This window comes from Ignisphaera sp. (assembly GCA_038831005.1).
In the GTDB taxonomy this organism is placed as follows: Archaea; Thermoproteota; Thermoprotei_A; order Sulfolobales; family Ignisphaeraceae; genus Ignisphaera.
In genome coordinates, this window is sequence record JAWBKZ010000001.1 from 230,687 (window position 1) to 288,357 (window position 57,671).

Consider the following 57,671-nt stretch of genomic DNA (forward strand, 5'->3'; position numbering starts at 1 on the left):
CACATACTAGACATAGAACTTTATCACCTATTCTAATACTTCTTGGTTCAGCAACAAGTTCACCGCATTTCGAGCATCTCAAACTTCTGAATATAGGTGCTCTCTCTACTTCTTCAACTATCTCTACAGTTTGTACGAGAAATTCTTCTTCTGGTAGATCAGCCATTCTATAGCCTATCTCTTCCCATATCCTCCTCAACTCTTCTGTTTCTTCAGATGTAGCTTTTCTCTCAACAACAACTTTCTCAAACAGCTTTACTGCTTTCTCGGAAAAGTATTTAGCTCTAAGTTTTTCAGAATCTATATATACTCTAACACCTCTCCTGTTTCCCCTCTTGAATAGAGTTAATGCATTCTTGCCCAAGTCGAGGTATATCAAGGAATTGTTCCCAAAACTACATCCCGTAGCCACTTGTACACCATCAACAAGACAGTTATTTACTTCAACAATAGCTACAACTTTTTCTTCAACTGTATCAATAGCACTAGCCTTACTAATACCAAGTTTACTCATAGCTATTTCAGACATCCTGAGTCCCAGAATCAGGAAAGGACATATATGTCCATGTAGTTCTCTAGCCTTCTCTATAAGCTCTTTAGATACCATGATGAGCACCAGATAACTAGATAAAGTGCACCAGTATATAAACTCTTTCTAACGTTATTCAGTACAAAATGCTCCTCTATATGAACTCAATATCTATATAATCATATTTATATACAACATAACTTCATTGTTATATCAAGTATAGTCAATAACTAAACACTAACACATCTATTCAATATAATACTATTTAATACGATACGATGCCCATTCTATGGAGCACGAATAATACTGTAGGTCTTCCCAACCATACATTATAGAGGAACACGGATTAAGATGCAGATGTAAGTACATAGAAAGAGGTAGAGGCTCAATATATACTCTATTATAGTGGACTATTCGTGTGATCGATATTATGTAGCATCCTTTATACCTATCTTCTATAGATACTTCCTGCTCTTATCTCGATTTCAAGACTTCTAGCCAATTCTATAGCTCTTTCGGTTACAGAGGCACCTACAACCAACTTCTTCGGCTTTATTCCAACAACTTCTTCGTAGAGTTTAGCTACTCGCTCAAATTCGCTAATATCACCTCTATCTACATGAGCTTTATATTCAACTAATACATGTTCCTTATCTCTAATTAGAACATCCACTTCTATAAGTGATGAAACCCCATAAACAATACCCCTATTATCATAGTAAACCCATCTCTCAACACGATACCCTTTGAGAAGATCTCCAACCAGATAACTTATAGCAGACCTAAACGCTTCCTCAGTTACAACACCATATCTATTGCCAATTGCATATACTGATGCTCTGAGTCTTATCATCTCCTCTTGTAGTTCTTTTATTGCTTCGCCTTGTCTAGCTATTGCTTCTTGTAGTTCTCTTATTGCTTTGCCGTGTTCTGCTACTGTTTTTTGTAGTTCTTTTATTGCTTCGCCTTGTCTAGCTATTGCTTCTTGTAGTTCTCTTATTGCTTTGCCGTGTTCTGCTACTGTTTTTTGTAGTTCTCTAATAGCTTTAATGTGCTCAATAATGATCTCTTTTAGGCTTTTCAACTCATCTATAACTGTACTTAAACCAATCAATCCTGCTATAGCATATCTAAATTCCTCATCCTCTTTGAGGAGTCTTAATACTTCATGCTTTAGTTCACTCAATCTTATATCGCTAGCCACTTACTTTCGCCTATACCAATAATACGTAAGATACTTTATAAAGTGTGTAGATCTCTCTATCCAATTTTGTTGATAATTGCATTATAACCTGGTAACTAGACTCTATCAGATTCCATATCGAGAGTTCTAGCATTACTATTGATTAGCTGTCTACTAGCTATAACCTCTATGTAATTGTTACTGGAAATGCTACTCTAATGTCGTGAGATCTGAGTCTTTTATATACAGTAAACACTATAGTTAATGTTATTAGGAATAGAGAGCAAGTTCTCGGACAATTACAGAGAAGTGTGTAGCATACTTAAGGTGGTCATAAGGTCTAGGGCTTTTGTTAAAATGATAGATGTTGGTCGGAAAGATATGAATGAAAGATATCTGTCGCCTAACTACATTATCCTCAAAATTAGTATAGTAGCTTCATCAAGAGTTAACGTTATATCTACAACATTTATCCAGAGGTTAATGAGTACATACAAAATCAGTTTAACTGCAAATTGTTGAGAGATATATAGCAACAGAAACCATTATTAAATTTATCACAGTAGCAATACCTTACACCTGTACTTAAGAAAGATGCTGAGAATTATAACTGGATAGTGCTTCCAGTTATATTCTATAGCCTGTTTGGTTTTAGCTATTTCGGTTATAAAGTTATTCTTTAGTTCAGTACTAGTTATCTAGCCTTAGATGTATACTGATGTTTCTTAGATTCATCTATAGAACCTCTATATCAAGCTACATAGATTATTTCTAGAACTAGTACATCTAGTAATTGAAACTAGGGTTTTTATAGAACATTTGCTTTGATACATTTAACATAGAATAACAACCTACATCAAGAAATTATATGTTTCTAACCATCTTGATATTTGAATCAGTATCTGTAAAATCTATCAACATCAATGTCATTATAGATGTGTGTTGCTGCAGAAGATGTGTATGGTTATGGTATTTCTCGATAGATTTACCGAGAAACTTGAAGAACTCTTTATAGAGACAAGTTTCGGTACAATTAAGAAGAGATGATTCACCTCATGCATTAACAATATCTTGGTGTTAGAAGATGGTAAAGTATCGCTTGTTAAAGTGGCTACTCATGATTTGCTTAGTGTATGTTAGAAGATCTGTATCTTTGCTGTAAGCAACTTATGATATGTTGCTAGATGTGCTCAGTAATTAACTAAATGATTCTCTATCTCTAGATAGAAAGATTGTAGAACACTTCAAGAATAAGGTATTAGAGATATTTGATGCTACAAGGTTTTGTTGAATAGATCCAGACCTTCCTTCTCCTCTAATTTAGAGTCGCTAAATAATATTGAAACAATCTATCTATGTTCATGAAGAACAATGTATGAAGATAATAGTTGCAGAAATTTATCGGATAATAAGTTCTTAGTGTTTAAGATGAGGTTAGTGATAATACTATCATTAGTAGAACAGCAAATATTTTATGCCTCAGGATTTACACACTATATGTGTAGTCAATAATCTATCTATTGAAAATGTGGTGGAGACTGACTGTAGAAATAGTATAACAGAAGCTATTTAGAGAGCTCAATTCTAGAGATATTTCTAGAGACTGCTTGAAGAAAGTTAATCTAATAACCTGCTAGAAAATGAGCAAACTATATAGGTGTAGAACTCTGAAGTATTGGTATGGTGTTAGTGAGTATGTTGCTACACTAACTATAGCTATAATCACATTAGCTGCTGGTGTAGGTATCTTTGCCTATAGTTACTACATCATTGACAGTTATTATAGCAGACTTGTAGCAGTTGCTGAAGGTACTAGAGGTAGAGGTGGAGATATAGCTATTCTCGCATCTCTTATAGATAGCTCTGGAAAGATAGTTGTAATTGGTTCCACAGGCTCTAAACCTGTAATGCTCTACGCTATACATATAAACGATACCCTCTATACACAATGTACGGTACATATCGATGGATACAACAATACATACACACTAGATGGATCTAGCTATATACAGATACCGTACTACATAACATTCAAATCGATATGCATTACACCCTCAACAACTTCTCGAGCAATAATCAAGATTGTTTATGAAGGAGGTGAGAAAACAGTCTATGTTACCAAGATATAGGAGAGGTATATCAGCTATAATAGGTGCAGCAGTACTGCTGACGATAATGATAATGTTTACAGCATTCTATATAACCATTCTGCAGAAGTTCGTAGAAGTAGCTAACTACACTATAAACTCTATATCTTCTGCAGAAGAATCGAAAAAAGTTCTAGAGACACTCAATGCTTTATGGGACTACAATGGAACACATGTAACTATATTCATAGAGAATAGAGCTTCTAGAGCAGTATTGGTAACAGCAATAGCTATGGTATTCAGCGACAGTAGCTATACAACCATATCGAGAGTAAACAAAACACTAGCATCAGCAGTAGTGCAGATACTGTACATAGGTAACGAAAATGACACAGCACGTATATTAGATCTAGTTCTACCACTAGCTTTACCACCAGCTACAGAAACAATGATAACTATAAAGATGCAGAAAGAACCGATAACTGTGTCGATAGCTGTAGAAGCTTCACCAATAAAGACAGTAATAGTGTCAAGAAGAGTCAATGAAGAACAGAAAATCCATATAATTGAGTTACCGCTACAAACCTATGGAGAATGGATAGGGACAACAACATGGTTAGGTAATGTATCAATACCTGTGGAGAGAAAAGGGATAACAAACAATACATATCCAATCGTATCTAATGCAACACAACAACCACGAGTATTGATAAACCTTGTGAGCAGAGGAGCTGTAACGTATACAGATTTCGAGACATATCCTCTAACAGGATGGGATAGCAGAGGTGGTATCTGGAGCTCCGTAGAGAATGTAGTAGGAGCAAAAGGAGGAGTGCTACAGGGAAACGATAACAACCAAGGTATTGGTGCTGCCTCACAATACTATTACACAACTAGTTTATCTGGATATACACGTCTATGGATTGTAGCAAAAACTAGATGGGTAAGTGGAACAGGATGGTATGGAGTAGCGATGATAAACAATGCGAGAAATAGACTCTATACTATAGAGATAAATACAGCAGGAAGAATCGAGATACGAAGTTTTAATGTAGAATCAAGAAATGGATGGTATACCCTGGCTAGTGCTACTATTCCAGGGTACTCTACAACATCATGGTACATTATAGTTGTAAATTATACAGTTACTACAACAGCTGTAAACATAATGGCAAGACTCTACAATTCACAAGGAACACTCATTACTGCGGTATCAGCATCAACTAGTAGGAGAAGATTTACACTAGCATATATAGGTGTAGATGTAGATAACGTGATAGCATATTTCGATGATTTTCTGATTACGACTAGAGATCCTAGGTACATAGTGTTCCAGAACGTTATGGTTAATTATCGTATAGAGATTTGGGATGATTTAAACAATCTAGTGAGAAGTGTTGTAGCAACATCAAGTACAGTTAATGTAGATGTTGTTACAGATGTTGTTGTTGGTAGAGGTAGTAATGGGAAGATATATGTGTATGACTCTAGAGGCAACCAGATTGCAAGTTATATTGCTTTCGATGCTATTATTGGTGGTGATATATATCAACTCCAATATATCTACGGCAATTATACAGCTGAATTTAGCGATGAAATAATTGTGAATAATCTTGTTAAACCATTGAATGCTAGACTATACTTCTGCATCCATACAAACACTACTGTGAATATATCTATAGTGTTTAACAATCGTGAACTTATACATAGTAGTAGTGGAGTATACTTCTGTGATAACTATGTGCTACCCATAGATTTTGTGGGTAGGAGTAATAATGTGGTAGTGTATGCTTCATCTAGAGATCCATTTAATCTCACTATAGAGTATCTGGATCTCTATATCTATGGCTTTTATACAGATATATTGTTTGAGGCACTCGTTATAGCTATTGGTGGTAGTAGTAGGGTTGCATTCTGTAGAATTGACGATATATTGATTAAGAAGAGTATCAATGTATGCTATCTATTTGATATTATTGGCAGTACGTTTAATGGAGAGACAGCGATAACCTATGATAGTGATAGTCATGTCTTATACATAGTCAATAGATCTGGTATATATCTATGGAACTTCATATCTACTGATAAAGTGACAGAGAGCTGTAAAGCTACTGGCATAGGTGTAAGAATAGAGTTAGTTGAAGATGGCTTCATTGTTCTACCAGGCAGTGGAAACAACACAATATGTGTATATAATCCAACTGATGAGTATTTACAACCTCTTCCCAACGATTTTGAACTCTATATGTATACATCTTCAGCTGTATACAGAAATTCAGTATACTTTACATGTATAGATAAGAATGGTGCTGTATGGCTACTTAGATATGATGTAGATACCTGGAGATTAGATAAGCTAAAGCCTATAGCGATTAACACAATAATCGGTTTAGCTATAGATAGTTCTAGCAATAGGGTTTATATACCTATAGGAGGTTTTTGGAGAGACGCTCTCAATAATCATCAATCCTATATGTCTATCTATATATATAGTGTGGCTAGCAACAGAATTGTGCATACAGCTATACCGATTGATACTACTACGTATGTCTCAGCATCATGTTGTGATAGAGCTGAAATCTATGGAAACTATATGTTGATAGTTGAAAGAGGTAGTCTACTAGCTATAGATATCTCTAGAATTGATTATAGGAAAAATGTAGCTATATCTTGAATCTCAAAACACTAAGAGTAGAATAGTAAACATCTCTATAATCTATCTTCATTGTCTATCCTAGTTCAATAAAATGATCTACTTATCGCATCATTGGTAATGGTTAAATTACTTAAGAAATACAAAAGATTTTTATATTGTCTATACCTAGATTTGTTTGGTGTATCTATTGATATGTACTGATACTGAATACAGCTACATGGGTGCAGTCATTAGAGTTGTTGTTGAGTCTCCTTCTAAAGAGATATGTAATGAAGTTGAAGAAGCTAGCAGTAAAGGTTATGAAGGTGTGGTGGATTTATTCAAAAGACATGGAGGATGTAAAATAGTTTCAGAACTACCTCTGAAGATTCTCTCAAGCGATGAGAATATCATTGTTGTTTTAGAGCCTATTAACTTTATTGCTAAAGCTTTCTGGGGAGAAGCGGTAAAGAAAATCAAATCGATGTGTTGATCAATATTAGGTAAGGTTTTTAATTCATTATAGATACACTCTATACTGTGTGGATATATTATGTCGATAATAGTGAGCCGCTTCAGCATTATCTTCAGCAGTATTCTGTTGATACTTTTAGGAGTGGATATTATAGCTATTTACTATGGGTTTATTTCTCTACCACTACTTATAGCGCTAAACTTTATTGCTCTAGGTCTTCTGATCATATTTAGAGGAAGTAGAGAACAGGTAGCTGAGGAAAGGAAATTCTATTTCTTATGGGGATTCATTATGTTTGTTATCTCTATATCTATATCTTTAGGTAGCTTAATGGGGTTGGTGATTGGTGTAGCTACATTCTTTATAGGTTTAGGTATAGCTATTCTCTATATAGTTTCGGGCTCTTCTCTACAGATTCTACAACCATAAATACATATATATAGACCTAGAGATAATGTCTATAGATCTTCACCTAGGTGTTTATCATGGTTAGAAGAGAAGCGATATTAGAGAAGCTCTTAAATGTTCTACCGGGATTTCGCGGATATAGAAAGAAGGAACATTTGAGAGAAGATGATAGACTTGTTAGAGAGTATCTAGTCAGGATACTAAGTGAAGCTATCAGAGATTTAGAAGAAGCTATAGCCAATCTAGTGGAATATGATTTCAAAGCAGCAGAAATATACGATACTGTTCTAAGGGATCTCAGAACTATTGCAGACAAAATTAGGTGGGCTGAACATGGATATGCACCTCATTTCAATATAGTTAAGATTCAGGAAGAAGATCTAAGCAAGATTAGAGAAATAGATGGGGCACTTGTAGATGATGTCGAGAATATAAGGAATTATATAGCTCAGCTGAAGAAGGATACAATCTATAGGAATCCTGTTAGAGATAGAGCTCCAGAGCTCATGAAGCTTCTAGATGATTTAAGGGTTCAGCTTATCGAGAGAGAAAAATTGGTTAGAGGATGGATGTAAAGTTGTGTGATTAAGATTTATAACATAGATAATGTTATTTTCTTAGGGTGTAAAGTTGGTTATAAATAAGATCGGAAAAGGATTGGGTAAGGTCGCTAGTAAAGCTAGTGGTTTTCAGCCCAAATTTATTGAATGGAAGGATGCTACATCAAATGATATAGTTTGGAGATATCCAGAAGAAGTAATTCCTTGGGGTTCTACTGTTGTTGTTAAAGAGTGGGAGAGAGTCATATTCTATAGGGATGGAAAGGTCTACGGAATGCTTGGACCAGGTAGACACGTTCTCGATACACAAAACGTTCCGTTCCTACAAGGCCTTGTTGAAGGCTTCTATGGAGAAAGTATATTCAGGGCAATCGTTATATATGTCAATATCAACAGGATGCAGGGTAAATTCGGTGGAAAAAGCCAGACAGTAGAGCTCATACCCGTGAGCTTTCACGGTGTATACTACTATAGAGTAGCTGATCCCGTTCTATTTGTAAACAAAGTTGTTGGACCTGATGAAAGGTACACTCGAGAAGAATTAGATGAATACATTAGGAGCTATTTCCTCACAAAACTAATGTCATTCATAAGTCAATCAAGCATAAGAGACTTGTACATGAAGGCTGAAGAGGCTGGTAAAAGAGCTCTAATGATCCTCAGAAAAGCATTTGATGAACTTGGCCTTATGCTAGAGGATATGCAATTCGAAGGAATAGATGTACCTCCAGAATATAGAGAGAGGATGTTCTGGATACTACAGGGAACCTCAGCAGCTTATCTTGTTCAACAAGAAACTGCTAGAAAGTTTGCTGAAGCAATAGAGAAGACACAAGCAGGTGGAGCAGCTATAGGTGCAGGTGTAGTTGCTATCCCATGGGCTCTACAGCCACCGCCACCACAAGCACAACAACCTTCTGTAGCTGCTGTAGGTGGTGTTGCTACAGCTCCTCAACAACAGGCATACGTAGCTAGATGTCCACACTGTGGACAAGGACCTCTACCTTCGGGTGCAAGGTTCTGTCCTTTCTGTGGTAAACAAATTAAATGGTGTCCTAATGGCCATGTAGCTTCTGCAGAAGCAAACTTCTGTGTCATATGTGGTAGTAAACTTGGTTAGGTGATTTAGTTGTCTACTAGTGAAGTAGAATTTAGATGCAGAAATTGTGGAGGACCTTTAGAAGTTTCTCCAGAAACAATAGCTATAGTTTGTAGCTATTGTGGGTTCTTGAACTGGATTAGAGAAGATCTTAAAGAAGAAGTTCTAGTGGTTAAGCCTTTAAAAGATAAGGATGTGTTGGATAGGTTAAGGGGCTTCGCATCTAGAGAGAGACTTGGAGAAATATTTTCGCCAAGCAATCTATCGAGAACTACTGTTGTTCTAGTACCTATCTATTTCGTTGATGTATCTGCTGGAGCTGAGTATAGCGGAACAGTTGCTGTAGATATAAGAAAGTGTAGGAGTGTAGGTAATCAAACAAGATGTTGGGTAGAGACCCGTAGAGTTCATGTTAGAGGTGTATATGGTCCTGCAAAAGATGTTGTACCAGTTCCAGGTAGAAGAGGAAGTAATGTTCTCTCCGTAAAAGCTCTGGCATATAGATACATGATGAATAGAGTTGATGCAGTACCTCTAGCTAATGCTGAACTAGATAAAAGTATATGGAGGAATGTCCTATCTATTGAAGTTGATAGAAAAATTGCTCTAGATATAGCTATAGATAGTCATCTAGATGTTTTGAGGAAGACTATAGAAGACGTTATGAGGAAAGAAGCTGAAAGAAAAGTATCAGGAGGAAGTATAATTAGATCGAGAATAATATGGAAGAAAATAACTCCTAGAAATGTGAAGGCAGCATCATCACCACCTATACTTCTACCTATGCACATCTTGATGTACAGATATAGAGGTGAGGTTTATAGAGCTGTTGTATGTGGATGGAATGGAGATGTAATAGTCTTAGAAAGACCTATGAAGAAAATTGATAGAATTATATGGAGCATTGCTGCATCATTAAGTTCAGGACTATGTGGAGGATTAGCTATACCTATGATTATAGCTGGTGATGAGATAGGTTTGGGTATAGGTTTAATACTTATTATAGCTGGAGGATATGCATCGTGGTACTGTATGAAGAAAGTTGTTTCACCAGTTAAATCTAGCTTAATTGGTGTAAATCTTAAGGAGTTGAAGAAGTATTCAGAATCTTCTAGTGCTAATGAAGTTCACAAGATTATAAAGTTTGTAGATTCAATGCTATCTACACCTAGATTCTAGACAGATAGATTAAGGTGTTGGTAAATGGTAGATGTTAAAAGAATTGTATGTTCATTCTGTAAAGCTGAGTATACAGTACCTACAACAATTGTATATGCCACATGTCCATATTGTGGAACTACATTTAGATTAGATAAACCTGATGCTACAGTAGAGCACTACATGTTTTCAGCATTATTAGATAAAAATAGTGCCTACAGATACTTAAAAGAGTTTGCATTGATGCAGATCGGTATAGCAGAAGATTTTGAAGTTAATGCCTCTTTTGAATCATCGTATCAGTACTTGATACCGCTATATCTATATGAAATCAATGTAAAGACTCTATGCAGTAAAGGAAAAGAGAGTATCGATAAAGATAAAGTAGAGATCGATATTCATGGAGGAGAAGAGACGGCCTACATAGTTACTCCAGCTACCAAGAACATACCTATCGCTATACCTTCAAACTATAGTTTTCCAGCCAGGGGACGTAGATACTTTAAACCAACAGTTCTAAAGGAAGGTACATATGTTCAGCCAACACTAGACCCTAACCAGATGTTTGAATACGTTAAACAACCATATCTACATAAAGCTATTGAAGAAGCTAGAATATCCTGTGGCGAAAGTTATGAGGTTAACGATAACTCTAGGTATGTGGGTATAGCTCATTACCCCTTCTGGTTAATAAACTATAGGTATAGAGACAGAAGATATAAATCAATAGTAGATGCAGCGGATGGAACTGTTCTGTATCTGGAGTACCCTATGAGTTACGGAAAGAGACTGCAGGGCTTGATCGGGGGACTAGGTGTATCTGGGATAGCTATAGCCATAGCCTCAGTAATCTCGTTAATAGCTTTAAGTGCACCTATACCGGGTCTCATTGGAGGATTAATGACATCTTTACCAGGCTTAGGTGTAGCTCTACAGAAGTTCCTGAGATCAGTAGGAATATATAGGTATAAAGTGAGAGAAGAGCTAGTGTTTGCACCAGTAAGATGAATATTGTTTCTTAAACCTAAGATTGCTACAGATTTATTTTCCATATAACCTAGCAATATAGCTGGCTATGACTAAACAACTAGTTTTACTAATAACAAATACTATACCTCTTATCTTCTTGGTAGTTAAGTACATAGGTACGAAAATGTGGCTTGCTCATAAGAATGTTAGAATAGGTATAGATGATTTTCACATCTATTATTGAAGAAACGCTTCAATCAGCTTTAGCATCTTTAGAGAGAATATATGAGATTCTTATCGAAAAAAAGATTGAAGATGATGATGGTATAGAGATTAATAGATTTAGGAGAGAAACTTATTGCTAGTAGAACGGGAATCATAATAGCCCATAGACTTGCAACGGCATGAGAGTACAACAGGGTTATAGTTATAGAGGAAGGTGCAATTGAAGAGAGTGGAAGATTTGATGGACTTCTAAAGAGAAGAGAGATATTATATAGACTCGGTAAATCTATATAGAGAATTGACATAAGAAGAGTATATTTAATTACATTAGATAAAGTACCTCAGTTATTATTGAATAGCGTGTCCATAAAGTGTAACTCTCATGATAAATTCATAAACAGAATCGCTGTAGCCAGGTTTATATGAAACTGTTACAAAAATTAATTAATTTTTGGTCCAAAAGTCTTTTATATCTCTAATTAAACGGTTTCACTGGAGACTAAAGATATGATGGCTAGCTACTTTAGGTCTATATATACCGTTAAATTAGTGTATTTGGTGTATAGTGTATGTTTAGCTGTTTTAACAGGTATTCTTGCACAAGCAGTTTTTTATATAGGTCCCGTTCCATATACTATGCAGAATATTGGAATAATTCTATCAGGTTTATTGTTACCGCCTAGATATGCCTTGTTTTCACAACTGCTCTATCTATTACTTATAGCTTTAGGATTGCCTCTAGGAGCAGGATTTAGAGGAGGTCTACATGTAATTTTAGGATATACTGGTGGATATCTAGCAGGGTTCCCTATATCAGCGACATTGATGAGTATTCTATGCAGAAGATATTTAGCGAAAAAGGGGTTAGATCTAGGTGGAATCGGTTTAAGGGAATACATCGTTATATTGTTGTTTTCTGCTATAGCTATAGTTCCTACATATGTTCTCGGATTTCTAGTATTTACACACTATGCTTTACGGAACGAAAGGCTATTGATGTGGGCTACAGGTGTTGCACAAGGAGTTGGCATCTCTAGTAATGTTCTAGCTATCCTCTTAGTAGCTAGTATAGCTGTATTTGTTCCACAGGACATATTCATAGATCATGTGATAGCTATAAGTGTGGCTAAGATGATGATTCAATTTCTAAAGAGTAGAGGTATAGAGATTGAGTAAAGTTGTGTCTATAGAGAATCTCTCTGTAGAGATCAGAGGGAGAGAAATACTTAGGGGGATTTCTCTAGAGATTAATGAAGGTGAATTAGTATGTGTTGCTGGTTCTGTAGGTTCAGGTAAATCCACATTTCTAAAAGTGTTGACAGGAATTATACCAGAGCTTTATAGAGGATTCAGAGTTTGTGGTAATATATCTATTTTTGGTTTAAAACCTGTAGAGGTACTGCATAAAGGTTTAGTAGCTTATGTTCCTCAAGATGTATATAGTTTCTTTATAGGTTCTACCCCTAGAGAAGAGTTAGCTATACTAGGAATAGATAGTTCTTGCTGTAATGATATAGATCTCGATAATGATATAGATCATCTATCTGATGGTCAGCTCTATAGATTTCTCTTATATTCAGCTCTATTTAGTGGTGCCAAGTTTATAGCAATCGATGAACCTTCATCACATATAGATTGGTGGAGTATAGGAGAAGTATTCAGAGGTATAGAGAGATTTGTAAATGATGAAAAGGCTATAGTAGTTGTTGCTGATCATAAGCTCGATACTCTGAAGAAATTCTGTAGCAAGATCATAGATCTAGATGGGTCGAGAGGATCTTACTGTAGTTTTCCTTCGATAATCACTCTTCAGAGATCTAAGGTTATTGTAGAGATAGAGAATGTATGGGTATCGTATAGTGGAAAATCTATACTTAGAGACGTATCTCTATCTATTAATCTAGGTGAAGCTATAGCTATCGTTGGGAGAAATGGTTCTGGGAAAACAACTCTTCTAAAAGTGTTGTCAAAGATAATCAAACCGGGTAGAGGTAGAGTAAGCATCGAGAGAGATACAAGAATATTTCTAGTTCCTCAGAACCCTATCTACTGGTTTCCTAATGGATCTGTAAAAAATGTTCTAGAGTCTTTAGCTAAGAGATACAGATCTAGAGAATCTATCAATAACGTTCTAGAGATGTTTAATCTAATCGATAAACAGGATAGAGACGTATATTCCCTTAGTATTGGTGAAACAAGAATGCTTTCACTTGCATTAGCCTATGTATCTAAAGCTAACTTGATTATCATAGATGAACCTACCTTGGGAATGGACTGTAGATCCATGAAAACATTTGTGAACATCATCAATACTCTTCTAGAGAATGGCTCCTCAATCGTTATAGCAACTCATGACCTCGATTTTGCAAGACTATTTGATTCTGTGTATCTACTAGAAGAAGGAAGGCTCATAGATATTGAGTCACATGATAAAGACGGTTGATATAGTTTGTTCAATTTGTTTAAAAATCCAGGTATAGTTCTTCTAACTACAATATCTATATCTATAGCGGTTATGTTTGTAGATGATCTCTATATAGCTTTAATGATTTTCTTGATCGTGTTATCAACATCTCTGATACTTGATATGAGGATAGCTATAGCTTTAGCTAGATACATCATACCTATGATCACAATCTATACAGCTATAGCATGGATTATCCAATTTATTGTTACTGGTGAAATAGATTTGGTGATAGGTTTCATAAATCTTTTGAGGTTTAGCACTATAGCTGCTATATCTCTAACTATGTTGAATTCAATAGATATACCAAATCTAATAATATTTTTCAACAGATTATCGCCTAGATTAGGTATAGCTCTAGCTCTATCGATAAAAATGATGAAGAGTTTCTCAAAGACATGGATAGATATACATACTGTCTACAAAACTAATCTCAATATCGATAGCTATATAGATAAAATTAAGCTCTACATTATCTCCGTAAGAGTATTCGTATTTATCGTTATGTATGTAGCTCTTCAGAGCATTGAAGCTCTATTGACTAGATGCAGAATTTTTAAAGCTACTAGATCTACATAATGTAGAGTATTCCTCTTAGGTGTATATATGGATATAGAAGCAGAATTGCTCAAGATCTTAGTGATGAACAAGGACTATGTTTCTGGAACTAAGCTAGCACAAGCTTTAGGTGTATCAAGAGCCACAATCAATAGAACTATAAAGAAGTTGATATTAAGAGGCTTCATAATCGATATACATCCAAAACTAGGCTATAGACTTGTAGATCTAGATAATCTATCTCAAATCAATAGATATGTAGATTACCTAGATACACAAATGAAGTTCTACACGCACTATGTAGAGATATGCGATTCTACACAAGATATAGCATCTACATTTGCAAAAGAAGGTGCACCAGAAGGAACAGTTGTTGTAGCCGAAGAACTGAGACGTGGTAGAGGTAGAATGGGTAGACAGTGGGTAGCGTCTAGAGGAGGTCTATGGTTCTCCATAGTTCTTAGACCTAAAACAATTAAACATATGCATCTACTTAGTCTAGCTATAGCCACAGCTATTGCAGAATCCATAAGCAATGTTCTAGGGATAGAGGCTAGAGTTAAATGGCCTAACGATGTTCTTGTTAACGAAAAAAAGGTGGCTGGAATACTAATCGAGGGTAGTGTTGAAGCCGATATTATTCACTTCATAATTGTGGGTATAGGAGTAAATGTGAATAACAATCTTCCACAAGAACTACTCGATATAGCAATATCGCTAAAAGATGTTATGGGAACCGAGGTTCCAAGAATACCTCTGTTCCTCAACATACTCAAGAGTATAGACGATATCTACAATCTGTTTAACCAGAACCGTAGTTCAGAGGCTGTAAAGAGATGGAGACAATATTCATCAACATTAAATAAGTATGTAAGGGTTATTACAATAGATGGGGAATTTGAAGGAGTAGCAGAAGATATAGAAGATGATGGTGCTTTGAGGATCAGAACAACAAAAGGTAATAGAGTTAAAGTTTATGCAGGTGATGTAATTCATCTACGTGAACAGAAACAGTTATAGAAGAAAATGAAGGATTTTTATCTAGAGCGTTACATAGATTTCCTGGGTGATATTTATTACGGTATTTAGGATCAAGATATGTACAAATACCACAGGTTGTATAGAGGCTGAACTCTTTGATAGCTATAGTCCTAAAACATTTAAGAAAATAGTTGCAGCTTTACCCATAGAGTCTACAGCCTATAGATGGGGCAACGAAGTATATTTCTCAACACCTGTTGAAGTCGAAGAGGAGAACGCTAGAGAAGTTGTAGAGAAAGGAACAATTGCCTACTGGCCTCCAGGAAGAGCTTTATGCATTTTTTGGGGACCTACACCAGCAAGTAGAACAAGAGATGAGATAAGACCTGCAAGTCCTGTAAATATTGTTGGTAGAGTGTTAAATGATCCTTCGGCATTCTCGAAGGTCAGAAGTGGTAGTAAGATAAGGATTGAAAAATCAGAATAGGATAGATAGTTTAAAAGACTATTAACTCCATAAAGATGAGGTTCTCGACTTCAATCAATCTGTAGCCAAAAACGTACAACTCTATATATATTGCATATTATATACTGGTTCTTCTTTTAGTCGCTGTTATCATTTAGATTAAAATATCTATTTGTCTCGGATATGCTGAAAGGGTTGAGGTTTATGGATGTATGTAGTCTAATACGTAAGAATCTCTACTGTTGCTATAGATTAGAGTTGTTGGTATCCGATCTTCTATCACTATATGCTGAAAAACTAGATGATTCAGATCCTCAAATGCGTAAAGCTAAGATCATACTTAAAGCTGTAGCTATTGAGAGTACCAAACATGCAGTATTCATAGAACTCTTAACCAGATTCTTTAGAATTCATGAAGAGAGTATTGAATGTAGAGAAGTTGTTGGTGAGCCTTGGATAGTTATAGAGAAACTTATCAATGATATTGTAAATGGTATGCATATAGATTTGAAAGAATTTGTAGAAAAGCAGAGATGGATTGAAGAATCTGTTGGTGAAGAAAGTTACCATAAATTACTCATACCTCTTCTAAGTGAAGCTATAAAAGAGAATTGTTTAGATGAATATAGTGCTAGTGTTATTGAGTCTATACTCAATAAAATTGTTGTAGATGAAGAATGGCACGAAAAAGTAATTGCTACTATAACTAGTAAAACTATATAAACTTGGTCTAGATCTACAGTAGCTATATCTATAATATATACTATAATGAATATAATGATTAATGATTCATGGCTGAATCAATATGATGAACTATATTGTTACTGGTGCATCTTCTGGCATAGGATTTGAGTTATCTAGATTACTTTGCCACGAATATGGTAATGAGATTAGGGTCATTGGTGTGGGTAGGAGTAAGGAAAGATTAGAGAAACTAGAGAAAGAATTTACTAGATGTTTCAAGTACATAGTAGCAGATCTCTCTTCTTTACAAGGTATAGATAATGTTGTTAAAGAAGTTAGAAATCGTCTAGATAGAGTAGATGTGTTAATCAATAACGCTGGTTTCGGTCTCTATAAACAGATCATAGATCATAGTGATGAAGAGTTAATAACTATGACTTTAACAAATTTTATTGCACCACTAATTCTCACCAAGAAATTATTGAACTTAATGCGTAAAGGATCTATAGTAGTCATGGTCATTACTGCAGGTATCCATGTGCTTATGAAAAATCTTCCCATATATGGAGCTACAAAGATAGCTCTACATTATGCAACTGAAGCACTTAGATATGAATTAGAAAGATATGGAATACATCTTTTAGCTGTATATCCGGGTGCTGTAAAGTCGGAATTCCATAGTAGAGCAGGTAGAGACATCAAGAGAGGTATAGAGGTAGTCAATGTAGCGAAAGCTGTAGTTAAGGCCATCAAGAAAAAGAAGAAAAGATTATATATACCTAATTATCTTTCTATAGCAAGACTCTTTGGACCCTATCTTCCAGCACTATACTAGTCTAGCAATCAAGTTATTGACAGAAGTAAGATCTACATGATCTAATGAGTTTTCAACTCTCAATACCAGATGTATTTTGAGTTTTGATAATATACACAAATGATTGAATAGATATGAGTAACTCTATAGCCTTATCATGGTCCTAAGTTACCATAGGAATTACCTTAAGTGTTTAAGTTTATAAAAGATATATTTCAGTATATTGTTTATGAATAATAATGGAAGGAATTTTGAATAAACAGTAGAATAGGCGTTTATAAAAATAGATCTAGATATGATGGAGTTATTGGTCCTAGAAACTACAGCTAAGCCAACATCAAAAACACTATGCAAAACAAATCAATTCTTATCATAATGATGAAGAAAATAACATATGCTTCGTTCTATACCACACCTTATAGCTACAATCAATGATTATGATAAAGCTTTAATGTAGTATATATCTCTAGTTAAGCAAGGAGTTGTAGTGGATATAGATACCGTTATCGATATTGAGAGATAGAAATTTTCATGAAAAGAACTATAGGAAGGGTTTTAATTTTAAAAGATATGAAGCAAAATAGAGCATAGATTGTGATTTCAATAGAAATAGATATTCATTAGACAAAATGGTTATATGGTTAGCTCTACACCATTTACAGATATTTATTCCCATTTATAGACCGATATAGGACCTTGAGGTTCCTTTAACCATTCCTGCCATCCACCATCATATATCTTCACGTTAGTATAGCTGAGGATCTGAGTCAATACATACCATAGAACAGATGAATATCCACCAACACCACAATATACTATTATTTCTCTGTTTTTATCTGTACCTATAACACCTTGAACCATTCTATCAATAACATCTATAGGTCTGTACATTCCTTCTGGAGTCCATATCCATGGTGTAGGAAGATTCTTTGCTGTTGGTATATGTCCAGGTATTGGTCCCCAAGGCTCTGTAGTTATACCGAAATACACATCAGGATCTCTTGCATCAACTATAACTGATTTTCCGATTCTTTCAAGAACGTAGTGTTTTGGTACAAAGATATGTTCTCTAACTTCGCCTACATACTGTCTAGAGATGGGTTGTGTAGTTTCTGTTGATATTCTTCTTCCTTCTTTAATCCACTTATTGTATCCTCCATCAAGAATAGCTACGTTATCTATACCTGCATATATAAGTTCTACAGCAACTCTTGCAACATCAGCTCTATTAAATGTTGTATCAACTTTATTCACGATAACGACAACAGATTCTTCTCTACTTATTCCAGCATCACCTATTGTCTGGAAAAGCTCTTCTGGAGATGGAATCTCTAGAAGAAGATCATCTCTAATTATCGTCCAGGCAGATTTTAATGGATCAAAAGGTAGGTTTATAGACCCAGGTATATGTCCTTCTCTATACTCATTTCTAGACCTTATATCTATTATCACTAGATTGGGAGAATCAAGATGATCCTCAAGCCAATCTGTCGTAACTATAGGAGGTAGCTTTAGCATGTGTCCTCAAAACACTGTAGCTATTGTTCTGTATATATGTATTAATGCGTTAGCATATATGAGTCGATTCTGATACGATATTGTGTTAACTAGCATTGATTGTTCTCATTATATTATTTTGAATATCATATTTAAGAACGTAGAGATATTTGAATCAGCTATAGATGTTTTCATATAATGTACATCTGTGGAGCGGACTACATATAATTAACTCGTTATTAGTAAGCCAGTTTAGAAAGAAAACATACACAGTAGCAACGAATGAAGAATCTGAAAGAAGGTGTGCGAAACTAAGATAATAAAGATGAACTCTATTAAGGGTTAGCGATATATTATGATCTCTTCGAGAGGAATCTTAAGTGCTGTACCTTTTAAACTCCATTCACCAGATATTACAATGATGTTCAAATAATCTTCTAAAGGTATCTCGATGTGTTTCTTTTCTTTAGCGTTTAACTCTATAGAGAAACTATACAACGATTTATTATCTCTAGTTCCAACATATAGAGATAGCACTAGATCGTATTCACATGTATTCGAGATCTCTACATATAGTTTGTTTTTATCATTAGGTTTTAATCTTGAATCCAATTCTATACATTTTGGTATTTCAATACATGTGCTCAAAAACATCACAATCACTAAACATTGTTTAGATTATATAGATTAATATCTCTTTATTATACTTTTAAGTTGATGAAATTATAATGGAATTTTAGAAAGTAGTGTACGGTTTATCTATTTAGATAATGTAGTATTATACTATAGAATACTACAGAGGTCCTTATTTCAGCGATATGTAGTTAATGTTAATACGTATACACAGCTACGTTCTTTTCTTTCGCATATAACTCAATTTCTCTACCTATTAGTGCTCCAGCTATTACACCTACCACATCTTTATTTGGATAAAGACTCTTTTTTACAAGATCTATCTTGGCTAGTAGTGCACCTATATCTTCGTGTCTAGGTTTAACCTTTATCTCGACTACATAAACAAGTGTGTCTGTTTCTATTACTAGATCTATTTCTGTTTCATCTATTCTAGCATTCCTAATCTTTTTAAGGATTCTCTTGTTTCTATGAACAAGATCTTTCTCCAGATCTTCATAAACATATCTAGCGTAAGTAGATTCTGTTAAAGCTCCAACAACAAGCTCCAAGTTAGATACCCTTCTACTAAGCTCATCTATCTTCATACTATGTTCCATAAGAACTTGAACAATATCATCTATTCTTTTGCTGTGTTCTTCTATTTTCTTGGTTAGTTCTTCTATTCTTTTGCTGTGTTCTTCTATTTTCTTGGTTAGTTCTTCTATTCTTTTGCTGTGTTCTTCCATTCTAGACTCTATAGCATCCAGTCTCTTCATTATCTCCAAAACTCCTAGAGCACCAGCAACAGCATACCTAAATTCTGTATCTTCTTCTAATGCCTTTAGAAACTTTAGCTTTTCTTCTTTAGTTAAAAACTCTAACATTGTATCCACAAAATTGGGATAGGGTATAGAAGCTAATAAACATTATTATTGTTTGTATCTTAACAGTTTATGGTATAGAATTAGCGTAGAGTATACATTAAGTTTATGTTTTATTTGAAGATAGTTGTTGGGTGTAGTTTGTTTGTTCTGTAATACTTATTACTGGTGTGTAGTAGAGGTTTGGTGTATCTCTTTGATTAGGTATTCTTGTGCTAATGTATATATCTCTCTAGCTATTAATCTGTACTTCTTGTTTCTACTTGATCTATTTATACTCTCTAGACAGAACTCAATATGTTTTACTAATTTTTCTCTTTCTGTTTTTGGTGTATATGGAAGTTTAGTGAGCCATACTAATGCCTCTATAATTGATGCTGAAGCTCTTGTAAATCCTCTTGGTGTTCTCCTGAGCATCTTTACTGTTGAAGGTTTCACATACATGACTATACTATCTTTTCTATTTTCCATACCCTCTATAGAGAATTCTATTAATGCATCACATACCTTTTTCTGTCTATTTAGAAATAGATCTATGGCTCTCTCTTTATCAAATATTGATAGATAGAATAGCTCAGCATCTTGTGTAATGCAAATACATCCTCTCTTAGATTTATTGCTAATCAATATTTGATACGTTCTACTACCTCTATACACCTTGGTCACTATGTTTCTGTCTCTAAGTCTGTATCCTAATGGAACTATGTTAACTATATCTCCATCATCTTTGTAGAGAATAGTTATGGCCTCTAGATACGTAGATGATGAGAATCCGATTCTCTTGAGTACTGTAGTAATGTACTTCATACACATTCACCAAACTTTAACGAATTTCTCTATCAATAAGTGGATATAGTTTATATAGACTTGAAGGTTATATATGTGTAAGAAGGTTTACATGAATGTCCTGGCTTATAGATAAGAATGTATGGCTTGAGATATATAGTTCTATAAAGAGAGAACTAGCTCTATCTTTCGATTTAGATCAACTAGCTACAGATCTATTAAGCAATATCCTTAGCACAATGTCTAACGCAATAGATATTAAACAACTTAAGAAAGGCATCAATAGTGATTGTGCTCTAGTCTTTGGACCTGCACCAAGTATTGAAAACGATTTCCAGAAAGCTAACGAATTAAGTCTATTCAACAAACTACCAGTAATAGCTGTTAATGGAGCTACAACATTCTTTTACGAAAAAGGATTTATACCCACAATTATTGTTACAGATCTTGATGGGGATCCAAATCATATAGCTTCTCTAAACGATAAGGGAGCTATAGTTGTGGTTCACGCACATGGAGATAATATTGATGAGATAAAGAAGTGGGTCCCTAAATTTAGTGGACATCTGATAGGATCTACACAAGTAGAGCCTAGACCTCATGTATATAACTTTGGCGGTTTTACTGATGGTGATAGAGCTCTATTCATAGTATATGCATTAGGTATCAGAAAAGCTATTGTCGGCGGTATGAACTTCCTAAACAGCATAGGTAAGTACTCTACTATGTACAAGAAGAAAAATGAAGGTATTAAGAGACTAAAGATGAGCATAGCTATGAGATTGATAAAAATGCTTACTCTATGGGGTATGGAGATAAAAGCTCTATCAGATACAGGTATACCTAATATCGAGGTGATATAGTTGGAAGATACAGCTAAGAAGTATTTTTCTCCAAAAGTATCAAATAGAGATAGAGCTGTATTCGAAGCTGGAATAGCAATCGGTATGGCTATACACCAGTTTACTGGTATTCCAATAAGATTTCGTGAAGAAGTGAAACTTCTTGAAAAAGTTATTGAGTATGCCATAATGTCTCAACCATTTAAGAAAGAAGCTCATGTTAAGCTCAATATTGATGTTGAAGAGAATCAGAAGAACCCATATAGTTACCATACACTAAAGAGTAGAAACATGGATATAACAGTTACGGTTGAATATGGAGACACTATCGTGAAAGCAAAACTCAAATATGTGCCTGAACTCGACTACAGTTTAGCGTATATAGAAGACATTATCGAGAAATCTCGAGACAGCGAAGTACATTAAGTTGAGATACAACATATAGATCACTTAATCAAACTCTGCATAAATATGAGAACCTCATCATTGGTATGCATCTATATTTTGGTGATATTAGTGAACATTGCCTGGAGTATAACTGGTGGTGGTGCAAATCTAAGAACTGTGGTATCTACATTAAAATCTATTAAAGAACGATACAGTATCAATATAACGTTATTTTTAACCAAATGGGGATTAGAGGTATCCAGAATCTTCGGTGTTCTCGATATCTTGAAGAATATAGCTTCTGGTGGTTATTATCGAGAGTTTCTGGTCGAGGATCAGGGAATGTACTATATAGGTAGACTTAACATGAAGAGATACTCCTTAGTGGTCATAGCGCCTGCAACAGCCAATACAATAGCTAAAATAGTTGTAGGTATAGCAGACAATATAGCTTCTGCATTATATTCACAAGCAATTAAGAGTAGTATTCCAGTAGTAGTCCTACCTACAGATGTTCCTGGTGAGGATGGGTATATGGAGACAGAAACTCCATGCTATATAGACAAATCTATATGTAGACTCAAATTATGTAGAGAATGTATAGTTTCAAAAATATGTCCCGCTAATGCGGTTAAAGTTGTGGAAAACGATATCGTGAGAATAGATCTATCAAAATGTATCGGATGCGAAAGATGTATGTATATATGTTCTCGTGGTGCTGTAAGTTGTTGGAGGAAGATAAAACTTGTGCCAAGAGAAGTAGATATACAAAACATAGAGAAACTAAAGAGTTTTCCATATACATATGTAGTTAGAAATGTAAAAGAACTTGAGGTTATTCTAGAAAGGCTTCTATTTCTGGATCAGTCTACATAGATTGATGCATATCTCTATGTAGATGATGTAACTAGAAATGGTTTCCATAACTTTTACGATAGTTGATTTCGGATTAATAGAACATAAGTAACGTTTTAATTCTTTACCGTTAAAATCTATTCTAAATGTTAGTTATTTATAACAAGTAGTTATATTCTATTTGTTAAAGCTATCTACAGTCACAGTATCCAAGGATTTGAACCCAGAATATTATTTACATAGGTATTTCTGTTAGATGAGTTTAGCTATGAATACCCATTAAAAGTTTAAAACTTAAGTCGAATATTGTAGAGCGGTGATGTTGTGAATTTTAATAGAGTTCAACCAGATGTACAAGCATCTAAACCATTATACAGTATTCCTATAGCTCGAGTAGGTGTTAGAGAGGTTTATAGAAGGATATGTATAGGTAGCTCTAGAGGGAACACATGTCTAGATGCGTACATAGATATTTTGATCGATCTTCCTAAATCTCAGAGAGGAATACATGTCTCTAGAAATATAGAGGCAATGCTAGATGTTTTTAGCGTTATTGAGCATAGTAGTTTTAAGTCACTTGAAGAAGCTATAGAGAATCTATGCAGAGAATTGCTTAAGAAGCATGATTATGCTAATAGTGCTGAAGTGAGGCTTTCATCAACCTTTCTGTATGAGTACAGAGATCTAGATCTAGATGTTAAAGAATATATACCTGTTAAACTATCTATAAAGTCTAAGGTCCATAGAGAGAGTAATAATGTTCGTAGAAGGTTTTGTATAGAAGTTGTAGGTATGACTGTTTGTCCATGTGCTCTCCAGGTATGTAGTTATATACTAAATACAGATGAATTCGCTCCCTCACATACACAAAGAACAAAACTGAAGATATGTCTATCAACAGAGAGTCTTATAGATGTAGCAGATCTTGTTGATATAGCTCTGAATTCTTTCTCTATACCTGTTTTCAGTTATCTTAAGCGAGATAAAGAATGCAAAATGATTTTAAAGGGATTCAAAAACCCAAAGTTTGCTGAAGATGTTGTACGTAGCGCACTCTATGGTGTCTATAGAAAGTTTAGCGAAAAGATAGATCCAGATAGCTTAGTATATGTTAGCGTTAATAGTTTTGAGAGCATTCATCCATTCAATTTATCTGCTGAAGCCAAATACACTATCAATGATCTCATCAAGTACTTCTCAGGGTAAATACATGGCTATATGTGTCGAGACTTCAGCCAGGCTTCATCTAGGTTTCTACAACTTTTTTGAAGATGGTATAGCTTATGGAGGACTTGGTGTAGCGATTGAGTATCCAAAGATAAGGGTTAAGGTATACAGAGATACAGGGTTTAGTGTCATCAATAAGGTACATGGTCTCTATGTAGATGACGTTGTTGATCTAGTTAAGAGTAGCTTAAATGTGAGTAGCATTGGTATAGTTATTGAAGAAGCTTATCCACGTCACGTGGGATTAGGAAGCACAACACAACTTGCTCTATCAATAAGCTACGGTATAGCTAAACTGCTGAATATGAAGTATAGTGTTAGAGAACTTGCTGTTGCTCTTGGCAGAGGTAGAGACTCCGGTATAGGTGTAGCTACATTTGAGTATGGAGGCTTCGTGGTTGATAGCGGTAGAAGAGTGAATCAACGGGTAGAGGTACCTAGATCAGTTAACGATATTCCACAGATATTGTTTAGAAGCTATCTACCTGAAGACTGGTACTTCATAGTCATTATTCCCCACGGCATCAAGGGTCTAGATGAAGTTAGAGAGAGATCAGCTATGGATTATCCCCAGCCACTACCAAGAGATTTGCAGTATGAACTCTATAAACTTCTTCTTCTCCACATAATACCCTCTATCGTTAGAAGAGATATAGAGGTATTCGGTAAAGCTATAACAAAGCTCCAAAGAATAGTTGGAGAATATTTCTCTAAATACCAAGGAGGTATATATTGTTGTAGAGAAGCTGAAGAAATAGTGAATGCCTTGCTCAATTCCGGAGCGCAGGGAGCTGGACAAAGTAGCTGGGGCCCTACTGTCTACGGCATTATTAGTGGTAAGGATAATGCGTTTAGAGTGCTTCGAAAAGTTTTAGAAAAAATAGAAAGACATGGAATTGAATATAGCTACTATGTAGTCAAAAACAGAGCGAAAGGAGCATCTATAAATATATGTTGAATGATTATAACAAATAATTTCTTCAATAAATAATAATGACTGATACACATTTAGAGCATCTGCATAAGGTATACCTAATAAGCTACACCTATGGATTCTATAAATCACATCGAGGTATTTTAGAAAATATCTGATTATAGTCCAGCTTTATTCTATAATGTTAGAAATAGTCTACACTATTTTCAAATACTCTATTAAGGTATCATCTAATAGTTTATGTATCGACTCATTATGTAGATGAGTAGTTTTGATAAAGGCTTACATATAAAGATTTTCAACTATTTGTATATAGATTTTCTTGGAGAGCGATGGATCAGGGTTAGGTGATATTATTGTGTGATTATACAAACAGTAAAGCTATAGATTATGGTAAAGTATAGGAATTGATCAGCTTAGTACCTTCTCACGGTATGCTTTTAGTTGTGGATTACCTTGGTATCGGTAAACCAGTATTAGCTTCATAAATCTGTTTATATATACTTTAGAGAGCAAGAAATATCTCTATACATTGTTCTATGAAGATAAAGAAAACTGTTTACAAATATTAGTCGTCTAAGAATGGACCTTAGAAAGGTCAAAGATAGAGAGATGATGAGGTATATCAAACTACCTGTAACATCAACTGATGAATTGATTAATGCTATAGCTGAGCTCGCAACTAGAGATATGTATGATGTTGTGGTTATAGATTCTGTTAATATTGCACTAAAGCTTGTTGAGAAAAAGAGCATCAAAGAGCTATTCTTTTGAATTTTTTCTATCAGATGCTTAATCTCGTTAACAGATTGTTTATAGTTTTAGTAGAAATATCTGTAGGTAGAGAAACATTAGATCTAGGCTCTATAGAGTCTGTTTCAGATACTGGTATATATCTAAGACATCGAGTTAAAATAGGTTTCTCTTACAAATACCTGAAATCAAGAAGCTTCGTAAAGTACTTGTAAATGTTGTTGAATTTCCATTCGTAATTGCTGAAGGTATGAGTATAAAGTCTATCTTTCCATCAATATCCAAAGAATAGAAATAAACTTGAGTAATAGGTTAAAAGCTCTAGAATGCTGTATTCTCATTTGAGGAGGAGAACCGCAGCTCTCGAGCTCTTGTGTAATGTGATAAATGTGGTGTCATGTTGTCATCATGTTCAAACCGCTGGTAATTCGTAGAGCTCTCTCCAAAGAGTTTAATGATCAGTCCTAACTTTACCCCGAACTTGGGTTAGGTGTTTTAAATGAGCTCTTGGAATGATAGTACTAATCCTAGCGCACTTTTAGATAGTACTGGCTGTTTAAAAATTACTCTATTTTAATGGTTTCTGGGTAATTGTTGAACTTAGACATTTCTATGAATATTCCAGTTGTTTTAACTGGCACCTCAATAACGTAATTCATAACAGATTTGTACACTTCTCTAATACCTAGCCGGGTCAATCTATAAGTTCTCCCTGATTTTGTAACGATACCGCTCAGCTCCAAGACCTTCAATAGTAGCTTTACTTTGAACGGCATTTTCTTAAGACCTATTAACTTGAACGATTCCTCTGATATCTCAACAGCACTCAGTTGATCAAAGAATAACCTCCATAATCTTGAGGTGTGTTTTAAACTCCGTGAGTAAATAACAGGCGGTGTGCTCTTTTCGATCGAACCAACGTACTCTTGTATGCTGTGTGTATTTATGTACTGGTATGTACCTGTATTACTCCATGCACTTGCACCTAAACCTATAAGGGGACCCACAAGCTCTAGGTTTACTGTGGTGTACTCGTAACGCTTTCTGGATGCAGAGTATACTCTTATGAGGTGCAAACTATTGTTTTGGGTAAACTTCACAGCCTCGTCAATAAATGCATCAATGTAGTTTAGCTCTTGACTTAGCCTTCCATACCCAGCAAGTTTGTAACCAGGAGTGTGCTTTGGTATCACAGTTGGGTAAAATGTTACTTGATGAACGCCCAGCTTGTAGGATTTCTCGAGATCCTCTCTAAAAGCTTTCAGCTTTTCATCTAAAGTGAGCTCCACACAGCCTTTAATACTAGGAGTGAGGAACATTATATCGACGTTAATCCACTTGAAACCCGCCTTTATGCTGTTCTCGATAGCCTTAACGTTGTCCTCCGGAGTGTGCTTTCTGCTTAGTGACTTTAGGATTCTTCTATCGAAGCTCTGAACACCTATACTAACTTCATCAACGCCAACCGAGTAGAGCTCTTCTACATATCTATAATCCTTGAAGTCCTCGGGGTTAACCTCAATACCTATCTTACATTTGACGCTGAAAAACCGTGTCAATGCATCAACGAACTCCTTGTACAATTTTGAGGATACAAGGCTAGGAGTTCCACCACCTACGTGTACTTCTACAACATTGAGGTTCTTCTCCTCTAGAAGTTTACCGTAGATTTCAAGCTCTCTCAGTAAGGCTTTAAAGTACTTTTCAAGTTCCTGCTCGCTTCTCAGCACATCTCTGAAATAGGGACAGAACATGCACACAGATCTGCAGTAAGGTATGTGAACGTATATAGCTACATCTCTGTTCTCAACAGTGTTCTTGACGTTGTTTAGGTGTTCAAGCTTATCATCAACCCTGCTAAATTCCACCTTAACCTTTCCTCTAAGAAGAGAATGCGTTCTTAGTTTTCCAGAGCCGAGAACAGGTGTGTTTGTGCTCATGCCTATCACGTTGGAGATTAAAACTGCGTAAAACTTAAAGGTTTTAGTGCACGTATATAATCGAAACTCTAATTCACATGTCTTATTACTCGTACGTTCTGCGAATTATTCCGAGTTTTTAACTCTTAAGTGCTCTCCTAATTTTTTCAATGAACTTCTCGGTATTAACTATGAATCTCTCGTGAACACCTTCACCTATTAGCACATCCTTGTAGTACGCCTTTACTTCGAGTACTACTCTTCTATCCTCATGCAATACTATTCTAGAAATGACTGAAGAACTTTTAGGACCTCTGTATACTGGTGATGTAATCTTTAAGTTATCCGTCTTATGCAGAAAGATCCAGTATCTTTTACATCTCTTATGGATCTATCTGTTGAAATCAATTTGAAGATATTTTTATATCGTGTTCCATAAATGAATTCAAGTATATGTTTTCAGAAATAATGATAAGCGAGTTAGGTTTACCGAAAGAAAGTGTTGAAATAACTTTAAAAAGTTTTCTTCTTTGGCTCAATTAATTCAGCGCTTTGCATATTGCTTAGACTTATAGCTATTGTAACAGAATTTGCTAAAGGTGTAAATCTGGGTATAGTTGTACTTCATGGTTTAGAGTTATTGAGTCCAAGTTGCATGGAATTTACGTGAATATTGAGTAGTCTTATTCAATCTATTTATGTAGCTCAAGAACCAGAACGTGTTGATGGTACGCTATAGTAGTATGACAGATAATCAATGGATTAGAATAACGAAGCTTTATTACAAATAGTGGTCAGAATCTGCTACAAGTTTAAGGATGGAAAAGCTATACTAATGTGATATGTTTGGAGTCGTAGTAAAAGAGTTAAGGTAATAGCTTTTGATAATAAAGATGTAGAGAAAATGTTGATGAAAAGTACTAAAAACTTAATGAAAAATATAAATAGTTTTCTCTAAATGAATCATAATCCAAATAACTAGAAAGTTAAAATAATTGCTATCTATTTAATAGCAGGACATTATGGTTAAGGCTCTCGATCTAGAATTAATTGATAGGATATTAATAAACATTCATCAATTACTGGTTAATACTTAGAACAATATATCGATAGTCTATATCTAATTAATCATTCAGATACATTCAAGTCTGATATTAATAATCAGAAATAAGCTTTCTTGATATCGTCACTACATCTTGGTATCCAACTACAACTATATCCACAAGATCTTTCGTAAAGATGCCTGTCTCTATAACTCCTGGCAAACTCTTTAGCTTTATGTTAAGTGATTGTGGATCAATTCTCGTTTTCGGGTATATATCGATTATTATTCCTCCGGTATCTGCTACTACAAATCCATATTTACCTTCTCTAGAGCTTCTTATAGATGGATTTAGATCCATTTCCTTCAACTTTCGATAAACTATGGATAGAGCATGCGGAAGAACTTCTATGGGTATTGGATGTTTTTCTCCGAGATTTTTCACGAGCTTGGTGTAATCTACAATATATATCTTAGTTTTAGCAGCAGAAGCTATAATTTTCTCAAGCGTTAGAGCACCTCCTCCACCTTTAATCATGTTTAGTTCTGGATCAACCTCGTCAGCTCCATCGATATACACATCTATGGCATCAACATTAGATATATCTAGAACATTGGATCCGTTTTCAGAGAGCCTTCTACATGTATATGCAGATGCACATACAAAGTATGACTCTATAAAGAGATGGCTAGATGATGACATAAGATCTATAAACATATCAACTGTAGATCCTGTTCCAATACCTATTACCTCTCTCCTAAAGCTTAGCAAAATTTTCATAGCCTCTTCAACAGCTTTACGTTTTGCTTGCGAAATATCTGTAGACATTGTATAACCCATACAGGATCTATTTAGTTATATTTAGCACTTGCACCAGATTTTAAGTATATATACATGATTTAGTATATATTCTCTATTACTCCAATAATGTAATACAGAGAGATAATGAGTATAAAATATAATAAAGTTGGATGGTTGATATAGCTTCAGGTCAATTTAAATTTCATTGAACATAATGAAAATATTTTTAGACAACAATAATGGTGAGATAAATGGATCTGTATGGTGATGAAGTCTAGAATCTTGTATGGTTATACAATGCTCATAATTGCGACTATTTTATGGGGTAGTTCCTTTGTTTTCATAAAACTTTCTGTAGAAAATGTTTCAGCATTTGGCTACACCTTCTATAGATCTTTTTTTGCTGTAGCGATGCTTACGCCTGTGATATTGTTTAAAAAGATGGGGAGTATCTTCAGCTATAGAGATTTTATAGGAGGTATTGTTACTGGTGTAGCGTATATGTTTGGTCTTCTTCTTCAGGGTCTTGGAACAAGGTATACATTTCCATCAACTAGTGCTTTTATTACAGGTTTAAATACAGTTCATATACATACATATTGTGCTTTCGTGAAGAGAGCCTATAATCGATATCTTCTAGCGGCACTTGTGCTTTCACTCATCGGTCTATTCATAGTCACGTCACCTAGTGGTGGTATTGGTTTAGGTGAGATATTGGTCTTCTTTGGATCTATAGCTTGGGCTATCCAGATACTTCTTGTATCGAAATACAGTAGACATAGTAAGAATTATATTGACTTCCTCTATGGAATGTTTATACCTTCACTCGTCATAGCTCCTTGGACAATTCTATACGATAATCCGATGAATATAGTGCTAAATTCATGGATGTACATAATCTATCTAGCTATAGCGTGTTCTATAGTGGCTTCATTACTGCAGGTTATTGGACAAAGGTATGTAGCTCCAGCTATAGCTTCAGTAATCTATCTTCTTGAGCCTTTCTTTGCATTATTGTTCTCTATATCTCTATATGGTGAAGAAATAGATATTGTTAGAATAGTTGGAGGAATAATGATTGTTTTAGCATCCTATATAGCGATGAGTTATGCACCAAATGCATATACTTAATATCGTCATATTTTTGGAAAACATCACGAATCTAGTGTTGAGTACTAGGCATTGATGAATTGTATTGAGGAAGAACTATTTACAAAAATTAAGGTTAGGGAAATTGTTAAATAAATCAATAAGATTTATATATTAGTGGTTTACATGTTGACGAATAGGGGGTGTGTACCATAGTTAAATTGGATATTCTAAATAGACTTGATGAATTTAAAGGCTTTCTTGAAGGAGAGACCGTGGATAGATTTTTAGAAACATTCGATATAAGGTTTGGAAGCGGTACATGGGCAGCTGGAGGTTTTAGCGATAGGTTTATGGTTAGAGGATATTTTCCTGATCTCGGATCCGATATAATATCAAGGCTAGAGAGAATAAGGATAGCAGGTATAAAGATGTTTGTTCCCATAAATGTGGAACTACTTAACGAGGACCTAGAAGTTAGATGGGAAATAGTTGATGCAGTTATTGAATACACAAAGAAATATAATATGATGGCTGTAGCTCTTGCAGTAGATTTAAGTGGTATCCCGAAACTCAGATTAGGCTCTATAACTAATCCAGATCCATTATTAAGAAAGAAGTCAATATCAATTCTACTCAATAGCATAGAAATAGCTAAAAAACTTGGCACAGATGTTATATCGTTTTGGCCTGGACAAGATGGTTGGGACTACAGTTTCGAGATTAACTATGGCAAAATGCTCAAAATGTTTATCGATAATCTGAAGCTTATTGTAGAAGAGGTTATGGCTAAAGGGTTTAGGTTTTGTATTGAAGCTAAATTAAAAGAGCCTAAAGAAGGAAACATGATCATACCTACAACACATGTAGCTATAGCTATAGCTAAGAAGATAAATGATGATATTGGGAAGAGTGTCGTTGGGATAACTATAGATTATGGACATGAGCTTATGTATGCTGTAGAACCAGCATATACTGTGCATCTAGCTAAACTATTTGATGTACCTCTGCTATCGATACACATAAATACAGCTAAAACACATAGCAATGATGAAGATAGAGTTGTTGGAACAGGAGATCTATGGCAATTCGTGGACTTCCTTTACGCAACAATAGATACAGGTTTCGATGGCCCCTATATACTGGATCAATTCACATATAGAATGGATCCAGTGGATGGTCTAAGATTATCTAAGGAATTCTTCGCAAACTCTATGAAGAAAGCTCTAGAGATATATAGGCATAGAGATGTGTTAGAAAAAATAAGAGACACAGGAAATCAAGCAAAAGTACTAGACCTAATTAAAAAAATCATATATACGTACTAATTGTGTTTCACATATCCACGATCTATACAGATATTTACTCAGCTTTCTATTACACTATTTAGAAATCGGAGCAGGTATAGTGGTATCATTATTTATCTAGAGCTAAAGATGATGCTGTGTAGCACACGTAGATGGTGCTACCATCATACTATGTACATAATGTCTTAGAGCTAGATAAATTTTGCTAACTCTAGGTCTGAAGACAAGTTATTTAAAGCATAGATTCATCGACATATAGATCTGTCATAGAATTACAAAGAGTATTAAACTATACTTTAAGAAGCTCTAGAGAATCTATGGAGAGAAATATGGAAGAGGATATTTTATTGTTATTGTTTATCGGTCATACTCTATAAACTCATCATATACAAAATGCTTATAATATTTGATGTACAACTGGAACCAAATATAACTTATGAGATGCTGAATCATAGTGATGTATATAGGTGTTGTAAGTGAAAGAGGTTGTAAAGATTATTCTACTGTTTATAGTATTTATAGTATCATCATATATCGTTATGAAGTCTATAGTTATACGAACTGATGATATTGGGCTCAACGTAGCTGGATTTTGGTGTAGTGAGATTGGCCTGTCTTTTAGTTCTTCTTACTGTATTTCTCTACTTAATTCAGATCACTATGTATTCGTTCAAAGTCTATCACTCTCTATATTCATGTTGGTTGTAGCGATAATAGTTATGCACACTGAATGGCGCGTGGCTGCAGCTATTCTCGGTGTGGTGATTATGATATTGATGGGTGTTGTTAATCCTAAAACCTTCATAGAGTCTGTTTCATGGGACTTGATACTGTTTCTAGTGGGTTCAATGGCGTTTGCAGGAATACTGAGAGAACTTGGTGTATTTAGGTATCTAGCTATACAGATTCTAAGACTCTCTAGATTCAATGCATATATACTCACGGCATTCATAACCATAGTTTCTTTCGTGTTATCAGCTATTGTTGGCGAAGTTACAAGCATTATATATGTAGTTGCACTTGTAATTGAGCTTAGACGTGTACTAAAGATAGAGATCGAACCATTACTAATACTATCTGTTTTAGCAACAAATACTGGTAGTGTTGCTCTACCCATAGGTAATCCTATAGGTGTATATCTGCTTTTTGCATCAAGTATGTCTATATCCATGTTCATCAGATACTCGTTACCTCTTGCTTTAATTAATGTACTAGCTCTTTACGGACTCTATATAACTATAGTCAATAGGTACCTAAGGAGATGCCAAACATTGCTAGAGAATTATAAGAAAAGTATTGAAGCCTATATATCGAGCTTCTATACCGAAGTATATAATGCTAAAGCAAAAAGAATATACCTAGGATTATTGTTTTTAACAGTATTTGTGTTAACTGTATCGATTAATGATGTTATTGTCCATATTCTTTCATCGATACTACAGATAGATATAACCCCTCATAGTTTCTTGTCATTCATACCGTATATGTACATAGTCTTAAGCATGATGGTTGTTGTCCCGCCCGAAGAAATAGGCACAATTATTCAGAAAGCAGTTGAATGGTCTTCTATAGTGTTCTTCATTATGTTGTTTATGTTGGGTCATGCTCTTCTCTATACAGGTGCTATAATAAAAATGGCATACATTTTGACAACTATATCTATAGCAACTACAGTAGTATTAGAGATGGTAATGACGATTTCTTCAACAATACTTAGCGCACTACTTGATAACCTATCAGTAGTTGTAGCATTTACACCTATGGCTATACTGTTTAATAAATCTGGTTTAACAGATCAGTTAATATATTTCGCGCTTCTCTTCGGTGGAGTTTTTGGAGGAAACTATACACCAATAGGTTCTACAGCAAACATAGTAGCTCTATCTCTTGCTGAAAAGAAGAAGATTCGTATATCGTGGAGGAAGTGGCTCAAAATAGCCTTAATAACAACAACTGTACAGATGATTCTATCAATCCTCTGGATCTATATAAATAACGTCTATAGGTAACCGAGGACCACTACATATTAATACATCTCGTGCTTTATTGTAGCCTTGGTGCCTATATTGATAGAAATGAACTTAGATCATTATATTTCGATAGAAATAGCCTAAGCGCATTTAAACCTTTTTCAGTCAATATGTACTTGCTCCCAATCTTGATTATAAATTTTGCTTCTTCAAGTTCTTTAAGTATAGTATAGAACGTACTTAAACTGATCTTAGACTTGATAATATTTTTCACGTACTTGTATATCTGGTATCCGTAGAGCTCGCCACGCTTAAGTGTACCTAGAATTAAGATCCTAAGCAAACCTTTTAGAAAAGGCTCTTCTAGATACTTATGTATATCATCTAGAGTCTCCATATATCACCACATTTCTTCTAAAGATTGTAGACATACTATATCTGGCTTACAAGCTCTTTATATATTTCCGTAGCAATCTTTTTTCTCCAGCGATACTTTCTTGCAGTAGTTGCGAGATATATCTTGGCTAATATATTTAGAATTTTCTTTTGTATGTAGCTATAGTTCTTAAAATGCTCTACACCCCATATCTTGGTGTTATGTTTCCAGCATTCAGCAAAAACAGCTACTTGTACATCATTTAACTCATTAAAGCTCCTAATTGGTTGATCCTTTAATACGCATCCACCGAGAGGTACAAAGAGTAGTGGTACAAGGAACGTTCTTAAACCATGTCTACGTATGTTTTCTACAAGAGATAGAGTTCTGTATGCATCATCTATATCCTCACCCGGCATACCGACTATGATTGTTCCTAGAGGTATCCATCCATTTTCTTCAAGGAGAGTAAGAGATTCTAAAACTATATCTGGCCATTCCTCAGGAGTATAGGGAAGAGCTTTTCCACGCATATATCTGGCAATAATTCTAGGCGAACCTGACTCTATGCCAACTTCAACAGTATTTATGTAGTTTCCACGAAAACTGTACCAAGCGAACTCATAGAGTCTATCCGACATCAATTTAACTATATCTTTTCTATAGAGAGCTGCTGCTAGATTCATGTGTGTTATCTGGATGTGTTTTAATCCTCTATCTTTAAACTTAGTGACATTTTCTATAAGTTTGGCTATAGCGTCACCATTTGGTTCCCACGGAATTCTAGATCCATAGAGAAATATGTCTTCAGTAACAAGTAGAACCTTATTTTGACCATTCTCTATATTAACCTCTATATCTCTTACAATCTTCTCTAGAGGAATATCTCTCCTCATCTGCATAGTCGGTGTACAAAACATACATCCACGACCACATCCTCTAGATATCTCAACAGCTCCATATACTGAAGCTCCCTTTATACACGGTATATGATCAACAGGAACTACATCACCTTTAACGATACGTTCAACAGGTTCTCTATTGATAATCTTTGAAAAGACGTCTGGAGTTATAACCTCTCCTTCACCATCGATAACAACATCTATTCCCAAAGCATCTAGATCGCTATACATATAGAGTTGCCATACACCAGGACCTCCGACAACTACATTAAACTCAAATTTCTTCTTCAACTTCTTAACTATCTTAATTATCCGCATAAACTCGTACTTATTTATTGGTTCACCTAACCCCAAAAGCGTTGAATATGTTAGAGAAACATAGCCTAAACCGAGAGGATCTTTAACCCCTATACCTATAACCTTTGTATCTTCATTAACAACATCTTCAAGATCATCCGGACAAACTACAACAACATCATCTTCTCTAAATATACCAGACTCTATAAGTGATGCCTCAATTCTTCTTAAACCAAGTGGAGCGTAACGAACTCTATAACCATCCCTGTTATCTCTATAGAGATTTAGGGTAAGGAAGAATCTGGGTACTAGAAACGGTTTTGAAAACCCTGAGACAAAAGCTATAGCAGGATTACCGTTGTATTCGCTCATTTCTGATGCAGGAGCTGTTAACACTACTTTAACCAATGGGTATGCACCACATATTCAACTATATGTATATTCATACTCTGAATACTCTATCTATAGGTTATGTTTAGATCTACTATAAATATCTTTTGCAATATAATCATCCTGATCACAATTCTATTGCTGTAAGCCAATCACATTAACATCTATTAACATCAATGATAATCTTCATTTCGGTACTGCTTATACATTATTAAACAGTCTATACGTTATTAAGATGATTAAAGCTTTTATACTCAGCCAAGGTAGTGACTAAATAACTTGGTGGTATTTATTGTATCATGGGATATAGCATTAGCTATAGCCCTATATATCACAGCTCTGGCTATATCAATTCTATACTATTTTACTAGCAATAAAAAACCTGTTGAAACAGATAACTGTGGTGAAAAATAGATGATGTTTATCACAATAATTGCAATAGCGGTATACCTAGCCATCATGACATTAATAGGACTTATAGCTATGACCAAGATAAAGTCTGTTGATGATCTATATGTGGGTAGCATGAACATAGGAGGCATAATTACAGCATTATCGTTTTTCACAACATACTTCAGTTCTGTTATATTCATAGGTGCAACTGCTCTTGGATGGAAATACGGTCTACCCATAGTATGGAAAGATATTTTCGTGGTACTGATAGGTACACTAGGAGCCTTCATAATCCTGGGACCAAGGCTCATGATTCTTTCTCGAAGGCTGGGATTCAAATCTGTTGTAGAATTTATAGAGAAACGATATAGCTCAAGACTAGCTGGTTTAACAGCTGCTACAGTTATGTTTGTTGGTTTATTCATTTACTGTATATCAATTATGGTTGGTGTAGCTAGAGCTGTTGAAGTAGTTGCTGGAGTAAGCTATACAATAGCACTTATAGCAACAATAACTGTAACTCTTGTATATACAGCTTTAGGGGGATACCTAGGTCAGGTTTGGACACAAGCAGCTCAATCAGTACTAATGCTCTTTATGGCTATAGCAATATGCATTCTTTCACTCATTGCTACAAACGGGCTATCTGGTCTACATCAAACTCTTAGCTCTATAGATCCATCACTTGCTGGATGGCCTTATAGAGACTTTGTGCCACTATTTCTACTATATGTAAGCTTGGGTCTTCTTGGATGGGGTAATCCTGCACTAGTTATGAGGTTCATAAGCATAAGGGATAGGATTTCTTTTAGAAGTGCAACAGTTATTGCGACAGTAACAACTGTTGCTTTAACGTTATCTCTGAATCTAGCATCAGCAGCCTCTAGAGCTATACTATCGGAAGTGCCTAATCCTGAATACGCATTTACTTATCTTGTTCAGAGAATATTTCCACAAGGATTCGATATAATATTTCTCTTAGCTGTATTATCAGCATCTATGTCAACATTAACAGCAATTATGGGAACAATGACACATATATTAAGAGATGTAGTTGGTTTAAAAAAGGTATTCTCTAGTAGGAATGAATTCCTCTTCTACAGAATAGTTACAGTAATTATAGCTCTTACAGCCACGGTTATGGCTCTTCAGCCTCCACAGATGATAATTGTTCTCTTTGGTGTTACAACATCTATTCTCTCTGGAGTACTTATAGGGCCTATCGTATATGGATTATTCTGGAGGAGAACAACAGCTATAGCTGTAACTATAGCAATGATTGCAAGCTTTACATCAGCTATAGCTGTAAGTGCTTATGGAGAGTTTAAATTCCCATGGACCTACTATGCATTTGGGCCAACAATACTATTATCCCTACTGATACCGCCTCTAGTAAGTTTGGTTACAAAACCACCATCTAGAGAGGTTATAGATAGAGTGTTCAGTAAATGCTAATTAAAGTTTCTAGGAAACATAGATAGAGGTGTAGCAGATTAGGTGAGAATGGTTGAAGAAATTAATGAGTCTTATGTTAATCCTCTCTAGCATATTTGTTCCTCTTATCTGTATAGCTATCTCTATATGGTTATCACCATGGTTCAACATACTCGATAATGCTTTAAGTGATCTGGGTCATGCCACAAGAAGCTCTGTGGCACCCATATTTAACTTTGGATTGAGTTTAGGTGGATTCCTTATAGCACTATCATCGCTTCTAATAATCAGTAAGCTATATAGATCCATAGCTTATTTAGCTACCTTATGTGGATATACACTCATTCTTGTAGCAGTATTTGATGAGATCTATGGAGTTATTCACTACTGGGTATCGGTAGCCTTTTTCTTAACACTAGGCTTTCTACTCATAAACTATACAGTTCTAATGAAAAGCATTATCAAGAAGATCTCGGCATCTATAGCTCTAATAATTGCTGTAACTTCATGGATACTGCATATAGTCTATAGAGTACCTAGAGGTGCAGCTATACCCGAACTAATATCGATATTCTGTGTGATACCTTTCTATATAGATGTTTCGATACAGTATATAAAGTCTCAACAATAGTTGCACAATATACATCTCTTAATTGATAAGTAAGAAAACCATTATCTTGGATTATTGATAAATTCCTAAATAACTCTACTGATCATAGTTATGCTGATACTATAGATATCTCCAGATCCCTCTTCCTTTATAGTTGAATATTATTGTTTTGTATGCTGTAACATGTTCTATCGAGTAACCTATTCCTTCTCTACCTATACCGGAATCCTTTCTTCCTCCAAATGGATAGTAACCTACTCCATGTCTAGGCATATCGTTTACATATATAGCTCCAAATTCTAGATATCTTATGAGTTTCCTTATCTTATCTATGTTGTAGCCAAAGATCGATACATCTAATCCATATCTTCTTCCATTGGCAAGCTCTATAGCTTCATCAAGATCTCTAAAGCTGGTTATCAGGGCTACTGGAGCGAATATCTCTTCTTTATATAGCTTGAGCTCTTTTAGTACATTCTTATCAAGTACTTCTATGAGTGTTGGCTCTACATAAGTTGCACCTAATCTCTTACCGCCATACAGTATGGCTCCACCTCTTTCAATAGCTTCTTTAACTGCTTCAAGCATTTTATCAACAGTTTCAGTATCTATTAGTGGACCCATAGTTGTTTTCTCGTCTCTTGGATCACCAACAACAACTTTTGATAGATTGTTGATTAGCTTTTCCTTAAGCTTGAGGTATACATCATCTTCTACTAGAACGAGCTTTATAGCATCACATCTCTGTCCAGCATAACTGTATATTCCTAGAGCTATTCTTTCAGCAGCTAGATCTAGATCTGCATCCTCTAGAACTATCGCTGGATCACCTCCCCCGAGCTCCATAACGAACTGCTTTATACCAGCACTAGCTATAACCTTTCTACCAGTCTCACTACTGCCTGTGAAACTTATGATATGTATCCTTCTATCAGACACCAAATTGATACTCTCTCTACCGGGTACAGTCAATACAGCAAAACCTTCTCTAGGAAATCCAGCTTCTTCAACAACTTTTGCAAAGAGTATAACTGGAAGAGGATCTACTGACGGAGGTTTAACTACAACAGCATTTCCAGCAACAACACTATATGTGAATTTAGCAACAGTATCAAATAGCGGATAATTGAAGGGTATTATAGCCAAAACTACACCAAAAGGCTCTCTCCTCACAATCGCTTCTGTCTCTACTGTTGTCTGATCCCAATCACCAGGAATATAATCACCAAATATCTTTCGAGCATCTAGATCAGCTCTTCTAAGTCTATCTATAGATGCATTTATCTCTCCCTGAGCTTGTGAACGAGTTTTACCAGTATTAACTATTAAGACGTTTACAAAATCCTCACGATACTTCTCAATCAGATCTCCAATCTTTTCAAGAATCTCTAGCCTCCTCCATCCAGGAAGATCCCTTACACCCCATCTACCAACTCTATAGACCTTATCTAATGCTCTATCAACATCACTCCAACTAAGCTTAGGAACTCTACCAATAACACTCAAATCTATAGGGCTTCTAACATCCATAAAACTACTACCCGAAACCCAAATCCATTCACCAGCCAAAAAGGTCTTGAATACATGTACATCATCTACCTCCTCAGCTATCTCTTTAAATAGATCGCCTCTAAGTTTAAACACCATACAGGCAAACCACCCTCAAATACAATAAATCTTTAATTCAATATTTTAAGGATGCTCATATTGACAGTTACTACTAAGTATAGCAATACGACTCATAATAAATCACTTCAGACATAGCTGTTCATACTATAGAATTTATCTTTACTAAAGATTCATAATCAGCAGTTTTATATCTAGCAATAACGAACCTTAGATCATATAGATAAACAGTATCATCTTGATGATCAATTCTGAAGAAATTTTGACATCATATAAAGACGAATACAACGTTTTTAATAGTTTCTAGATATACTATTCTTTACTATGGTATAGTATTTCATAGTGATATCTAATGAGAACCTAAGTTTACTCTAGATAAAGTACTCTATCTTTAGCTAATGTTAATATACTACTTACCATTATATAAATACATCGATAAGATGTATCTCTTTCCCTTTTAGACAATATATTGTGCTCTATCGATAACACTTCTTTCAGAACTATTGATCATAAACGGTTAAGTATGAATTTGTTGACAATCATTATACTGAACCTACATCAATTCTTTTATATTTAAACCTTCTTGAAGAATATCAATTCTTTTAATATTTATCTTCTTTATGTCTCTATCGTATTTGAATAGATATAGTGCTATAACCTCTGGCGATAAAATCTCGTCATCTGATTCTCTATGAATATCATAACCATGTTTGCTGGCTTTCACGAAATTGGTGAGTAGATCTATGTTATGTGTAGAGATTATGACATACTTGTTCATCATTTTTACTGCTTTAATTATGGCTCTTCCTAGAGCGTGAACAGCTGATGGATTGAGGTGGATCTCGGGATCCTCTATGATCACAACAGGTGTTGCTTTAGATGCTAGAGCTAGAAGAGTTGGTATTATCCCCCTGATGCTCGATGGGGTTTCCTCGATAGGTAGTTCTAAATCGTTCCATAATCTGATGGATAAAGATTTGTATTCTTTTGAGATCTTTACTGATACTTCGTCTACCCCTATTTCGGCTAGAACATCTCTAAAAACATCTAGATCTACCATATTGTTGTAGAGTAGATCTATTAAATGGTTATAGCTCTTAATGAATGCTCTCTCTAGATATGTGAGCATATGTTCTTCAGCTCTAGACCATGACCTTACAGAGATCTTGATCAGCCAAGTTCTATCATTGATACAGTAGATTGTTTTATCTTCTCCTGATAACCATGGAGGCATAATTCTTGTGGTTATGGCTCTAATAGTGTTTATCAGTATCTTTTCCACATCTTTGTGTTCAACTATAGCAGCTTCTTCTATAGTTTGCACATCTAGTGAAAAACCATATACATAATTCCTCTGAACACCTATGAAGGATCTCGTCAAGATCTCTCGCACAACCTTAGCACCAATTCTATCGGCAACATCTAGAACCACGTGGGGCTCTATATACCCTATCCTAAATACTCCAGCAACTCTATCGTAACTTATCCTCAGTATATGCCTAGATTCTTCAGGAACTCCCCCACCAATCTCTATAGATACATCTCTATCTCTACTAAATACTTCTAGATAGCGTTTAAATGGATCTCTAAATCTCTTATTGAAGTTGCTCTCTAGAGCTTTAGGTAGAACCTTTAGTGCTAATTTAACAAGTTCTCTAAACTCTTTCTCTATATCCATACCTCTTTTAGCCTTTTCAATTATATTATCAACAATTCTTGTATAGCCTAGATCGATCATGATTTCTCTAAATTTCTCGAGATCTGGCTCTAGCGATAATACCATCCACATTAAGTTGAGTAGAGAGCTTTTACCTGTCATGTTTCTACCGATAAATATCGTTAAAGGTCTTAACTCTAGATCTAGATCATCAAATAGAGCATAGTTCTTGATCTTTATAAACATGAGGTTATGTGGCATTGAATTCGATGTAGACATACTCTCTACTCTCTATGCTATATAAGAATTAGTTTCTGTCGAAATAAATGCTTTGCTATTACTGGTGAACTATATATAATTTGTTTATGTATAATTAATCATGATGCTTTCGACTTAGCATCTAGATTTAGACTCTAATATTTGTATCATAAAGTAGTATATTGTGATACTGGAAGAATATCATGATACATGAGATAAAACAAAATAAATAGCCATATAGATATGTATTCAGTAGCCTATTTTTGATGAAATTATTGCTGAATATATGTAGAGCCTTCTAGATATTTAAGCTAAGATCATTACCTTATGTACTAGATATCTAAATACCTTAAGGTATAGTACTCTGGAAACAGCTACAGAGGTGTATTCATTATGGCGATAATTTTAGAGCTTAAGGTTATACCGATAGGTACAAGTACAACAAGCTTAAGTAGCTATATAGCTAGAGTTGTAGAATCTATAGCTAGAAAAGGTTACAGCTATATCCTGGGACCTATGGGTACTGTCATAGAAATTAACACCTTAGATGAAGTTTCATTAATTGTTGAAGATGTTGTTAAATGTATGAGGGAACAAGGTGTTGATCGTGTTCTAATACATGTGTATATAGATGTTAGATTCGATAAAGATATGAAACCTTTAGATAAGGTGAAAAGTGTTGAAGAAAAGTTGAAAGTATAGTCAAGGTTATCTTTGCTAGAAATATAAACTCAGAAGAAATCATATTGTTATCTAGATGTCTAGATGATGTATGCTAGGCCGGATCTGATTGGTGAAGAATCACCGCCCCCTACTGACTCTATATATTTCATTAACTTTTTCTAGTGTACCAAGTTCAATAAGTTTGGCTAGAGCTATTTCAAGGTACCTTCTCTCTGGTTCAAATCCATACCACTTTCTAAATAGCTCGACTATATCTTCTAGAGTCCATATGTCTTTACCATGCTTCATATACTCTTCTTCTATAGCTACTTTAGCGAATTGTTGGTAATCTGATGTTCTTGACCATGGAAACTGGAACCATACGAAACTCTTAGTCTCTATAAACGTGTAGTCTGGTTTCAGAGGAGAGGTAGCAGCTTTCCATATAAGTGTTGCTGTTTTTACTTCATCTGCTCTCCATATGTTCTTGATGATATCTCTAGCTTTTGCTAGATGGAGACCTGTAGCGGAAATTTCTTCAACGGCTAGAGCTCTATATCCATTCAAATCGATATTGTATTCAAATACAACCTCGATACTGAGGTTTTTAACGATATCAGCTATACACATTTCTATACTTGAACTTCTAGAGAAACATCTCACTAGATCAGCTAGATAACTTTCTCCAACTGTTCTTTTAGTTTCTCTCCATCTAATTGGTATAACGATAAGCCTATTTATATCGAGGAGATCGCAGATAATTCTAGATACAACAATACCACCTCTACCGATAGCTACAACTACATCAGGTAGATAGCCACTAGACTTTACTTTATCGGTAAGCCTTATACTCCAATCAACAACTTCATTCCATGAAACATGTTTAACGGGATAGATAACCAAAGACTGGTCCCCTGGAACAGTATCTATGTTGGTTAATCAGATGGGTAGAGTATATTAAGCTTAGGATCTGATGGAAACAGTGTTTCTGTACATTATATAGTATTCGTAGTAGAATAGATATGGAGTGATATTTATGTGTTATGATTATTTACTATTGAATTGATATCTCAGAAAGATGGACCTTACTTTAGAAATTTTGCTTAACATAATGAAGGTATCGTTGGTAGAAGTTATAGAAAGCTATTGTATGATTGTCTATTGGAAGTCTCTATAGTTGTGTGTTTATTGGTTGTGTCAGCAGATGAGTATTTAATGTTCAGCGTACTCTATGAATGAATCTGGTGAGTAGTTGTGGTTGTAGGTTTTGTTAATGGTAATATATACCTATCTCTTAAGCCTCTTAAGAAGGTTAAAGCTATAGTTGTTGATGGTGAAAGAGTTCTCTATGCGGGTGATAATGTTGTTGCAGAAAGTATTGTGAAGCTCTTTGGAGGAGATATTGTTGATCTCAAAGGTAGAACTGTTATTCCAGGGTTCATAGATTCCCATATTCATCTCGATGGAGTTGGTATTTATTTATCTATGCTAGATCTTCGTGGAGTTAAAAGTATAAGCGAGTTAAAAGAGAGACTCAAAGAGTATTCTAAGAAAGTTGAAACTGTCTGGATACTCGGTTTTGGGTGGGATCAAGAGTTATTTGAGGAGAAGAGATGGCCAACTAGATGGGATATAGATGAGGTTGTTAGCAATAGACCTGTTATGTTGATGAGGATATGTATGCATACAGCTGTACTCAATACGAGAGCTATGGAGATAACAGGTGTCTCGAATATTGTTTCACCTAATGTTGTAAGAAATGAAAAGGGAGTTCCAACAGGTATTGTTAGAGAAGAGGTACTAGAGATTGCTAGAGAGAAGATTAGCGAATCTCTATCTGTTGAGGACTATAAGAGGTATATACTTGAAGCAGCTAAATACATAGCTTCACAAGGTGTTACAACAGTAGGTTTTGTTGGATGTAATGCGAAAGCTTTAAGAGCATTAATTGAGCTCTGGTCTGAGAATAGACTTCCAATAAGGGTTAGAGTCTATCTAGATCCAGGTAAATCATGGGAAGTGCTAGATCTTCTTAAAGGCATTGGTCTAAAGAAAGGATTTGGTAATACATATCTAAAGATAATGGGCGTAAAGATTTTTGTTGATGGAAGTCTGGGTGCTAGAACAGCATGGCTATCAAAGCCATATGAAGATGATCCATCTACATGTGGTTCTCCTGTAATCAATTCTAGAGATCTTAAAACGCTCGCTAAAAAGGTTCACGACATGGGTCTCCAGCTAGCTGTACATGGTATAGGGGATAAAGCCATAGACATTATTCTAGATATGTACAGAGAACTCAAAGATGTTGATAAGTATAAACACAGGATAGAGCATGCATCACTACTTAGAAGAGACCAGATAGAGGAAATAGCTAGATTAAGAATAGCTCTAGCAGTTCAACCCCACTTCACAATATCCGATTGGTGGGCCAAGCAGAGGCTAGGTAGCGAAAGGATAAAGTGGCTCTATCCCTTCAGATCACTACTCGAAAAGAACATACCAATGGGTTTTGGAACAGATAGCCCTGTAGAACCTATAAATCCATGGCAATCAATCTATGCGGCAGTAACAAGAGGAAAATACGAGAACATACCACATTACAAGGATACAGAAGACCAGAGACTATCTATAGAAGAGGCTCTCTATCTATACACATGGGGATCAGCATACATTATGCATGAAGAAAATAATCTAGGAACACTCGATGTAGGTAAGTTAGCAGACTTCATAGTGATCAATAGAGATCCTCTATCAATAGATGAAAAAGAGCTTAAAGATATAAAGGTACTCGAAACCTATATTGGAGGAAAACGTATCTGGGGTCATTAAACCTCTATAGATAACAATTAGTGAAATCCATAGGATTAGATAGTTAATTAATTGAACTAGAAACACACTCAACAAGTGCAGTATTGCCATGAATATCAACAGTCAATAGAGTTACAGACATACCATTGATAATTGATCTAGATCCCCATTTTCTGTAACTCTATAAAGCATTGATAATGTTGTTAGAACTCTTGCATATCGATCCTCAATCCTAAGCATTAATAGTAGATACAAAAATAGATGAACTAGCACCTAAACCTAAAGCTCATTATCTTTAGAGATATGTACTAGATGAATGTTCCTGTAGGTGCTGAAGTTTGTACACGTCTTAACAATTCATCGTACTTTATGTAAGCTATTAACAAGATGATACCAATTAATATACCTCCAAGTATGAATCCTATAATCATCCATATGAATGTTTTCTCTTTAGCTCTTCTATACTCTCCATCTTCAACAAGAGATATGATCTCTTTACAATTAACATATATAATGATATCTATTACTCCAAAGACTAAAGGTATTATTCCCACTATGACAATTAACGTTACAACACCTACGATAATCATGATTATGCCGAAGATAAGTGCCAATATACTAGCAATCCTAACTAAACTAATTATGCTTTCAGCTTCTGGAGGTGTTTGAATGGTTGATGGTGTACTCATTTCCCCCCTACCTTACTCCCATACTAAACATATTATGTTTAGTATATATAAATGTAATCGAGGTTCTTAAGCCTCAACTCTACATAAATACTCAAAAACCCTAGAGGTTAGGATATTTAGATCAGGTGAAAGAGGTAGAGAGGGAAGGAATGATTAATTTAGATAATTAAGGAATTCAACATCTATAGAGGGATCATGTTACTTATCTTAACGATCTTGATCAAAACCTTTAGATATAATCCTATATTCGAGGTTATTATCCAACCATTATTAAGATTCAGTTTTAGTCTTATTCACGTGTATTGTTTATTAATCCCTATTTCCTTAGCCATATCTATTCATTCTCTTGTTTTAATTACCTCGAGTCGATACTTCATTACAGGTTTAACCCGATTTCAGTATCTAGTCCATGGATATGAACTCTTCTGTTGACAATATTGGAATATAATAACTACCAATAGGTCAGTAATTCCTAGATAATATTAATATATTCTATGTCCATACTAGTTATCAGAACCTTGTGATGTTTAGCGTTATTGACATATATATGTCTAGATCTCTTCCAAGCAGTCATCCCACTATCACAATACTCTTGGTTTCAATCATTATTCTTGATTCGCTAGTAAATGGTGATTAAGCTAGTTCTGCTGAAGTAAATAGTAATTGAATCTATTACCATGAAGAGCAATATTGTGCGAGTAGCTGTTAAAGCTGTTCTATGTGTACGATAAGTATTTCCAGCATCTATGCTTTGTCTAATCATTATGTTTATGGACGTAGTGGAGTCTCTTAGGATAGTGTTAGCCATATAGTACCATGAAGCCTGTAGCAAATGCTGTAGTATCAATAAAGCTAAAAACATGTTGAATAAAAGCTTGCTGAAATATAGGTGCAAATCCGTCTACAATAGGCCATTATATAACAGATATAACTATTTTTAAGCTAAGGCTTAAACTAATCATGATCAATACTCTTTGAGGATCCTAATCTGATCTCAGGATACTTTATTTATTATTATATAGAGTAGAATTGATCTAGAGAAAAGTCTTGTAAGAAAAGCGGCTATAGCTACACCGTATGTATCCATAGCTAGTAAAGAACCTATACCGAGGTATAGTATTGTATCAAGAATGGTGCTCGATACCGCTTCAATATCTATAGCTATTGTAGATGTACGAGTATCGTCACAAAACTGTTATCTGTACCCTAGAGCTATATTTGATCCGAATGCTACAATGTTAATAGCCGTTGTTTCTGCATGCCCTATACCATCAGCGAAATCTCTAGAGGTGTTTTAACGAGTAAGGAGAATATGGGATTTTGTAGTCTCATAGATTATGAATAGAGTAGATGCTGTACCCACAGAAACCGTAAATAGCTTAGAAATAGTTTCACCAACCTTATCGTAAGCTTTAGCTCTTACGTGTTGTGAAAGTATAGCTAGATTTGTATCACTAAGCTCAATAAGTAGTGAATTTAGGACGAAAAGCAAAGGTTATGTCTCTCTACGAATTGCAGAAGCATATGAACTGTATCTGCTTAAACAATAGGTATCAGCTATATTATGTATAAACATAACTTAGTAAGCATTAGGGAAAGCCTTAAATGAAGCATGGTCAATAGTATAGCCTAAAACAAATAGACTCTATATATCTTTCTGCACTAGATGATACTGTGGAGTGCATCTCCTTGGAATCATTACATCTATTGGTCATTGATATGGTAGTATTATCTTAAAATTTTACTTACTGATCATGATGCATTTTGGTTTTCATTCTGATGAATCACTGTATTACGGCAGTCTAAAGGATTTTATATTGTATTTCGTGTAGCTCACCATGAAGATGTCTACAATATTTTGAGCTAGTTATTATGTAGAGAATCCTCTATAATAGTAACAGTCTTAGTGTATATAGTAATTATTGAATTGATCGATATTTGTATATTCTGTTATTCAAAGTTTTATTCTAGTTGTAGTTTTTATCACAGAATCTTTCTGTTCATTAAGGAGTCTCTCCACATTTTCCCTCGCTATAGCTGTTGTTGTTCCTGGTTCTGTGACACATATAGCTCCTACAGCTTGCGCATAAGTCAATATCTCTACGAGTTCATCATATCCAATACTGTTTATGTAGTCTTCGTCTAGCCTATTCTTAACTAGCTCTATCAATTTGTATAGAAATCCCGCTTGAAAAGCATCACCAGCACCTGTAGGATCTACAGCATTTACTTTAAACGCTCTTTGATACAATACATAGCCGTCTTTAGCTATATATGCTCCTTTTTCACCATCTGTTACGATAACCATCTTAACGCCTCTCTCAAGAATATTTCTAATATTGGTATAGATATCTTCTGTACCAAAGATATTCTTAAGCTCGTATCTACTGCAGTGAAGTATATCCACGTACTTTAGTGATTCTAAGAGAAAACCCCAATCCTCTTTACCATAGGGTTTAGCTACACCAATATCAATAAAGGTTACCGCATCAATATCTTTAGCGATACTTAAAACAGTTGATAAGTGTGTATCTATATCACCTAGAAGTCCTGGTGCTATATGGAGTAATCTCGGTTTAACTTCCACAATATAGTTGATAACGTCTTCTAGAGGTAGATACATGCTTGCACCAACTTCTGCATGAAATCTCCTATCCTCTCCATCAACTACCAGTATAATGTTCTTATTAGATCCTACTCTACTGATTTTGAAGAGTTTTAGATTTAGAGAAAAATTCCTCAAATTCTCTTCGATAAATTTACCGCAAAAATCTTCACCAATTGCAGACACAATGTATATGTCTGATGGTTTGTAGCCAAGCTTGACTAGATCTATAGAGATATTGCATGGATGTCCTCCAATCGATATCGTTATACCTTTATCTAGATACACAATATCTCCTGGTTTACTTAGATAAGGAGTAACTAGAATGATATCACATATAGATGCTCCTATAAACATTAGTTTCATCACTTGGTTTTCACCTTATCACTAAGAGTTAGCTGATAATATAAAATATATTCAGATTATTGATAGATTATAACTGGATTGAATCATAGATACTTGTTTCTGTGTTCAGTATGGATAAACTTAATATCCTCTAAATGATTTGCGATATATAGTGATATTTGTTAAAAACATATAATGATCTCTACATCTAGATAATCTCTATGGTGTTTAACTAGTGGATATTAGAGCGATTAAGATTAGGGTTATAGGTATTGTTCAAGGTGTTGGTTTTAGACCTTTTGTCTACAGACTTGCTAACGAGCTTAATCTGAAGGGATATGTTGTCAATCTTGGTGGAAGTGAAGTCGAGATCCACTTGGAGGGGAGCTCTAGTGATATAGAGGAATTCATAGATAGATTGTATCGAGAAAAACCTCCATATGCAAGAATAGTGAACATGTATATAGAGGAGGTTGTTCCCCAGGGATATAGAGAATTCATTATTAGTGAAAGCCGTTCAAAACCAGAGATCAGGAGTATGATCCCACCAGATATAGCTATATGTAGCAACTGTATTGAAGAGATACTTGATCCTGGATCGAGATTCTATAGATATCCATGGAACAGTTGTGTATGGTGTGGACCCAGGTTCTCGATGATGTTCAATCTCCCATACGATAGAGTTAATACATCAATGAATAGCTTCAAAATGTGTGAAAAGTGTTTGAAGAGCTATAGAGATCCAGCTGATGTTAGGAGATTCCATGGGCAGGGGATAAGCTGTCCTGTTTGTGGTCCTAGGACATATATCTATACATCCTCTAGAGAAAGAATAGATGTTGATGATCCGGTTCTATTTATAGCTAGAAAGATTCTCGAAGGAGCTATAGTGGCTATCAAAGGTGTTGGTGGATACCATATAGCTTGTCTAGCTTCTAGAGACGATGTTGTTGCAGAACTTAGAAACAGAAAGAAGAGGCTCTATAAACCTTTTGCATTGATGGCTAGAGATATAGCTGTTGCTGAAAAGATAGCGGTAATTGATCAAAAAGCTATAGAGCTTCTACAATCTCCACAGAGACCTATAGTCATTCTACCTAAAAGAGAACCTTCACCTGTTTCAGAACTTATTGCACCAGGTCTATCAACCATAGGTGTAATGCTTCCTTACACAGGTCTACAGATTCTGCTTCTAAACGAAATCCCAGATGGATTTCTGGTGATGACTAGTGGCAATATTCATGGAGAACCTATGTGTATGGATCTGGAGTGTGTTCTAGATAAACTTAGAGATGTTGTAGATTATGTGGTTGAGCATGAGAGAGCTATAGTCCATAGAGTCGATGATAGTGTTGTAAGGTTTACATATGGGGAACCTGTGTTCCTTAGGAGGGGTAGAGGATATGCTCCAGAATGGATAGAGGTAGCTATAATCATACCTGATTCTGTAGCTGTTGGTGCAGATCTACAAACAGCTGGAGCTATAGGATTCGAGAATAAGGTTATTTTAACGCAATTCATAGGCGATGTAGATGATCCTGTAGCACTCTACGACCTAGAGAAAGAGCTTCTATGGTTTGTTAAAAACTATAGAATAGAGCCTAAAGCTATAGCAATGGATATGCATCCTCAGTACTATAGTAGAAGGGTAGCTAAAGAGTTATCAGATATGTTTGGTGTACCTACTATAGAGGTACAGCATCACCATGCACACATAGTTTCTGTTCTAGGAGAATATGGTGTACATCCAGAAGATAATGTCGTTGGTATAGCTATAGATGGTACTGGTTACGGAACAGATGGAGGTATATGGGGAGGAGAGATCCTCATCACAAACTACAGCAACTTCAAGAGAGTTGGTTCTCTCAAGCCGTTTACACTACCTGGTGGAGATACTGCAGCCATCTATACTGTTAAACCACTGGTAGCATTAATGGCTTCATCTGGTTTAAGATACGAAGAGATTGTAGATATTGTTAAAAAACTTGATCTATCTTCAGCTCTTCCATATGGTTTCAAAGAACTTGAGTTGATATATGTAATGTCTAGAGGAGGTAGAGGTGTTGTTACAACCAGTATGGGTAGAACTCTCGATGCTTTTTCAGCTCTCCTAAAGATATGCACAAAGAGAACATATGAAGGTGAGCCACCAATGAGACTCGAAGCTTTAGCTGATAGAGGTAGTAGGTACCTTGATTATGAGCCTCGCATCACTCTTTACAATAATCTCTATATTGTTGATGCAGGAGACCTTATTCTATGGGTTCTAGAGAATATGGATAGATATAGGAGAGAAGATATAGCTATAACGATACTGAGGGGATTGGGTAAAGGTCTAGGAATGATAGCTTTAAACGCTTTAAAAGGTCTTAGAAATACTCAACAACTTGTAGCTCTAGGTGGTGGCGCCGCTGTAAATACCTATATTGTGCAAGGTGTTAAAGAAGTTCTTAGAGAAGAGGATGTAGCTGTGGTTCTACCCAAAAGAATTCCACCAGGTGATGGAGGTATAGCTCTAGGACAGATACTTGTAGCATCCTTTAGGTTGGTGAGCTATGAATAGAGAACAAGATCTCTCGATGAATTTCCTTAGAGCTATAAAGAATATAGAGAATATATTTAGATCGAATACAGTATTAGCTAGAGCTCTTATAGACAAGATGAATATTTTTGCTAGAGATCTAGTGGAAAGATTTGATGAAAACACCAAGATCAAGATAATGAACTTCTGTGGAACACATGAATGGACTGTTACACATTTCGGTATAAGGAGTCTGGTACCTAAATCAATAGAACTTGTGGCAGGTCCAGGATGCCCTGTTTGTGTAACTCCATCAATGTATATCGAGAAAGCTGTAGAGCTAGCATTAGATGATGTCGTGGTGTACACCTATGGCGATACCTATAGACTTAGATTGCTCAAGCCTGTTAGAGGTGCATCATCACTTAGTGAAGCTAGAGCTTTAGGAGCTTCTGTAAAGATCGTTACAAGTCTTGTTGAAGCTGTTATCGATTCTAAAACACATGGCAAAGACTCGTTATTCATAGGCATAGGTTTTGAGACTATTGCATCAGGATATGCTAAACTGATACTGAATAAAGCTTTACCCAAGAATCTGAAGTTCATGAGTTTAGTAAAGCTAACGCCACCAGCCATGATATACACTATAGAGGTTCATAGAGAGGAGAACCCAATAAAAGGTATTATAGCTCCTGGTCATGTGTCAACAATAATTGGTGGTAAGGCATGGAGATATGTATCTGATGTTCTTGGTATACCTATTGTAGTATCTGGTTTCGAACCTATAGATGTTCTTGCATCAATTGCAGAGATACTTAAGCAGTTGACTAGAGGTGAAGCTAGAACAGTTATAGAGTATACAAGAGCTGTGACATGGGAAGGAGATAAGGTGGCTCAGAAGATGATTGCAGATGTCTACGACATAGTTGATGATGTTTGGAGAGGTATAGGCATTATACCCAAGAGCGGATTAAGACTTAAAGATAGGTTTAAGGTGTATGATGCTTTTACAGAGTATGGAGTAGAGGATGCAGGATCTGTTGTAGAAGAACATGATCTTGTGCCTGGATGTAGATGTGGAGACATAGTATTAGGCAGGGCTGTACCTACACAATGTCCACTATTCATGAAGAGCTGTACACCATCAAGACCAATAGGGCCCTGTATGGTGTCTATAGAAGGTACATGCGCTATATGGGCTAGATTTGGTGTAGGTGGTATAGCTGATGATATTGCAAAAGATCTTGGTCTATATATCTAAAGCTTGTTAACTATTGATGAGATATAGATTTGGTGAAGATCATGTGTTGGGGAACACCAGCAGTTGTTGTTTATGTAGATGAAGAATCTATGACAGCTAAAGTGGATTTTGGTGATGGTATGTTGAGGGACGTGGTTATAGGTGTAGCTAGTGAGAGGATCAGTAGAGGGGATATAGTTCTAGTTCATGCTGGTGTAATTATATCGAAGCTTAGTGCTGAAGGTGTTTTAGAGCATATAGCTTTCCTTAGGGAAGTTCTAGGAGAGGAGTTTAGTGAATCGTATGTAGAGATATATAGGAATATAGTTAGATTAGCTGAAGAATTGAAGAAGTAGGTAGAAGAGATATGGATAGAATTACACTAGCACATGGATCAGGTGGTGTAGAGACATTTGAATTATTAGCTAAGCTGTTATTTAAACGTATACCAGAGAACCTTAAGAGAGTTGGAGAAGGTTTCGGTATAGATGTTCTAGATGATGGAGCCTCTATACCTCTTCCGAACAGTAAACATCTAGTAATATCTATGGACTCCTACACCGTAAACCCACCGTTCTTTCCTGGTGGAGATATAGGTGCTCTAGCAGCTTGTGGATCTATAAACGATGTGGTTATGATGGGTGGAAAACCTTTAGCTGTTATGGATTCTATTGTTGTTGAAGAGGGTTTTCCTATAGAAGATCTCGAGAAAATAGTAAATTCGTTTACATCTATACTCATCAACGAAGATGTCGCTCTAATTGGTGGAGACTTCAAGGTTATGCCCAAAGGGCATCTAGACAGAATCGTTATAACTACGCTAGCTATAGGTATAGCTGATAGAGTTATAGTGGATAGACCTAGACCAGGTGATAAAATAGTTGTAAGTAGCTATATAGGTGATCACGGTGCAACAATAACTCTTCTACAGATGGGTTTAAGAGATAAGATCGAGGAGTTCGATAAAGGTGTGCTGAAAAGCGATGTAAAACCCTTAACCAGAATAGTTCTTCCACTTCTCCAGAAATACGGAGAATACATCACAGCTGCTAGAGATCCAACAAGAGGTGGATTAGCAGGTACTCTAAACGAATGGGTAACTAGAACAGGTCTCGTAGCCATTATAGATGAGAAAAGCATACCTATTAGAGATAGTGTTAAAAGATATACAGAGATGTTGGGTATAGATCCCCTATATCTAGCAAGCGAAGGTGTAGCAGTCTTCTCCATACATTCATCTATAGCCGAAGAATTCATAGAACACCTAAGAAGTTTAGGAGCAGAAGAAGCAAAAATAATAGGTGAATTTAAATCAAGCGAAAGATACAGAGGATACGTAATTGCTAAAACATCTATAGGTGGATATAGAGTAATTGAACCACCAAGAGGAGAAATAACCCCAAGAATATGCTAAACATACATTATCGCAAATAAACTCCATAAACACAGCAACTCTTACATCGATATGCTCTATTACACTATGTATGGTAGAAGCTAGAGACTCAATATAAACAGTACTTGATCTATATAGCCATACCATAGAGTTACAAAACATCACAATCTAAAGCTCTAGATATACCCAAAGCAAATGAACTGTCTTAGACAAGCACATCAGTTCCTCAAAACCTGTACCTACTAGATAGAGACGCGATAACGAGCACTAAAGTTAGAAGAACTGTGAAACCCACTAGAATACCTGGCTCAGATATGGGAATAGGTTTGTCTGTAGAACCAATAAAACCATACTCAATACCTATACTCGATACACCGAGCACTACATAGGTATATGTATTGGAATCAACTGTAACTTCAACATAATCATGAACACTAGGTCTCCTTCTAGTTCGGACATAAGTTAATCCACTAAACTCTATATCTCCTTGTAGATTCATTAAAAAATTTCTCGGTATACAAAGCTCAAGACCAAGAATATTATTGGAATATCTAGTACCGATAGATGTACTAATAGTTCTATCTACATTATTTACATATACCCTGATACTAACATGCCATGTACCCCACCACCATAGTAAGTACCTAACAGATATCGTGTTGTCATCTAAGCTTATATTAAACCATCCATATCTATATGTTGCCGGATTTGTGATGTTTGTGTATATATAGATATTTGTCTGATCTATGTAGAGTCTCATAGTATCTATATCATCTGAAGAACCAGTTACATCGTCTCTCCATATTATTTGGCATATTCTTGGATAACCTGTTTGGTTACAACATAACCAGACTGTTCTAGATACTGATGGTGCATAACATCCTCTTCCAGCTGGAGATACCCACAACTCTCCAGAATTGTTTACCCAGTTAATCCAATCGTCATCGTTTCCATCTATTCCTAGAGAAACTGATTGCGAATATACTGATGTAGCTAGTAGAGAAATCAGGACTACTATAAGCGATAGCGTACATGTTTTAGCATACATAGATGAACAACACCTACAAAACACTTCCCAATATACGGTATATAAACCATTAGAACCATTGTTATTGTGCACTAGATATTGATGAAAGCTATTGAATTGATTTGAACATAAGTAACAGTAAAACACACTACAAATATACTTCATCAACAACACGGCTAGAGAATCCAGCGAATCTAACACGATAAAAGGTACAGTTAATCTCTAGTAATACATCTATGTAGACTATGTACATAGAAGCTTATTATTCTTCATCGATAACCATAAACTATTGTGGTAACACTATGAGAGAAGAGAAGCTACTTGTAGTTGCATCACCATTTCCTATAGCTGGTGGCGGCTTACGTGCATTAAGATCTGTAAATGAATATTCGAGATATTTCAATGTACATCTATATCTACCATATGGTTCTGGAAGATATCAAAATATCGGTAGATTTCTCGGTAACTTAGTAAGATCTGGTATATCTATTGCTGGTTTATCTAGATTGCCTAAGATAGTTAGCCATATAGATAGGGTTCTTAGTGGAAGAGTCTCTAAAGTATTGATTGAACAGATGTATACCTTTATCGCTAAATCAAAATTTTTGTGTGGGATAAATATGAATGCGTTATTTCGCTGCATGAGGTTATAGACTCTGTTTATGCTAGCTATACCTTAAGCAAGTTATTCAATACGTCAGCAATCTGTTTACTACAGTTGCCATCATTCTATGAATCTAAATAGAGATTGAGCAACATAATGAAGCCGCATATTGTCAATAGTAGTTCAACTCTTATGGAGAAAACATACAATATCATCTAATTTAGTTGAACTACTATCGACAATAGGAACTATCGCGGAATATAATGTAGTTAACACCTACATGAAGAAAGTATACAGTCATATTTCTACATAGATACGACGTGATTATGATTGTCGTTAGGTCTATACCATACGAAATGGGTAGCGAATGGATCGACAAGATATACGCTTTAGATCCAGGGGTATCGATAGATGATGAAGATCTAGAAATTATAAACAAAATCAGGAGTATGGTTGCTTGATGTGAATTATAGAATCATCTGCAGCCTGCTTCTGTATATGTCTTCACGAAATTCTCTACAATATTAATATCTAATTTATTTGATTATGAGGATATAGATATGTATGTAATAGAGATAGAGTCTAGTGTTTAACTTATTCTGTTGTATAGTGTAGATTTAACTGAATTTAGTATTATGATAGAGTTTGTAAATCCTTTGATCTTGATGACTAGAGTGGTATTTTCGTGTTGATCATAGGGATTACTGAAGATTTCGGGATACAGTTGGAGGTGGTCTTGATGAACATTGTTTGGTGATTAAAGTTTTTGAACTATTTTAATCGCCATCCTGATATATCGTTAGCGCATATGGTGCCAGATATTATTGCTGCTTCTATTCCTCCGCCGGGGAATGTTGATGCACCTACTAGGTATAGTCCTCTTATTGGTGTTTTGAAGTATGGTCTATGTGTATGTATGGATTGATCGAATGCATATATAGCTCCTTCGGGCATTGATGTGTATCTTTCGAATGTTTTAGGTGTAGCAGCATCTATAACAACTATGTGGTTGGATATTCCTGGAATAATTTTCTCGATCTTCTGTAGAATTTCTCTGGTTTTTTCTATCTTTTTCTCTCTGTATTCTTTTGTTTCTCTATCTGGAAAATCTGTATAGCTAGCCGATGTCATTACAGTTATACTGTTCATACCTCTTGGTGCGAGAAGTGAATCGGCATTCGAGTTTATCACTACTTCGTATCCTTCATCTAGATTCTTTATGAGTATGGGGTAGCCTGATAGATCTAGGTCTACACCTATAAAAAGCATGAAACATGATGGAAACATCTTTAGGTTCTCTACATAGTCTATGAAATCTTTATCCAGATTCTCTCTACCCACGAGTTCTAGAAACGTTGTTTTAGCATTAACATTTGACACAACTATAGAGCTTCTATAGATCCTACCTCTAGCTACAACACCCCTCGCTTCTCTATTCTCAATCACTATTTTGTCTACTCTATGGTTTGTTAAAACTCTACCACCGTATCTCTCGATAACTTTACTCAAATTCTCTACAAAATTCTGTGCACCTTTCCTAGGGAAATAGCCTCCGTAGAGATAATAGGATATACATGCAGTTAAAGCACTTGCTGCAGAAACGTTATGGGGATCTACACCAAGGTAAGA

Annotated in this window: 58 protein-coding genes (2 of these 58 running past the window's edge); 39 read left to right on the forward strand and 19 right to left on the reverse strand. The window is 35.4% G+C overall.

Going from position 1 to position 57,671, the window contains the following annotated elements:
* Together QXK50_01130 and QXK50_01135 are read right to left on the reverse strand one after the other, a co-directional pair.
* Positions 1 to 607, reverse strand: the 5' portion of a protein-coding gene (locus QXK50_01130; protein ID MEM2007766.1) for an FmdE family protein. It extends 92 nt beyond the left edge of the window; the window shows 607 of its 699 coding nt (coding positions 1-607); its start codon is at positions 605 to 607; its stop codon lies beyond the left edge, outside the window.
* A 370-nt stretch (positions 608 to 977) separates the two neighbouring features.
* Positions 978 to 1,733, reverse strand: coding sequence for a DUF3782 domain-containing protein (locus QXK50_01135; GenBank protein ID MEM2007767.1), 756 nt, complete (start codon positions 1,731 to 1,733; stop codon positions 978 to 980).
* 360 nt (positions 1,734 to 2,093) lie between these two features.
* Between QXK50_01135 and QXK50_01140 the strand changes: the two genes are divergently transcribed.
* The 17 genes from QXK50_01140 (at position 2,094) to QXK50_01220 (ending at position 17,316) form a co-directional block, all read left to right on the forward strand.
* Positions 2,094 to 2,234, forward strand: a complete 141-nt coding sequence (locus tag QXK50_01140; protein ID MEM2007768.1) for a hypothetical protein — start codon at positions 2,094 to 2,096, stop codon at positions 2,232 to 2,234.
* Positions 2,235 to 3,352: 1,118 nt separating this feature from the next.
* Complete coding sequence (locus QXK50_01145) at positions 3,353 to 3,841, forward strand: hypothetical protein (protein MEM2007769.1); 489 nt, start codon at positions 3,353 to 3,355, stop codon at positions 3,839 to 3,841.
* Positions 3,825 to 6,473 carry a hypothetical protein gene (locus tag QXK50_01150; protein ID MEM2007770.1) on the forward strand — a complete coding sequence of 883 codons (2,649 nt, stop codon included), beginning with the start codon at positions 3,825 to 3,827 and terminating at the stop codon, positions 6,471 to 6,473. The genes QXK50_01145 and QXK50_01150 overlap by 17 nt, the downstream gene beginning before the upstream one ends.
* Positions 6,474 to 6,642: 169 nt before the next feature.
* The gene (locus QXK50_01155) at positions 6,643 to 6,927 is read left to right on the forward strand and encodes a hypothetical protein (GenBank protein MEM2007771.1); all 285 of its coding nucleotides are present in this window, start codon (positions 6,643 to 6,645) and stop codon (positions 6,925 to 6,927) included.
* A 60-nt stretch (positions 6,928 to 6,987) separates the two neighbouring features.
* On the forward strand, positions 6,988 to 7,338 hold the full coding sequence (locus QXK50_01160; protein MEM2007772.1) for a hypothetical protein: 351 nt from the start codon (positions 6,988 to 6,990) through the stop codon (positions 7,336 to 7,338).
* Positions 7,339 to 7,394: 56 nt separating this feature from the next.
* Positions 7,395 to 7,892 (forward strand): hypothetical protein, encoded by a 498-nt coding sequence (locus tag QXK50_01165; protein MEM2007773.1) that lies wholly within the window; start codon positions 7,395 to 7,397, stop codon positions 7,890 to 7,892.
* Positions 7,893 to 7,947: 55 nt separating this feature from the next.
* Complete coding sequence (locus QXK50_01170) at positions 7,948 to 8,997, forward strand: SPFH domain-containing protein (GenBank protein MEM2007774.1); 1,050 nt, start codon at positions 7,948 to 7,950, stop codon at positions 8,995 to 8,997.
* 9 nt (positions 8,998 to 9,006) lie between these two features.
* Positions 9,007 to 10,155 carry a hypothetical protein gene (locus QXK50_01175; protein MEM2007775.1) on the forward strand — a complete coding sequence of 383 codons (1,149 nt, stop codon included), beginning with the start codon at positions 9,007 to 9,009 and terminating at the stop codon, positions 10,153 to 10,155.
* 24 nt (positions 10,156 to 10,179) lie between these two features.
* Complete coding sequence (locus QXK50_01180; protein MEM2007776.1) at positions 10,180 to 11,142, forward strand: hypothetical protein; 963 nt, start codon at positions 10,180 to 10,182, stop codon at positions 11,140 to 11,142.
* 182 nt (positions 11,143 to 11,324) lie between these two features.
* Entirely contained in the window at positions 11,325 to 11,468 is a 144-nt protein-coding gene (locus tag QXK50_01185) for a hypothetical protein (protein ID MEM2007777.1), read from the forward strand.
* 418 nt (positions 11,469 to 11,886) lie between these two features.
* Positions 11,887 to 12,504 carry a biotin transporter BioY gene (locus tag QXK50_01190; GenBank protein MEM2007778.1) on the forward strand — a complete coding sequence of 206 codons (618 nt, stop codon included), beginning with the start codon at positions 11,887 to 11,889 and terminating at the stop codon, positions 12,502 to 12,504.
* Entirely contained in the window at positions 12,497 to 13,771 is a 1,275-nt protein-coding gene (locus tag QXK50_01195; GenBank protein ID MEM2007779.1) for an ATP-binding cassette domain-containing protein, read from the forward strand. Before QXK50_01190 ends, QXK50_01195 begins: the two co-directional genes overlap by 8 nt.
* 6 nt (positions 13,772 to 13,777) lie before the next feature.
* On the forward strand, positions 13,778 to 14,371 hold the full coding sequence (locus QXK50_01200) for a hypothetical protein (protein ID MEM2007780.1): 594 nt from the start codon (positions 13,778 to 13,780) through the stop codon (positions 14,369 to 14,371).
* A gap of 27 nt (positions 14,372 to 14,398) precedes the next feature.
* The gene (locus QXK50_01205) at positions 14,399 to 15,370 is read left to right on the forward strand and encodes a biotin--[acetyl-CoA-carboxylase] ligase (GenBank protein MEM2007781.1); all 972 of its coding nucleotides are present in this window, start codon (positions 14,399 to 14,401) and stop codon (positions 15,368 to 15,370) included.
* A gap of 46 nt (positions 15,371 to 15,416) precedes the next feature.
* The gene (locus QXK50_01210) at positions 15,417 to 15,818 is read left to right on the forward strand and encodes a cyclophilin-like fold protein (protein MEM2007782.1); all 402 of its coding nucleotides are present in this window, start codon (positions 15,417 to 15,419) and stop codon (positions 15,816 to 15,818) included.
* Between the two features lie 183 nt (positions 15,819 to 16,001).
* Positions 16,002 to 16,520, forward strand: a complete 519-nt coding sequence (locus QXK50_01215; protein ID MEM2007783.1) for a hypothetical protein — start codon at positions 16,002 to 16,004, stop codon at positions 16,518 to 16,520.
* Positions 16,521 to 16,602: 82 nt separating this feature from the next.
* Positions 16,603 to 17,316 carry an SDR family NAD(P)-dependent oxidoreductase gene (locus QXK50_01220; GenBank protein MEM2007784.1) on the forward strand — a complete coding sequence of 238 codons (714 nt, stop codon included), beginning with the start codon at positions 16,603 to 16,605 and terminating at the stop codon, positions 17,314 to 17,316.
* Positions 17,317 to 17,961: 645 nt separating this feature from the next.
* On the opposite strand, the gene QXK50_01225 is transcribed toward QXK50_01220, so the two are convergent.
* The 4 genes from QXK50_01225 to QXK50_01240 form a co-directional block, all read right to left on the reverse strand.
* Complete coding sequence (locus QXK50_01225; protein ID MEM2007785.1) at positions 17,962 to 18,813, reverse strand: rhodanese-like domain-containing protein; 852 nt, start codon at positions 18,811 to 18,813, stop codon at positions 17,962 to 17,964.
* Positions 18,814 to 19,134: 321 nt separating this feature from the next.
* Positions 19,135 to 19,440: a hypothetical protein gene (locus QXK50_01230; protein ID MEM2007786.1), complete on the reverse strand. Its 306-nt coding sequence runs from the start codon at positions 19,438 to 19,440 to the stop codon at positions 19,135 to 19,137.
* Between the two features lie 182 nt (positions 19,441 to 19,622).
* The gene (locus QXK50_01235; GenBank protein ID MEM2007787.1) at positions 19,623 to 20,291 is read right to left on the reverse strand and encodes a hypothetical protein; all 669 of its coding nucleotides are present in this window, start codon (positions 20,289 to 20,291) and stop codon (positions 19,623 to 19,625) included.
* A 159-nt stretch (positions 20,292 to 20,450) separates the two neighbouring features.
* Entirely contained in the window at positions 20,451 to 21,095 is a 645-nt protein-coding gene (locus tag QXK50_01240; protein ID MEM2007788.1) for a DUF447 family protein, read from the reverse strand.
* A 95-nt stretch (positions 21,096 to 21,190) separates the two neighbouring features.
* Here QXK50_01240 and QXK50_01245 point away from each other — a divergent pair, with 95 nt between their 5' ends.
* The 7 genes from QXK50_01245 (at position 21,191) to QXK50_01275 (ending at position 26,287) form a co-directional block, all read left to right on the forward strand.
* Entirely contained in the window at positions 21,191 to 21,937 is a 747-nt protein-coding gene (locus tag QXK50_01245; protein ID MEM2007789.1) for a 6-hydroxymethylpterin diphosphokinase MptE-like protein, read from the forward strand.
* Positions 21,938 to 22,342 carry a dihydroneopterin aldolase family protein gene (locus QXK50_01250; GenBank protein MEM2007790.1) on the forward strand — a complete coding sequence of 135 codons (405 nt, stop codon included), beginning with the start codon at positions 21,938 to 21,940 and terminating at the stop codon, positions 22,340 to 22,342.
* Positions 22,343 to 22,432: 90 nt separating this feature from the next.
* Positions 22,433 to 23,179, forward strand: a complete 747-nt coding sequence (locus QXK50_01255; protein ID MEM2007791.1) for a flavoprotein — start codon at positions 22,433 to 22,435, stop codon at positions 23,177 to 23,179.
* A 303-nt stretch (positions 23,180 to 23,482) separates the two neighbouring features.
* Complete coding sequence (locus QXK50_01260) at positions 23,483 to 24,364, forward strand: GTP cyclohydrolase, FolE2/MptA family (protein MEM2007792.1); 882 nt, start codon at positions 23,483 to 23,485, stop codon at positions 24,362 to 24,364.
* Positions 24,365 to 24,368: 4 nt separating this feature from the next.
* Positions 24,369 to 25,343 carry a hypothetical protein gene (locus tag QXK50_01265; GenBank protein MEM2007793.1) on the forward strand — a complete coding sequence of 325 codons (975 nt, stop codon included), beginning with the start codon at positions 24,369 to 24,371 and terminating at the stop codon, positions 25,341 to 25,343.
* Between the two features lie 558 nt (positions 25,344 to 25,901).
* Positions 25,902 to 26,093: a hypothetical protein gene (locus QXK50_01270; protein ID MEM2007794.1), complete on the forward strand. Its 192-nt coding sequence runs from the start codon at positions 25,902 to 25,904 to the stop codon at positions 26,091 to 26,093.
* A complete protein-coding gene (locus QXK50_01275; GenBank protein MEM2007795.1) occupies positions 26,090 to 26,287 on the forward strand; it encodes a hypothetical protein in 198 nt (65 codons plus the stop codon). Before QXK50_01270 ends, QXK50_01275 begins: the two co-directional genes overlap by 4 nt.
* Positions 26,288 to 26,635: 348 nt before the next feature.
* Here the strand turns inward: QXK50_01275 and QXK50_01280 are convergent, their stop codons facing one another.
* The 3 genes from QXK50_01280 to rpiA all read right to left on the reverse strand — a co-directional run bounded on the left by QXK50_01280 (position 26,636) and on the right by rpiA (position 29,862).
* A complete protein-coding gene (locus QXK50_01280) occupies positions 26,636 to 28,012 on the reverse strand; it encodes a radical SAM protein (GenBank protein ID MEM2007796.1) in 1,377 nt (458 codons plus the stop codon).
* Between the two features lie 118 nt (positions 28,013 to 28,130).
* The gene (locus QXK50_01285; protein MEM2007797.1) at positions 28,131 to 28,268 is read right to left on the reverse strand and encodes a hypothetical protein; all 138 of its coding nucleotides are present in this window, start codon (positions 28,266 to 28,268) and stop codon (positions 28,131 to 28,133) included.
* Between the two features lie 877 nt (positions 28,269 to 29,145).
* A complete protein-coding gene (rpiA, locus tag QXK50_01290) occupies positions 29,146 to 29,862 on the reverse strand; it encodes a ribose-5-phosphate isomerase RpiA (GenBank protein MEM2007798.1) in 717 nt (238 codons plus the stop codon).
* Between the two features lie 240 nt (positions 29,863 to 30,102).
* Here rpiA and QXK50_01295 point away from each other — a divergent pair, with 240 nt between their 5' ends.
* The 3 genes from QXK50_01295 (at position 30,103) to QXK50_01305 (ending at position 34,240) form a co-directional block, all read left to right on the forward strand.
* Positions 30,103 to 30,966, forward strand: a complete 864-nt coding sequence (locus QXK50_01295) for a DMT family transporter (protein ID MEM2007799.1) — start codon at positions 30,103 to 30,105, stop codon at positions 30,964 to 30,966.
* 161 nt (positions 30,967 to 31,127) lie between these two features.
* Complete coding sequence (locus QXK50_01300; GenBank protein ID MEM2007800.1) at positions 31,128 to 32,252, forward strand: TIM barrel protein; 1,125 nt, start codon at positions 31,128 to 31,130, stop codon at positions 32,250 to 32,252.
* A gap of 455 nt (positions 32,253 to 32,707) precedes the next feature.
* The gene (locus QXK50_01305; protein ID MEM2007801.1) at positions 32,708 to 34,240 is read left to right on the forward strand and encodes an SLC13 family permease; all 1,533 of its coding nucleotides are present in this window, start codon (positions 32,708 to 32,710) and stop codon (positions 34,238 to 34,240) included.
* A 52-nt stretch (positions 34,241 to 34,292) separates the two neighbouring features.
* Here the strand turns inward: QXK50_01305 and QXK50_01310 are convergent, their stop codons facing one another.
* Together QXK50_01310 and QXK50_01315 are read right to left on the reverse strand one after the other, a co-directional pair.
* Positions 34,293 to 34,598 carry a PadR family transcriptional regulator gene (locus tag QXK50_01310; protein MEM2007802.1) on the reverse strand — a complete coding sequence of 102 codons (306 nt, stop codon included), beginning with the start codon at positions 34,596 to 34,598 and terminating at the stop codon, positions 34,293 to 34,295.
* A gap of 35 nt (positions 34,599 to 34,633) precedes the next feature.
* Positions 34,634 to 36,184 (reverse strand): radical SAM protein, encoded by a 1,551-nt coding sequence (locus QXK50_01315; protein MEM2007803.1) that lies wholly within the window; start codon positions 36,182 to 36,184, stop codon positions 34,634 to 34,636.
* 261 nt (positions 36,185 to 36,445) lie between these two features.
* On the opposite strand from QXK50_01315, the gene QXK50_01320 reads away from it, so the two are divergent.
* From QXK50_01320 to QXK50_01330, 3 genes are read left to right on the forward strand one after another with little or no spacing between them, the layout of a single operon-like run.
* Positions 36,446 to 36,580, forward strand: coding sequence for a hypothetical protein (locus tag QXK50_01320; GenBank protein MEM2007804.1), 135 nt, complete (start codon positions 36,446 to 36,448; stop codon positions 36,578 to 36,580).
* A complete protein-coding gene (locus tag QXK50_01325) occupies positions 36,581 to 38,014 on the forward strand; it encodes a hypothetical protein (GenBank protein ID MEM2007805.1) in 1,434 nt (477 codons plus the stop codon). It abuts the gene before it with no gap.
* A gap of 52 nt (positions 38,015 to 38,066) precedes the next feature.
* Positions 38,067 to 38,624, forward strand: coding sequence for a DUF998 domain-containing protein (locus QXK50_01330; protein ID MEM2007806.1), 558 nt, complete (start codon positions 38,067 to 38,069; stop codon positions 38,622 to 38,624).
* A 99-nt stretch (positions 38,625 to 38,723) separates the two neighbouring features.
* Here the strand turns inward: QXK50_01330 and gapN are convergent, their stop codons facing one another.
* Both gapN and QXK50_01340 read right to left on the reverse strand, forming a co-directional pair.
* Positions 38,724 to 40,250 carry an NADP-dependent glyceraldehyde-3-phosphate dehydrogenase gene (gene gapN / locus QXK50_01335; GenBank protein MEM2007807.1) on the reverse strand — a complete coding sequence of 509 codons (1,527 nt, stop codon included), beginning with the start codon at positions 40,248 to 40,250 and terminating at the stop codon, positions 38,724 to 38,726.
* 532 nt (positions 40,251 to 40,782) lie between these two features.
* Positions 40,783 to 42,165 (reverse strand): AAA family ATPase, encoded by a 1,383-nt coding sequence (locus tag QXK50_01340; protein MEM2007808.1) that lies wholly within the window; start codon positions 42,163 to 42,165, stop codon positions 40,783 to 40,785.
* A 372-nt stretch (positions 42,166 to 42,537) separates the two neighbouring features.
* Here QXK50_01340 and QXK50_01345 point away from each other — a divergent pair, with 372 nt between their 5' ends.
* Positions 42,538 to 42,846: an MTH1187 family thiamine-binding protein gene (locus tag QXK50_01345; GenBank protein ID MEM2007809.1), complete on the forward strand. Its 309-nt coding sequence runs from the start codon at positions 42,538 to 42,540 to the stop codon at positions 42,844 to 42,846.
* 99 nt (positions 42,847 to 42,945) lie between these two features.
* On the opposite strand, the gene QXK50_01350 is transcribed toward QXK50_01345, so the two are convergent.
* Complete coding sequence (locus QXK50_01350) at positions 42,946 to 43,710, reverse strand: phosphoribosyltransferase family protein (protein MEM2007810.1); 765 nt, start codon at positions 43,708 to 43,710, stop codon at positions 42,946 to 42,948.
* Positions 43,711 to 44,061: 351 nt separating this feature from the next.
* Here QXK50_01350 and QXK50_01355 point away from each other — a divergent pair, with 351 nt between their 5' ends.
* Complete coding sequence (locus tag QXK50_01355) at positions 44,062 to 45,639, forward strand: amidohydrolase (GenBank protein ID MEM2007811.1); 1,578 nt, start codon at positions 44,062 to 44,064, stop codon at positions 45,637 to 45,639.
* Positions 45,640 to 45,926: 287 nt separating this feature from the next.
* Here the strand turns inward: QXK50_01355 and QXK50_01360 are convergent, their stop codons facing one another.
* The gene (locus QXK50_01360) at positions 45,927 to 46,307 is read right to left on the reverse strand and encodes a hypothetical protein (protein ID MEM2007812.1); all 381 of its coding nucleotides are present in this window, start codon (positions 46,305 to 46,307) and stop codon (positions 45,927 to 45,929) included.
* 1,130 nt (positions 46,308 to 47,437) lie between these two features.
* Here QXK50_01360 and QXK50_01365 point away from each other — a divergent pair.
* Positions 47,438 to 47,605: a hypothetical protein gene (locus QXK50_01365; protein ID MEM2007813.1), complete on the forward strand. Its 168-nt coding sequence runs from the start codon at positions 47,438 to 47,440 to the stop codon at positions 47,603 to 47,605.
* Here the strand turns inward: QXK50_01365 and QXK50_01370 are convergent.
* Together QXK50_01370 and QXK50_01375 are read right to left on the reverse strand one after the other, a co-directional pair.
* A complete protein-coding gene (locus tag QXK50_01370) occupies positions 47,602 to 47,799 on the reverse strand; it encodes a hypothetical protein (GenBank protein MEM2007814.1) in 198 nt (65 codons plus the stop codon). The two genes, QXK50_01365 and QXK50_01370, sit on opposite strands and share 4 nt — an antisense overlap.
* Positions 47,800 to 48,261: 462 nt before the next feature.
* Positions 48,262 to 49,278, reverse strand: coding sequence for a carbohydrate kinase family protein (locus tag QXK50_01375; GenBank protein MEM2007815.1), 1,017 nt, complete (start codon positions 49,276 to 49,278; stop codon positions 48,262 to 48,264).
* Positions 49,279 to 49,492: 214 nt separating this feature from the next.
* Between QXK50_01375 and hypF the strand changes: the two genes are divergently transcribed.
* From hypF to hypE, 4 genes are read left to right on the forward strand one after another with little or no spacing between them, the layout of a single operon-like run.
* Complete coding sequence (hypF, locus tag QXK50_01380) at positions 49,493 to 51,820, forward strand: carbamoyltransferase HypF (GenBank protein ID MEM2007816.1); 2,328 nt, start codon at positions 49,493 to 49,495, stop codon at positions 51,818 to 51,820.
* Positions 51,813 to 53,039, forward strand: a complete 1,227-nt coding sequence (gene hypD / locus QXK50_01385; GenBank protein MEM2007817.1) for a hydrogenase formation protein HypD — start codon at positions 51,813 to 51,815, stop codon at positions 53,037 to 53,039. Before hypF ends, hypD begins: the two co-directional genes overlap by 8 nt.
* A gap of 41 nt (positions 53,040 to 53,080) precedes the next feature.
* Entirely contained in the window at positions 53,081 to 53,374 is a 294-nt protein-coding gene (locus tag QXK50_01390) for a HypC/HybG/HupF family hydrogenase formation chaperone (protein MEM2007818.1), read from the forward strand.
* 11 nt (positions 53,375 to 53,385) lie between these two features.
* Complete coding sequence (gene hypE / locus QXK50_01395) at positions 53,386 to 54,432, forward strand: hydrogenase expression/formation protein HypE (GenBank protein MEM2007819.1); 1,047 nt, start codon at positions 53,386 to 53,388, stop codon at positions 54,430 to 54,432.
* 205 nt (positions 54,433 to 54,637) lie between these two features.
* Here the strand turns inward: hypE and QXK50_01400 are convergent, their stop codons facing one another.
* Positions 54,638 to 55,459 (reverse strand): hypothetical protein, encoded by an 822-nt coding sequence (locus QXK50_01400; protein MEM2007820.1) that lies wholly within the window; start codon positions 55,457 to 55,459, stop codon positions 54,638 to 54,640.
* 281 nt (positions 55,460 to 55,740) lie between these two features.
* On the opposite strand from QXK50_01400, the gene QXK50_01405 reads away from it, so the two are divergent.
* Both QXK50_01405 and QXK50_01410 read left to right on the forward strand, forming a co-directional pair.
* Complete coding sequence (locus QXK50_01405) at positions 55,741 to 56,091, forward strand: hypothetical protein (protein ID MEM2007821.1); 351 nt, start codon at positions 55,741 to 55,743, stop codon at positions 56,089 to 56,091.
* Between the two features lie 277 nt (positions 56,092 to 56,368).
* A complete protein-coding gene (locus QXK50_01410) occupies positions 56,369 to 56,503 on the forward strand; it encodes a hypothetical protein (protein ID MEM2007822.1) in 135 nt (44 codons plus the stop codon).
* A 310-nt stretch (positions 56,504 to 56,813) separates the two neighbouring features.
* Here the strand turns inward: QXK50_01410 and QXK50_01415 are convergent, their stop codons facing one another.
* A protein-coding gene (locus tag QXK50_01415) for an NAD(P)/FAD-dependent oxidoreductase (GenBank protein ID MEM2007823.1) crosses the window boundary here: on the reverse strand, positions 56,814 to 57,671 show its 3' portion. 1,182 nt of this gene lie beyond the right edge of the window; only the last 858 of its 2,040 coding nucleotides appear in the window; its start codon lies beyond the right edge, outside the window — the gene reads right to left on this strand; the stop codon is at positions 56,814 to 56,816.

Bases quoted from the DNA above. Each gene is read 5' to 3' on its own strand.
- QXK50_01140 (MEM2007768.1), top strand. From the start codon at position 2,094: ATGAATGAAAGATATCTGTCGCCTAACTACATTATCCTCAAAATTAGT.
- QXK50_01145 (MEM2007769.1), top strand. From the start codon at position 3,353: ATGAGCAAACTATATAGGTGTAGAACTCTGAAGTATTGGTATGGTGTT.
- QXK50_01150 (MEM2007770.1), top strand. From the start codon at position 3,825: ATGTTACCAAGATATAGGAGAGGTATATCAGCTATAATAGGTGCAGCA.
- QXK50_01160 (MEM2007772.1), top strand. From the start codon at position 6,988: ATGTCGATAATAGTGAGCCGCTTCAGCATTATCTTCAGCAGTATTCTG.
- QXK50_01165 (MEM2007773.1), top strand. From the start codon at position 7,395: ATGGTTAGAAGAGAAGCGATATTAGAGAAGCTCTTAAATGTTCTACCG.
- QXK50_01180 (MEM2007776.1), top strand. From the start codon at position 10,180: ATGGTAGATGTTAAAAGAATTGTATGTTCATTCTGTAAAGCTGAGTAT.
- QXK50_01185 (MEM2007777.1), top strand. From the start codon at position 11,325: ATGATTTTCACATCTATTATTGAAGAAACGCTTCAATCAGCTTTAGCA.
- QXK50_01205 (MEM2007781.1), top strand. From the start codon at position 14,399: ATGGATATAGAAGCAGAATTGCTCAAGATCTTAGTGATGAACAAGGAC.
- QXK50_01215 (MEM2007783.1), top strand. From the start codon at position 16,002: ATGGATGTATGTAGTCTAATACGTAAGAATCTCTACTGTTGCTATAGA.
- QXK50_01220 (MEM2007784.1), top strand. From the start codon at position 16,603: ATGATGAACTATATTGTTACTGGTGCATCTTCTGGCATAGGATTTGAG.
- QXK50_01225 (MEM2007785.1), bottom strand. From the start codon at position 18,813: ATGCTAAAGCTACCTCCTATAGTTACGACAGATTGGCTTGAGGATCAT.
- QXK50_01235 (MEM2007787.1), bottom strand. From the start codon at position 20,291: ATGTTAGAGTTTTTAACTAAAGAAGAAAAGCTAAAGTTTCTAAAGGCA.
- QXK50_01240 (MEM2007788.1), bottom strand. From the start codon at position 21,095: ATGAAGTACATTACTACAGTACTCAAGAGAATCGGATTCTCATCATCT.
- QXK50_01245 (MEM2007789.1), top strand. From the start codon at position 21,191: ATGTCCTGGCTTATAGATAAGAATGTATGGCTTGAGATATATAGTTCT.
- QXK50_01265 (MEM2007793.1), top strand. From the start codon at position 24,369: ATGGCTATATGTGTCGAGACTTCAGCCAGGCTTCATCTAGGTTTCTAC.
- QXK50_01270 (MEM2007794.1), top strand. From the start codon at position 25,902: ATGGACCTTAGAAAGGTCAAAGATAGAGAGATGATGAGGTATATCAAA.
- QXK50_01280 (MEM2007796.1), bottom strand. From the start codon at position 28,012: ATGAGCACAAACACACCTGTTCTCGGCTCTGGAAAACTAAGAACGCAT.
- rpiA (MEM2007798.1), bottom strand. From the start codon at position 29,862: ATGTCTACAGATATTTCGCAAGCAAAACGTAAAGCTGTTGAAGAGGCT.
- QXK50_01295 (MEM2007799.1), top strand. From the start codon at position 30,103: ATGAAGTCTAGAATCTTGTATGGTTATACAATGCTCATAATTGCGACT.
- QXK50_01310 (MEM2007802.1), bottom strand. From the start codon at position 34,598: ATGGAGACTCTAGATGATATACATAAGTATCTAGAAGAGCCTTTTCTA.
- QXK50_01325 (MEM2007805.1), top strand. From the start codon at position 36,581: ATGATGTTTATCACAATAATTGCAATAGCGGTATACCTAGCCATCATG.
- gapN (MEM2007807.1), bottom strand. From the start codon at position 40,250: ATGGTGTTTAAACTTAGAGGCGATCTATTTAAAGAGATAGCTGAGGAG.
- QXK50_01340 (MEM2007808.1), bottom strand. From the start codon at position 42,165: ATGTCTACATCGAATTCAATGCCACATAACCTCATGTTTATAAAGATC.
- QXK50_01345 (MEM2007809.1), top strand. From the start codon at position 42,538: ATGGCGATAATTTTAGAGCTTAAGGTTATACCGATAGGTACAAGTACA.
- QXK50_01360 (MEM2007812.1), bottom strand. From the start codon at position 46,307: ATGAGTACACCATCAACCATTCAAACACCTCCAGAAGCTGAAAGCATA.
- QXK50_01365 (MEM2007813.1), top strand. From the start codon at position 47,438: ATGGTGCTCGATACCGCTTCAATATCTATAGCTATTGTAGATGTACGA.
- QXK50_01375 (MEM2007815.1), bottom strand. From the start codon at position 49,278: ATGAAACTAATGTTTATAGGAGCATCTATATGTGATATCATTCTAGTT.
- hypD (MEM2007817.1), top strand. From the start codon at position 51,813: ATGAATAGAGAACAAGATCTCTCGATGAATTTCCTTAGAGCTATAAAG.
- QXK50_01390 (MEM2007818.1), top strand. From the start codon at position 53,081: ATGTGTTGGGGAACACCAGCAGTTGTTGTTTATGTAGATGAAGAATCT.
- hypE (MEM2007819.1), top strand. From the start codon at position 53,386: ATGGATAGAATTACACTAGCACATGGATCAGGTGGTGTAGAGACATTT.
- QXK50_01400 (MEM2007820.1), bottom strand. From the start codon at position 55,459: ATGTATGCTAAAACATGTACGCTATCGCTTATAGTAGTCCTGATTTCT.
- QXK50_01405 (MEM2007821.1), top strand. From the start codon at position 55,741: ATGAGAGAAGAGAAGCTACTTGTAGTTGCATCACCATTTCCTATAGCT.
- QXK50_01410 (MEM2007822.1), top strand. From the start codon at position 56,369: ATGATTGTCGTTAGGTCTATACCATACGAAATGGGTAGCGAATGGATC.